The 55,836-nt window shown below is 68.7% G+C and carries 58 protein-coding genes, 1 other RNA gene and 1 pseudogene (2 of these 60 only partly in view); 26 read left to right on the top strand and 34 right to left on the bottom strand.

The window, feature by feature from the left end; translation table 11 throughout:
- Nucleotides 1–262, top strand: partial view of a TetR/AcrR family transcriptional regulator gene (locus ACFYRH_RS32100; protein WP_387783158.1) — the final stretch only. Its footprint begins 383 nt before the window's first position; the window shows 262 of its 645 coding nt (coding positions 384–645); the start codon falls outside the window, past its left edge; the stop codon is at nt 260–262.
- A gap of 9 nt (nt 263–271) precedes the next feature.
- Nucleotides 272–838 carry a GNAT family N-acetyltransferase gene (locus ACFYRH_RS32095; RefSeq protein ID WP_387783156.1) on the top strand — a complete coding sequence of 189 codons (567 nt, stop codon included), beginning with the start codon at nt 272–274 and terminating at the stop codon, nt 836–838.
- Nucleotides 839–843: 5 nt separating this feature from the next.
- On the opposite strand, the gene ACFYRH_RS32090 is transcribed toward ACFYRH_RS32095, so the two are convergent.
- A complete protein-coding gene (locus tag ACFYRH_RS32090; protein ID WP_387783154.1) occupies nt 844–1,743 on the bottom strand; it encodes an aminoglycoside phosphotransferase family protein in 900 nt (299 codons plus the stop codon).
- A gap of 50 nt (nt 1,744–1,793) precedes the next feature.
- Nucleotides 1,794–2,828: a LacI family DNA-binding transcriptional regulator gene (locus tag ACFYRH_RS32085; protein ID WP_387783152.1), complete on the bottom strand. Its 1,035-nt coding sequence runs from the start codon at nt 2,826–2,828 to the stop codon at nt 1,794–1,796.
- Between the two features lie 121 nt (nt 2,829–2,949).
- Here ACFYRH_RS32085 and ACFYRH_RS32080 point away from each other — a divergent pair, with 121 nt between their 5' ends.
- Nucleotides 2,950–3,945, top strand: a complete 996-nt coding sequence (locus tag ACFYRH_RS32080; RefSeq protein WP_387783150.1) for an acetylxylan esterase — start codon at nt 2,950–2,952, stop codon at nt 3,943–3,945.
- A 283-nt stretch (nt 3,946–4,228) separates the two neighbouring features.
- On the opposite strand, the gene ACFYRH_RS32075 is transcribed toward ACFYRH_RS32080, so the two are convergent.
- A complete protein-coding gene (locus ACFYRH_RS32075) occupies nt 4,229–4,720 on the bottom strand; it encodes a DUF1269 domain-containing protein (RefSeq protein WP_387783148.1) in 492 nt (163 codons plus the stop codon).
- 318 nt (nt 4,721–5,038) lie between these two features.
- Between ACFYRH_RS32075 and ACFYRH_RS32070 the strand changes: the two genes are divergently transcribed.
- The 6 genes from ACFYRH_RS32070 to ACFYRH_RS32045 all read left to right on the top strand — a co-directional run bounded on the left by ACFYRH_RS32070 (nt 5,039) and on the right by ACFYRH_RS32045 (nt 9,903).
- Entirely contained in the window at nt 5,039–5,959 is a 921-nt protein-coding gene (locus ACFYRH_RS32070) for an ABC transporter ATP-binding protein (RefSeq protein WP_387783146.1), read from the top strand.
- A complete protein-coding gene (locus ACFYRH_RS32065) occupies nt 5,956–6,690 on the top strand; it encodes an ABC transporter permease (protein ID WP_387783144.1) in 735 nt (244 codons plus the stop codon). Before ACFYRH_RS32070 ends, ACFYRH_RS32065 begins: the two co-directional genes overlap by 4 nt.
- Before the next feature lie 63 nt (nt 6,691–6,753).
- On the top strand, nt 6,754–7,884 hold the full coding sequence (locus ACFYRH_RS32060; RefSeq protein WP_387783142.1) for a sensor histidine kinase: 1,131 nt from the start codon (nt 6,754–6,756) through the stop codon (nt 7,882–7,884).
- 10 nt (nt 7,885–7,894) lie between these two features.
- Nucleotides 7,895–8,503, top strand: a complete 609-nt coding sequence (locus ACFYRH_RS32055; protein WP_387783140.1) for a response regulator transcription factor — start codon at nt 7,895–7,897, stop codon at nt 8,501–8,503.
- A gap of 39 nt (nt 8,504–8,542) precedes the next feature.
- Complete coding sequence (locus ACFYRH_RS32050) at nt 8,543–9,640, top strand: sulfite oxidase (RefSeq protein WP_387783138.1); 1,098 nt, start codon at nt 8,543–8,545, stop codon at nt 9,638–9,640.
- Nucleotides 9,641–9,723: 83 nt separating this feature from the next.
- Nucleotides 9,724–9,903, top strand: coding sequence for a hypothetical protein (locus ACFYRH_RS32045; protein ID WP_387783136.1), 180 nt, complete (start codon nt 9,724–9,726; stop codon nt 9,901–9,903).
- 2 nt (nt 9,904–9,905) lie between these two features.
- Here the strand turns inward: ACFYRH_RS32045 and ACFYRH_RS32040 are convergent, their stop codons facing one another.
- The 9 genes from ACFYRH_RS32040 to ACFYRH_RS32000 all read right to left on the bottom strand — a co-directional run bounded on the left by ACFYRH_RS32040 (nt 9,906) and on the right by ACFYRH_RS32000 (nt 19,512).
- Nucleotides 9,906–11,357 (bottom strand): multicopper oxidase family protein, encoded by a 1,452-nt coding sequence (locus ACFYRH_RS32040; RefSeq protein ID WP_387783134.1) that lies wholly within the window; start codon nt 11,355–11,357, stop codon nt 9,906–9,908.
- Complete coding sequence (locus ACFYRH_RS32035; RefSeq protein WP_387783132.1) at nt 11,350–11,763, bottom strand: hypothetical protein; 414 nt, start codon at nt 11,761–11,763, stop codon at nt 11,350–11,352. The genes ACFYRH_RS32040 and ACFYRH_RS32035 overlap by 8 nt, the downstream gene beginning before the upstream one ends.
- Nucleotides 11,760–12,176, bottom strand: coding sequence for a DUF1707 domain-containing protein (locus tag ACFYRH_RS32030; RefSeq protein WP_387783130.1), 417 nt, complete (start codon nt 12,174–12,176; stop codon nt 11,760–11,762). The genes ACFYRH_RS32035 and ACFYRH_RS32030 overlap by 4 nt, the downstream gene beginning before the upstream one ends.
- Nucleotides 12,177–12,382: 206 nt before the next feature.
- Nucleotides 12,383–13,735 (bottom strand): ABC transporter substrate-binding protein, encoded by a 1,353-nt coding sequence (locus ACFYRH_RS32025; RefSeq protein WP_387783128.1) that lies wholly within the window; start codon nt 13,733–13,735, stop codon nt 12,383–12,385.
- The gene (locus ACFYRH_RS32020) at nt 13,735–14,616 is read right to left on the bottom strand and encodes a carbohydrate ABC transporter permease (protein ID WP_387783127.1); all 882 of its coding nucleotides are present in this window, start codon (nt 14,614–14,616) and stop codon (nt 13,735–13,737) included. Before ACFYRH_RS32020 ends, ACFYRH_RS32025 begins: the two co-directional genes overlap by 1 nt.
- Nucleotides 14,613–15,557: a carbohydrate ABC transporter permease gene (locus ACFYRH_RS32015; protein WP_387783125.1), complete on the bottom strand. Its 945-nt coding sequence runs from the start codon at nt 15,555–15,557 to the stop codon at nt 14,613–14,615. Before ACFYRH_RS32015 ends, ACFYRH_RS32020 begins: the two co-directional genes overlap by 4 nt.
- A 37-nt stretch (nt 15,558–15,594) precedes the next feature.
- Nucleotides 15,595–17,718: an alpha-galactosidase gene (locus tag ACFYRH_RS32010; protein WP_387783123.1), complete on the bottom strand. Its 2,124-nt coding sequence runs from the start codon at nt 17,716–17,718 to the stop codon at nt 15,595–15,597.
- Between the two features lie 134 nt (nt 17,719–17,852).
- Nucleotides 17,853–18,605: a DNA polymerase beta superfamily protein gene (locus ACFYRH_RS32005; protein ID WP_387783121.1), complete on the bottom strand. Its 753-nt coding sequence runs from the start codon at nt 18,603–18,605 to the stop codon at nt 17,853–17,855.
- Complete coding sequence (locus ACFYRH_RS32000) at nt 18,595–19,512, bottom strand: DNA polymerase beta superfamily protein (protein WP_387783119.1); 918 nt, start codon at nt 19,510–19,512, stop codon at nt 18,595–18,597. Before ACFYRH_RS32000 ends, ACFYRH_RS32005 begins: the two co-directional genes overlap by 11 nt.
- A gap of 240 nt (nt 19,513–19,752) precedes the next feature.
- Between ACFYRH_RS32000 and ACFYRH_RS31995 the strand changes: the two genes are divergently transcribed.
- Nucleotides 19,753–20,931, top strand: a complete 1,179-nt coding sequence (locus ACFYRH_RS31995) for a hypothetical protein (RefSeq protein ID WP_387783117.1) — start codon at nt 19,753–19,755, stop codon at nt 20,929–20,931.
- A gap of 74 nt (nt 20,932–21,005) precedes the next feature.
- On the opposite strand, the gene ACFYRH_RS31990 is transcribed toward ACFYRH_RS31995, so the two are convergent.
- A complete protein-coding gene (locus ACFYRH_RS31990; protein ID WP_387783115.1) occupies nt 21,006–23,318 on the bottom strand; it encodes a M4 family metallopeptidase in 2,313 nt (770 codons plus the stop codon).
- Between the two features lie 482 nt (nt 23,319–23,800).
- Here ACFYRH_RS31990 and ACFYRH_RS31985 point away from each other — a divergent pair.
- A pseudogene (locus ACFYRH_RS31985) lies at nt 23,801–24,076 on the top strand (FHA domain-containing protein); the annotation flags it as partial.
- A 470-nt stretch (nt 24,077–24,546) separates the two neighbouring features.
- Here the strand turns inward: ACFYRH_RS31985 and ACFYRH_RS31980 are convergent.
- Entirely contained in the window at nt 24,547–25,041 is a 495-nt protein-coding gene (locus tag ACFYRH_RS31980) for a hypothetical protein (RefSeq protein WP_387783978.1), read from the bottom strand.
- Nucleotides 25,042–25,867: 826 nt separating this feature from the next.
- Between ACFYRH_RS31980 and ACFYRH_RS31975 the strand changes: the two genes are divergently transcribed.
- From ACFYRH_RS31975 to ACFYRH_RS31955, 5 genes are all read left to right on the top strand, one after another.
- Nucleotides 25,868–26,575, top strand: coding sequence for a hypothetical protein (locus ACFYRH_RS31975; protein ID WP_387783977.1), 708 nt, complete (start codon nt 25,868–25,870; stop codon nt 26,573–26,575).
- A gap of 68 nt (nt 26,576–26,643) precedes the next feature.
- A complete protein-coding gene (locus ACFYRH_RS31970) occupies nt 26,644–27,075 on the top strand; it encodes a MarR family winged helix-turn-helix transcriptional regulator (RefSeq protein WP_387783113.1) in 432 nt (143 codons plus the stop codon).
- Nucleotides 27,072–28,268: an epoxide hydrolase family protein gene (locus tag ACFYRH_RS31965; RefSeq protein ID WP_387783111.1), complete on the top strand. Its 1,197-nt coding sequence runs from the start codon at nt 27,072–27,074 to the stop codon at nt 28,266–28,268. The genes ACFYRH_RS31970 and ACFYRH_RS31965 overlap by 4 nt, the downstream gene beginning before the upstream one ends.
- 127 nt (nt 28,269–28,395) lie before the next feature.
- A complete protein-coding gene (locus tag ACFYRH_RS31960; protein ID WP_387783109.1) occupies nt 28,396–29,043 on the top strand; it encodes a GAP family protein in 648 nt (215 codons plus the stop codon).
- Nucleotides 29,044–29,052: 9 nt separating this feature from the next.
- Nucleotides 29,053–29,841 carry an SDR family NAD(P)-dependent oxidoreductase gene (locus ACFYRH_RS31955; RefSeq protein WP_387783107.1) on the top strand — a complete coding sequence of 263 codons (789 nt, stop codon included), beginning with the start codon at nt 29,053–29,055 and terminating at the stop codon, nt 29,839–29,841.
- A gap of 4 nt (nt 29,842–29,845) precedes the next feature.
- Here the strand turns inward: ACFYRH_RS31955 and ACFYRH_RS31950 are convergent, their stop codons facing one another.
- The 10 genes from ACFYRH_RS31950 to ACFYRH_RS31905 form a co-directional block, all read right to left on the bottom strand.
- Nucleotides 29,846–30,748 carry an alpha/beta fold hydrolase gene (locus ACFYRH_RS31950; RefSeq protein WP_387783105.1) on the bottom strand — a complete coding sequence of 301 codons (903 nt, stop codon included), beginning with the start codon at nt 30,746–30,748 and terminating at the stop codon, nt 29,846–29,848.
- A gap of 271 nt (nt 30,749–31,019) precedes the next feature.
- Nucleotides 31,020–31,397: a transfer-messenger RNA gene (ssrA, locus tag ACFYRH_RS31945) on the bottom strand.
- Nucleotides 31,398–31,497: 100 nt separating this feature from the next.
- On the bottom strand, nt 31,498–32,166 hold the full coding sequence (locus ACFYRH_RS31940; RefSeq protein WP_387783103.1) for a YoaK family protein: 669 nt from the start codon (nt 32,164–32,166) through the stop codon (nt 31,498–31,500).
- Between the two features lie 16 nt (nt 32,167–32,182).
- Nucleotides 32,183–32,743, bottom strand: a complete 561-nt coding sequence (locus ACFYRH_RS31935; RefSeq protein ID WP_387783101.1) for a DUF1707 and DUF4870 domain-containing protein — start codon at nt 32,741–32,743, stop codon at nt 32,183–32,185.
- A gap of 98 nt (nt 32,744–32,841) precedes the next feature.
- On the bottom strand, nt 32,842–33,312 hold the full coding sequence (gene smpB, locus ACFYRH_RS31930) for an SsrA-binding protein SmpB (protein ID WP_387783099.1): 471 nt from the start codon (nt 33,310–33,312) through the stop codon (nt 32,842–32,844).
- 21 nt (nt 33,313–33,333) lie between these two features.
- Nucleotides 33,334–34,776, bottom strand: coding sequence for a M23 family metallopeptidase (locus tag ACFYRH_RS31925; protein WP_387783097.1), 1,443 nt, complete (start codon nt 34,774–34,776; stop codon nt 33,334–33,336).
- Nucleotides 34,777–34,860: 84 nt separating this feature from the next.
- Nucleotides 34,861–35,772, bottom strand: a complete 912-nt coding sequence (ftsX, locus tag ACFYRH_RS31920) for a permease-like cell division protein FtsX (RefSeq protein WP_387783096.1) — start codon at nt 35,770–35,772, stop codon at nt 34,861–34,863.
- Nucleotides 35,773–35,799: 27 nt separating this feature from the next.
- Nucleotides 35,800–36,489: a cell division ATP-binding protein FtsE gene (gene ftsE, locus ACFYRH_RS31915; RefSeq protein ID WP_387783094.1), complete on the bottom strand. Its 690-nt coding sequence runs from the start codon at nt 36,487–36,489 to the stop codon at nt 35,800–35,802.
- A gap of 188 nt (nt 36,490–36,677) precedes the next feature.
- Nucleotides 36,678–36,845, bottom strand: coding sequence for a hypothetical protein (locus tag ACFYRH_RS31910; RefSeq protein ID WP_387783092.1), 168 nt, complete (start codon nt 36,843–36,845; stop codon nt 36,678–36,680).
- On the bottom strand, nt 36,838–37,218 hold the full coding sequence (locus ACFYRH_RS31905) for a hypothetical protein (protein WP_387783090.1): 381 nt from the start codon (nt 37,216–37,218) through the stop codon (nt 36,838–36,840). The genes ACFYRH_RS31910 and ACFYRH_RS31905 overlap by 8 nt, the downstream gene beginning before the upstream one ends.
- Nucleotides 37,219–37,362: 144 nt before the next feature.
- On the opposite strand from ACFYRH_RS31905, the gene ACFYRH_RS31900 reads away from it, so the two are divergent.
- Nucleotides 37,363–38,412 carry a carbohydrate kinase family protein gene (locus tag ACFYRH_RS31900; RefSeq protein WP_387783088.1) on the top strand — a complete coding sequence of 350 codons (1,050 nt, stop codon included), beginning with the start codon at nt 37,363–37,365 and terminating at the stop codon, nt 38,410–38,412.
- On the opposite strand, the gene ACFYRH_RS31895 is transcribed toward ACFYRH_RS31900, so the two are convergent.
- On the bottom strand, nt 38,380–39,561 hold the full coding sequence (locus tag ACFYRH_RS31895; RefSeq protein ID WP_387783086.1) for an MFS transporter: 1,182 nt from the start codon (nt 39,559–39,561) through the stop codon (nt 38,380–38,382). The two genes, ACFYRH_RS31900 and ACFYRH_RS31895, sit on opposite strands and share 33 nt — an antisense overlap.
- A gap of 374 nt (nt 39,562–39,935) precedes the next feature.
- Between ACFYRH_RS31895 and ACFYRH_RS31890 the strand changes: the two genes are divergently transcribed.
- Entirely contained in the window at nt 39,936–41,210 is a 1,275-nt protein-coding gene (locus tag ACFYRH_RS31890) for an ABC transporter substrate-binding protein (protein WP_387783084.1), read from the top strand.
- A complete protein-coding gene (locus ACFYRH_RS31885; protein ID WP_387783082.1) occupies nt 41,207–41,617 on the top strand; it encodes a cytidine deaminase family protein in 411 nt (136 codons plus the stop codon). Before ACFYRH_RS31890 ends, ACFYRH_RS31885 begins: the two co-directional genes overlap by 4 nt.
- Here the strand turns inward: ACFYRH_RS31885 and ACFYRH_RS31880 are convergent.
- The 5 genes from ACFYRH_RS31880 to ACFYRH_RS31860 form a co-directional block, all read right to left on the bottom strand.
- Nucleotides 41,599–42,606, bottom strand: coding sequence for a TIGR03842 family LLM class F420-dependent oxidoreductase (locus tag ACFYRH_RS31880; RefSeq protein ID WP_387783080.1), 1,008 nt, complete (start codon nt 42,604–42,606; stop codon nt 41,599–41,601). The genes ACFYRH_RS31885 and ACFYRH_RS31880 overlap by 19 nt on opposite strands.
- A 9-nt stretch (nt 42,607–42,615) precedes the next feature.
- Nucleotides 42,616–44,022: a dihydropyrimidinase gene (gene hydA, locus ACFYRH_RS31875; RefSeq protein WP_387783078.1), complete on the bottom strand. Its 1,407-nt coding sequence runs from the start codon at nt 44,020–44,022 to the stop codon at nt 42,616–42,618.
- Between the two features lie 17 nt (nt 44,023–44,039).
- Complete coding sequence (locus ACFYRH_RS31870; protein ID WP_387783076.1) at nt 44,040–44,882, bottom strand: nitrilase-related carbon-nitrogen hydrolase; 843 nt, start codon at nt 44,880–44,882, stop codon at nt 44,040–44,042.
- A gap of 76 nt (nt 44,883–44,958) precedes the next feature.
- A complete protein-coding gene (locus tag ACFYRH_RS31865; protein ID WP_387783074.1) occupies nt 44,959–45,636 on the bottom strand; it encodes a PhzF family phenazine biosynthesis protein in 678 nt (225 codons plus the stop codon).
- Nucleotide 45,637: 1 nt separating this feature from the next.
- Nucleotides 45,638–45,832, bottom strand: coding sequence for a hypothetical protein (locus tag ACFYRH_RS31860; protein ID WP_387783072.1), 195 nt, complete (start codon nt 45,830–45,832; stop codon nt 45,638–45,640).
- 141 nt (nt 45,833–45,973) lie between these two features.
- On the opposite strand from ACFYRH_RS31860, the gene ACFYRH_RS31855 reads away from it, so the two are divergent.
- Both ACFYRH_RS31855 and ACFYRH_RS31850 read left to right on the top strand, forming a co-directional pair.
- Nucleotides 45,974–46,405, top strand: a complete 432-nt coding sequence (locus tag ACFYRH_RS31855) for an SRPBCC family protein (RefSeq protein ID WP_387783070.1) — start codon at nt 45,974–45,976, stop codon at nt 46,403–46,405.
- Complete coding sequence (locus ACFYRH_RS31850; protein ID WP_387783068.1) at nt 46,380–46,922, top strand: TetR/AcrR family transcriptional regulator; 543 nt, start codon at nt 46,380–46,382, stop codon at nt 46,920–46,922. Before ACFYRH_RS31855 ends, ACFYRH_RS31850 begins: the two co-directional genes overlap by 26 nt.
- Here the strand turns inward: ACFYRH_RS31850 and ACFYRH_RS31845 are convergent.
- Nucleotides 46,903–48,087: a serpin family protein gene (locus tag ACFYRH_RS31845; RefSeq protein ID WP_387783066.1), complete on the bottom strand. Its 1,185-nt coding sequence runs from the start codon at nt 48,085–48,087 to the stop codon at nt 46,903–46,905. The two genes, ACFYRH_RS31850 and ACFYRH_RS31845, sit on opposite strands and share 20 nt — an antisense overlap.
- A 157-nt stretch (nt 48,088–48,244) precedes the next feature.
- Here ACFYRH_RS31845 and ACFYRH_RS31840 point away from each other — a divergent pair, with 157 nt between their 5' ends.
- Together ACFYRH_RS31840 and ACFYRH_RS31835 are read left to right on the top strand one after the other, a co-directional pair.
- The gene (locus ACFYRH_RS31840; RefSeq protein WP_387783064.1) at nt 48,245–49,225 is read left to right on the top strand and encodes a permease; all 981 of its coding nucleotides are present in this window, start codon (nt 48,245–48,247) and stop codon (nt 49,223–49,225) included.
- A complete protein-coding gene (locus tag ACFYRH_RS31835) occupies nt 49,222–49,908 on the top strand; it encodes a TIGR03943 family putative permease subunit (protein ID WP_387783062.1) in 687 nt (228 codons plus the stop codon). The genes ACFYRH_RS31840 and ACFYRH_RS31835 overlap by 4 nt, the downstream gene beginning before the upstream one ends.
- On the opposite strand, the gene ACFYRH_RS31830 is transcribed toward ACFYRH_RS31835, so the two are convergent.
- Entirely contained in the window at nt 49,899–50,954 is a 1,056-nt protein-coding gene (locus ACFYRH_RS31830; protein ID WP_387783060.1) for a serpin family protein, read from the bottom strand. The genes ACFYRH_RS31835 and ACFYRH_RS31830 overlap by 10 nt on opposite strands.
- A 4-nt stretch (nt 50,955–50,958) precedes the next feature.
- Nucleotides 50,959–51,867 carry an EamA family transporter gene (locus ACFYRH_RS31825; RefSeq protein WP_387783058.1) on the bottom strand — a complete coding sequence of 303 codons (909 nt, stop codon included), beginning with the start codon at nt 51,865–51,867 and terminating at the stop codon, nt 50,959–50,961.
- 73 nt (nt 51,868–51,940) lie between these two features.
- Here ACFYRH_RS31825 and ACFYRH_RS31820 point away from each other — a divergent pair, with 73 nt between their 5' ends.
- Both ACFYRH_RS31820 and ACFYRH_RS31815 read left to right on the top strand, forming a co-directional pair.
- Nucleotides 51,941–52,849: a LysR family transcriptional regulator gene (locus ACFYRH_RS31820; RefSeq protein WP_387783056.1), complete on the top strand. Its 909-nt coding sequence runs from the start codon at nt 51,941–51,943 to the stop codon at nt 52,847–52,849.
- Between the two features lie 92 nt (nt 52,850–52,941).
- Complete coding sequence (locus ACFYRH_RS31815) at nt 52,942–53,880, top strand: right-handed parallel beta-helix repeat-containing protein (protein ID WP_387783054.1); 939 nt, start codon at nt 52,942–52,944, stop codon at nt 53,878–53,880.
- A gap of 56 nt (nt 53,881–53,936) precedes the next feature.
- Here the strand turns inward: ACFYRH_RS31815 and ACFYRH_RS31810 are convergent, their stop codons facing one another.
- Nucleotides 53,937–54,857, bottom strand: a complete 921-nt coding sequence (locus ACFYRH_RS31810) for a helix-turn-helix transcriptional regulator (protein WP_387783052.1) — start codon at nt 54,855–54,857, stop codon at nt 53,937–53,939.
- Between the two features lie 101 nt (nt 54,858–54,958).
- Between ACFYRH_RS31810 and ACFYRH_RS31805 the strand changes: the two genes are divergently transcribed.
- Nucleotides 54,959–55,836 carry the 5' portion of an MFS transporter gene (locus ACFYRH_RS31805; RefSeq protein ID WP_387783050.1) on the top strand. Its footprint extends 571 nt past the window's final position, so the window shows 878 of its 1,449 coding nt (coding positions 1–878); it begins with the start codon at nt 54,959–54,961; the stop codon falls past the right edge of the window.

Raw genomic sequence — 55,836 nt, 5'->3', positions numbered from 1 at the left:
CGCCGAGGCGACCGACGAGGTACGGGCGGCCTTCATCGAACTGATCGCGACGATGGTGCGGATGAACCTCCCCGCCGGCCGCCCCACCGACGACGACGAGATCCAGATCATCGCCCAAAGCATCTCCGGCGCCACCGAACGCCTCGCCATTTGGCGCACCCGCACCCCCAACCCCCCAACCCCCGAAAAAGTCGCCCGCACCCTCCAAGACCTCCTCTGGCAAGGCCTCAACACCCTCAAGTCCCATTCCTCGACGAGCTAGGTTCGTGGCGTGCGGATCGAGCGTTATCCCGAGGCCGACGTACCGAGCGACCTCCGGCGGCAGGTACTGCTTCTGCAGGACGACGCCTGGCCGGGGACCTCTACCCCCGTGGATACCTTGGTGCACGACCCGGCCCTGGACCCGCTCTCGGTCCTGCTCACCGATGAGGGCGTCGTGGTTTCGGCGCTGGACGTCCTGCGGAAGCCTCTACAGCACGCCGGCAGCAGCTACCTCGCCGGCGGGTTGAGCACCGTGGTGACGCGGGCGGATCGTCGCGGTGCGGGACACGGGCATCGGCTCGTGACAGCGGCTCGGGCTGTGATGATCGAGCTCGGGCTGGACCTGGCGATCTTCACGTGTGATCGCGGGCTCGGGCCGTTCTACGGTCGCGCCGGCTTCCGGGTCCTCCCAGGCACGGTTCTCGTCGGCGGGACCGAGGACAACCCGTTCCCGAGCGATCAGCCCGGCTTCGACAAAGTCGCGGTCGGCGCCTTCTTCGACCCGGCCGTCGCGGAATCCGACTTTCACCACGCCAGGATCGGTCTCTACCCAGGTGACATCGACAAGCTCTGGTGAGAACCTCAGTCGGCGAGGAGGTCGGCGATGAACTGCTGGCCGCTGGGGATGGCATCGGGGTTGCGGTGGCGGTAGTAGGGGATGGCGATCAGGCAGAGGGAGAGGGCCCAGCCGCGGGCGCGGAGCCAAGTGTGCTCGTCGATGGCGAGGGCTTGTTTGTAGGCGTTTCGGGACTCGCCTTCGAACAGCCACCACGCGGGCATCACGTCACCGGCGGGGTCCGCGGAGCGTGCCGTGCCGAAGTCGATGACCGCCGACAACTTGCCATCGGCAACCAAGAGGTTCCCGGACATCAGGTCGCCGTGGATCCAGCGCGCGGGGCCGCCGAACGGGTCCGCGGCCAGGGACTCGTCCCACGAAGCGAGCACCCGGTCGACGTCGAAGTACTCGCGGAGCTCGTCGAGTGCCTCGCGGAACATCGCGTCCCGCGGCGCCAGCGGCGTACCGCGTTCGAACGGATCGTCGGACGGCACCGGCGCACCCGTCGCGTCGGCCTCCCGCAGACAGCGCACGAACTCCGCGAGCTCCCCCGCGAACCGCACCGGGTCGGCGTTCTCCGGCGCGTACGGCGCCCCCGGCAACCACCGGTACACGCCCCAGGTGAACGGATAGCCGGCGCCGGGCACACCGAGCTCCAACGGCTCCGGGATCGCCACCGGCACGTACGGCGCCAGTCGCGGCATCCACGCGATGTCCTTCTCCACCTGCCCCTGGGTCCGGGCCGTCCGCGGCAACCGGACCGCGAGCTCGTCCCCCACCCGGAACGTCACGTTGTCGGTGCCGGACCGCTCGACCACGCGCACCGGCAGCCCGGCCCAGCGCGGGAACTGCTCGGCCAGCAGTCGCTCCACCAGCGTGGAGTCGATCTCGACCTCGTCGTCATGCAGCTTCGGCACACCGGTCATCGCGCGACTGTCACACCCCGCACACCACGGGTCAACCCATTTCGTACCGGTCAGAGGATGTCGTACGGCTCCAATGTCGGACCGACGGTCGACCGGCCCTCGACGTACCGCGGTCGCACGTAGTCGATGCCCGGCTCGCCGGTGCCGGCGATCACCGACAGCAGACGTTCCGCGGCTCGTGCCCCGACCGACGTCAGCTCCGGGTCGAACGTGCTCAGCGGGTGGTCGGGCCGCATGACGCCGGCCAGGCGGTTGTCGTACCCGACGATCGCGATGTCGTCCGGCACCCGGATCCCGTGCCTGTGGAAGCTGGCGAACAACCCGATCGCGATCTCGTCGTTGGCGGCGAAGATCGCGTCCACCGGCTGACCGCTCGCGATGATCCGCTCCGCCGCGTCGAGGCCCCACCGCTGCCGATAGCTGCCGTACAACGGCACGCCACCCATCGCGATCGGCATCCCGGCCGCCGCCATCGCCCGGCTGAACCCCTCGACGCGCGCATCGACCGCCGGCTCGTGCACAGCGGCCGTGACATGCGCGATGTGCCGCCGCCCGAGACGGATCAGCTGCTCGGCCGCCGCCCGCCCCGCGCCCCGGTTGTCGGGCGCGACGACATAGTCCGTCTCCGGTGTCGCGGACGACGACGCGAAGACGACCGGTACGGCGAAGTCCTCGGAGAGCACGAGACTCGCGCGGTTCGGGTCGTCGCCGACGACGAGGATCCCGTCGATCCGGCGGGACCGCAGTCGCTTCAGGTACTCATGCAGCACCCGCGGCGTACCGTGCGCGTCGAGCGTGACCGCCGCGATGTTCTCCCGGCCGAGGTGGTTGGTGGCGCCGACGATCAGCGGCATGCTGAACCGTCCGCGCGCGTTCTCCGCGAGCACGCCGACGATGAAGCTGCGCCCGGTGACGAACGACCGGGCGATCATGTCCGGCTGGAACTGCAGGCGTTCCGCGGTCTCGATCACCTTCGCCCGCGTCTCGGCGGACACCCGGCCGACACCGTTCAGCGCGCGCGAGGCGGTGGTCAGCGAGACGCCTGCCACCCGGGCGACGTCACTCATGCTGGCCCGTTTCGCCATGGCCCCTCCTCGCGCGATCGGTGAAGACCCGAGTCTAGAGGTGTGAAATCACTTGCGCTTGACGCGCCGCTCACCGGGCAGAATCGGCCGCGGAAATAGTTGCGCTACGACGGGACTCCCCATGACGGAACGACCGCTCCCCGACGCTTGGCAGAACGCCGAACTGCCAGGCGACCTCCCACCCCTCGGCGCCGACGTGATCGGCACCTTCACCGACACGATCTACGGCCACACCCCACCTGGCGGACAGTTGACCGACCTGGTGCTGCAGTCCCGCGAGGACGGTGTACTCGACGGAGCGGCCGACCGTCTCCGGCACCGCGCGGTGATCGCCTGCCCGCTCGGCAACCTCGAACTCGACCTTCTCACGCACCTGCCCACGGGTGGCGCCCCTGCGCCCGTGTTCGTGGTGCTGAGCTTCACCGGCATCGAGGAGACGCTCGAGGGGGAACAGGCCCGTCGCTGGCCGTACGCCGCGATCGCGCGGGCAGGGTACGCCGTACTCACGGTCGACTACCGCCAGATCGAACCCGACGACCCGGCAGCCACGGCGGCCGGCGTACGGGCGCTCTTCCCGACGACGGACGGCGAGCCCTGGGGAGCGGTCGCGGCGTGGGCGTGGGGTCTGTCCCGCTGTCTCGACGCCGCGGGGCACATCGAAGGCATCGATCCGGTCACCGCGATCGCCGTCGGCCACTCGAGGCTGGGCAAGGCGGCGCTCTGGGCCGGCGTCCAGGACGAGCGGTTCGCGGTGACGGTGTCCAACGACTCGGGTTGCTGCGGCGCCTCGCTCTTCCGGCACCCGGGCGGTGAGGACATCGCCGCGATCACGTCGCGGTTCCCGCACTGGTTCGTCCCGTCGTTCACGGCGTACGCCGGTCGCGAGGACAAGCTCGCAGTGGACCAGCACCAGCTTCTGGCGAGCATCGCTCCGCGCCGCGTCTACGTCTGTAGCGCTGAGGACGACGCGTGGGCCGACCCGGTCGGCGAGTACCTGGCCGTGGTCGCGGCCCGTCCCGCGTTCGGCGCGGACGGCATCGGCTACCACGTCCGCCCGGGCGGCCACGACCTGATCGAAGAGGACTGGCTGCAGATCCTCGACTTCGTCCGTCGCTGAACACGCCGCGGCCGCCCTTCGTCGGAAGGGCGGCCGCGGGTTGTCAGTTCTGCTGCAGCGACAGGTAGAACCCGTCCTCGTTCTCGGTCGTCCAAGCCCACCCCGACGCCTAGGCCGTGTCTGGCAATTCCGCGCCGTAGCGAGCAGGTGCTCGGCACGGTGCCTCGGTGCGCGGGAGCGAAGGTCTCGATGCGGAGCATCGTGGCCTTTGCTCACGTGCAGCGAGGTGCCGTGCCGAGTGCCGCGCAGTAGGCGGGGAATTGCCAGACACGGCCTAGGTCGGTCAGTCGGCGAAGAGTTCGTGGATGGCGGCTTCCTGGTCGTCGCTCAGGTTGGTGTGGATGAGCTTTGCGCGCAGCCCCGTCTTCCGGAACGTCTCGCGAACCTCGCCGGTCTCCTCGTCACTCGACAGCAGGAACAGCGCGGACGTCCCCGGCGTCACCTGCGCTCGGACCTCCTTGATGAAGTCGTCGTCGATGCCCACGTCGATCAGCGATCCCGCCACCGCGCCCGCCGCGGCCCCGATCGCCGCACCGGCCCAGGGCATCAGGAAGATCGTCCCGAACAACATCCCCCAGAACATCCCGCCGACGGCTCCGGGGCCGGTCAGGCTCCGCAACTGCCGGGTCCGGGGCCGGCGCTTCTCCGGCTGCCAGGACACCGACGCCGCGTCGTGCATCCGCAGTGACTTCTGCTTGGCCAGGCTCTCGAGCGTCCCGATCGCCTGATTGGCCCCGTCCCAGGTCTCGAACTTCCACACCGTCAAGGTCGCCATCCCACCCGTCCCTTCCGTCCCTCGTACGCCGCCCACGCCCAACATCCGTCGACTGTGTGACGTCCCCGGCCCCGCACCAGTTGCCGCCACCTCGAATCCGCACGCCGAGTCCCGATCCGCCCACCCAGACCTCCCACGCGCGCCCCAGACGGGCTCCTGCTGGGTTACCGAGAGGGTTGGTGAGTGCCAGCGGCGATCATCGGAAGTTTTTGGCCGCTGGACGGCGATTTGTTTCCGCGAAGCGGGCTGACGGATGTCATGGGTGGGTTGTGACGGTCGATCCAGGTGCCCTGCGCCGTTGCTCGGGAAGCTTTCGGTATGACGACAACGACTGCGGTCAGCCTGCGGGGTGTGACCAAGAAATACGCGGACGTGCAGGCCGTCGCCGGGGTGGACCTGACGATCCGGTCCGGTGAGGTGGTGGCGCTGCTGGGCCCGAACGGGGCCGGCAAATCGACCACGATCGAGATGCTGCTCGGTCTGGTCAAGCCGGATCAGGGCACCGTCCAGGTGTACGCCGGGACGCCCACCGACGCGATCGCCCAGGGCCAGGTCGGCGTGATGCTGCAGAGCGGCGGCATCATCGAGGACGCGAAGGTCGGCGAGCTGCTGAACCTGGTCGCGGGCCTGCACAAGGACCCGATGCCGGTCCAGGAAGCGCTCGAGCGGGCCGGGATCGGTGACCTCACTCGCCGGACCATGAAGGGCCTGTCCGGCGGTCAGAAGCAGCGGGTGCGGTTCGCGATGGCGATCATCCCGCAGCCGGACCTGATCGTCCTGGACGAGCCCACGACCGGGATGGACGTCGAGTCCCGTCGCGACTTCTGGGCGTCGATGCACGCCGAGACCGCCCGCGGCCGCACCGTCCTGTTCGCCACCCACTACCTGGAAGAGGCCGACGCGTACGCCGACCGCGTGGTGCTGATGCGGAACGGCAAGATCGTTGCCGACGGCACCGCCGCGCAGATCAAGGCGAGTGTCTCCGGCCGCACCATCCGCGCCACGATCCCCGGCGCCGATCTGGCCGCGCTCGCGTCGCAACCCGGCGTACGGAACGTGGAGACCCGGGGGGACGTCGTGCTGCTGCAGTGCGCGAACTCCGACGACACCCTGCGGTACCTGCTGGACAACACCAAGGCACATGACATCGAGGTGACCTCGGCCGACCTCGAGGACGCCGTCCTCGCGATCAGCGACGAGGCCAAGGACCGCGACGAGGCACAGGAGACCCTGGCATGAACCGCAACTACCTGATCTTCGACATCCGCCGCACCCTGCGGAACCGGCGGGTACTGATCTTCTCGATCCTGATGCCGCTGGTTCTCTTCCTGATCTTCGGGCTGACCATCCCGCAGGACGCCAACGAGGCCGGGATCTCCGCGATCGCCTACGTGATGGTGAGCATGGCGATGTTCGGCTCGATGTCCGCCGCGATGAGCAGCGGCGGCGTGATCGCGGCCGAGCGCGACGGCGGCTGGAACCGGACGCTCCGCCTGACCCCGCTGAAGCCCCAGGCGTACGTCGTGAACAAGGTGATCCTGAGCCTGCTGCTGGCCGTCCCGCCGCTGCTCGTGGTGTTCTTGTGCGGGATGACGTTCGGCCACGTGCACCTGAGTGCCACGCAGTGGATGACGGTCGCGCTGGTGTCCTGGCTCGGCGCCTTGCCGTTCGCCGCGATCGGCCTGGTCATCGGGTACGTCGCCAAGCCGGACAGCGTGCAACCCATCACGGGCTTGAGCACGATGCTGATCGCGGCGTTCGGCGGGCTGTGGTTGCCGGTCGACCAGATGCCCTCGGTGATGAAGCACATCGCGCAGCTCACCCCGGCGTACTGGACCGGTCTGACGTCCCGGAGCGCGTTGACGCAGAGCGGTGTGGACACCCAGGCGCTGCTGGTCGTGCTCGGATGGACGCTCGTCCTGGGGTTCATCGGCCTGCGCCGGTACCAGGCGGACACCGCCCGCGCCTGAAGCAGCTGCATCATCTCGGACCGCCCGCGCGGTTCACCACGAAGAAGGAATACCGTGACCACCGTGAAGACGTCACCAAGCGTGCTGGACGGCTTGGCCGATCGGATGGGCGGCGGCCCCGGCCGCTGGGCCTGGGTCGCCGGCGGGATCTGGCTGTTCTACCTCTCGCAGCCGCTGCAGAGCGTCTCCGAGCGCCAGCACGGCGTCGTCCAGGTGCTCGGGTTCGCCACGGTGATCCTGTTCGGTGCCAGCTACCTCGGGTTCTTCGGTCTGCTGCGCCGGAACGCCAGAGCCGGGACGCTGCCGCACTGGCAGCGGATCGGTTACCTCGGCATCATGCTGGCGCTGTGTCTGCTGATGATCCCGACCGCCGGCCAGACAGCGCTCACCGGGCTCGTCTACATCTCCGCGGTCGCGATGATGCTGCTGGAGGTCCGTACGGCGGTCGCGTTCGTCCTCCTGCTGCTCGTCGGCGCCGAGGTGTCGATGCGGCTGGTGCCGGACTGGACCGCCGACAACAGCTACGGGTTCGCGATCTTCCTCGGCGCGCTCGCGACGTTCGGGATGCGGCGAGCGCTCCAGCGCAGCATCGAGCTGAACGCGGCTCGCAAGGACATGGCCGAGCTGGCGGTCCAGGAGGAACGCAACCGGTTCGCCCGGGACCTGCACGACATCCTCGGCCACTCGCTGACCGTCATCACGGTCAAGGCGGAGCTGGCCGGCAAGCTGATCGCGGCGAATCCCGAGCGGGCGGCCGTCGAGGTCGCGGACGTCGAGAGCCTGGCGCGGGCCGCGCTCGCGGACGTCCGGGCCGCGGTCGCCGGGTACCGCGAGCTGAGTCTGGCCGGCGAGCTGGTCGCGGCCCGGGCCGCGCTGCAGGCCGCCGAGATCAAGCCGGACCTGCCGACCACGGTCGACGAAGTACCGGAGCAGACCCGGGAGCTGTTCGCCTGGGTGGTGCGGGAGGGCGTGACGAACGTCGTCCGGCACTCCGGTGCGAAGCGCTGCACGATCCGGCTGTCGGCCACGCAGATCGAAGTCCTCGACGACGGGAAGGGCCCGACGCCCGGGGGCGGCGCATCGGGGCACGGACTGGTCGGGTTGCGCGAGCGGTCGACCGCGGCCGGTGCGAGCGTGCAGGTCGGGCAGGCGCCCGGCGGCGGGTTCCGGCTGGCCGTGAAGGTCGACCTGTGAGGATGGTGCCGTGAGCATCCGACTGCTGATCGCCGACGACCAGGCGCTCGTCCGTGGCGCCCTCGCCGCCCTGCTGGACCTCGAGCCCGACCTGGACGTGGTGGCCGAGGTCGGTCGCGGTGACGAGGTCATCGACGCCGCGAAGAACTCCCGGCCCGATGTCGCGTTGCTGGACGTGGAGATGCCCGGGCTCGACGGGATCGAGGCGGCAGCCGCGTTGCGTACCGCCGTACCCGGGGTCAGGGTGCTGATGGTGACCACGTTCGGCCGGCCGGGGTACCTGCGGCGCGCGATGGAGGCCGGTGCCGCGGGGTTCGTCGTCAAGGACACGCCCGCGACGCAGCTCGCGGACGCGGTCCGCCGCGTGCACCAGGGTCTCCGTGTGGTCGATCCGTCACTCGCCGCCGAGACGTTGGTGGCCGGGACCAGTCCGCTCACCGGCCGGGAGTCCGACGTGCTCCGGGCCGCGCGTGAAGGCGGCACCGTCGCGGACATCGCCAAGGAGCTGCACCTGTCCGAAGGCACCGTCCGGAACCACCTCTCCGCCGCGATCGGCAAGACCGGCGCCCGGACCCGCGCCGAAGCCGCCCGGATCGCCCTCGACAACGGGTGGTTGTAGCCGGTCCCTACCTCTAGGGTTGGCCTAGGGGAGGGATCTATGTCGATTGAGCAGTTCAGTGTCCGGGGGCGGTTGGCGGACACGGGTGAGGGGATCACGCCGGACGAGTTGCAACTCGCGGCGCGCAACCACGGCATGCCGCTCGAGGGGATGCGGTACGACGTGACGCCGCCGGGACTGCACTACGTCCTGGTGCACTACGACATCCCGGCGACCAACGCGGGCGACTGGTACCTCGAACTCGGTGGGTGCGTCGAGGAACCGCTGTCGATCGGGCTGACCGAGTTGCGGGCGATGGGGCGGCGGACGATCCGGGTCACGTTGGAGTGCGCCGGCAACGGCCGCGCCACCTTGCAGCCGCGCCCGATCAGCCAACCCTGGTTGTCGGAAGCAGTCGGTACGGCGGAGTGGACCGGAGTGCTGCTGGCGGATCTGCTCCGGCTGGCCGGAATCCGCGAAGACGCCGTGGATGTGGTGTTCACCGGTGCGGACCACGGCGTGGAGCGCGGGGTCGAGCAGGACTACCAACGTGGGTTGTCGCTGGCCGAGGCGATCGACTCCGGCGCGATCGTCGCGTGGGAGATGAACGGTGATCCGTTGCCACCGCAGCACGGGTACCCGCTGCGGCTCGTCGTGCCCGGGTGGTACGGGATGGCGAGTGTGAAGTGGCTGCGGTCGATCGAGCTGATCGACCACGAGTTCCAGGGTTTCCAGAACACGGTCGCGTACCGGATCAAGCACGCGCCGGACGATCCGGGGAAGGCGATCACCCGGATCGCACCGCGGGCGCTGCTGGTCCCGCCCGGGTTCCCGGACTTCATGAGCCGCAACCGGTTCGTTGCCGCTGGCACCGTTGCGTTGTTCGGCCGGGCGTGGTCCGGGTGGGCGCCGATCGAACGGGTCGAGGTCAGCACCGACGCCGGCGTGAACTGGCATCCGGCGACGTTGGATGCCCCCGGCAACGACGATTTCGCCTGGCGGGCGTTCGCGTACGACTGGGAGGCGACTCCCGGCGAGCACGTGCTCACGGTCCGCGCGTACGACGCGGCCGGAAACGAGCAGCCGATCGAGGCCGACTGGAACCGCGGCGGCTTCGCGAACAACTCCGCGCAGCGGATCACGGTCGTCGTCACCTGATCCGCCGCGTGTCGCTGGCGCGTTCCGCCGTACCCGCGTCACATCCTGGAGTGGTACACGGTTCTCACTCCAGGAGTGATGCGGTGAACGACAACCATCTGCACGCGCGGGTCTTCCGGACGACGCACGAGTGGTACGCCGACGTCGACGACGAACTCGACCCGCAGCCGGACAACCCCCTCTGGCACGGCTCGTACGCAACCCAGCCCGCCGCCCTGGAAGCCGCCTGCACCCACCTGGCCGCCCTCCAGGAAGCTTCCTGACCTCACTCCGGTGTGTTGTGGGAGGGGCCGCCTACTCGGTAGGGGGTGGTGATGCCTTCGTACATGAGGTGGGTCATCAGTCCTTGCGAGGCGTGGGGGAGGTTGTGGCAGTGGTCCATCCAGAGGCCGGGGTTGTCGGCGACGAAGGCGATCTCGTAGGTCTCCTTGTTGCCTACCTCCAACGTGTCGACCCACCAGGGTGAACCGGTCGCGGCGACGCCGTTGCGGGAGAGGACGACCGCGTGATGGCCGTGCAGGTGCATGGGATGCGCCTGACCGCTGGTGTTGGAGATCGTCATGCGCACCACGTCCCCCTCCGCCACCATGAACATCGGTACGTCGGGGAACTTGTGCCCGTTGATCGTCCACCACAACCCCGGCACCCCGTCCAGGAACCCAGGCCGCCGCCCGATCCGGTACTCGAACTTCCGGTTCGCCTTCGCCGGATCGAACCCGAGCGGCGCGGGCGTGCCGTAGCTGAGCAGATCGACGGTGTCCTTCGGCAACTCGGTCTTGGCGGGGTCCGCCGGACCGATCGCGAGTGAAACGGCTGTCGTACCAGCGACCAACCGCATCCCGTCCGCCGGCACCACAGCCTCGAGATCCACGCGACCCCCGGCAGCCAACGGATAGGCAGCCGTCACCGCGGACGGGCCGTGGACGTCACGCCCGTCCACCGCGACCACCTTGTACGGCGTACCGACGAGACCGACCCGCAAGATCGCGTTGTCCGTGTTGATCACCCGCACGCGCGCCGTCGTACCCGCCGGCAGGTCCACCTTCCCGGTCCCGGTGCGCCCGTTGATCGTGCGCTTGCCGTCGTACGTGTGGATCACCGCGACCACCTCACCAGGAGACGCCGGCGCGATCACGATCGACCCGAACAGGCCGCCCTTCACCTCGTCGCTCGACACCTGGTGCGAGTGGTACCAGTACGTCCCCGCCTGCTCCGCCTCGAACCGGTACACGTGCTTCCCACCCACCGGTACGGCGTCCTGCGTCACGCCGGCCACCCCGTCCTCGGCATTCGGTACGTCGATCCCGTGCCAGTGCAACGTCGCGCCGTCCGGCACGGACTCGTTCACGAACGTCACCTGCACCAGGTCACCGACACGCGCCCGGATCAGCGGACCCGGGGACGTCCCGTTCACGGTGTACCCGTCGACGCTCTCCCCCGACTTCAGTTGGTACTTCTGCTTCCGCGCCACCAACGTCACCGCGACGTCCGGCGTACCGGATCGCGGCCCGGTCAGGTCCGCGACGCTCATCCCGCCGTGGTGCATGTGCTCCATGGAGGCCGGTCCGCCGCCGTAGTCGGCGTACCCCATCTCGGCCGGGTCGTAGGTGCCCGGGACCAGGCTGGTCGCCCAGAGATAGCCCAGCGGCGCGAGCACCGCCAACGTGATCCCCAGCGCGACCAACCGGCCCCAGCGGCGTTTCTTGACCTCAGCCACTGGTCACGGTCTGGTTGGGTACGGCGGCCCGCCGCGCCCCCATACTCGCCACAGCAGCGATCGCGAGCCCGTTGATCCCGTGCAGGATGCCCAGCGCCGGCACCCCGAAGGACACCACCGCGAGCAGGAACTGCAGGACCACCAGACCGGCCACGATCCCGGCGAGCACCCGGCCGCGCGGGACGTCGGTCAGGAACGACACGATCAGGAACACCAGCGCGAGCAGCCCGATCGCCGTACCGGCGATGCTGTGGTAGCTCTGACCGAAGTTGCTGTAGTCGGCCCCGATCGAGGTGCCGTCGTCGGCGTCCTTCGCGATCGTGAACCCGGCGAGCGCGATGGAGGCGATCTGCAGGACGACCGCGATCGCGATCAGCAGGCCGACCACGCGGTACACGCTTCTCATGCGCGCCGCTCCATCCGCCGCTTCCGGACGACGAACACGGCCGCCACGATCAATGCCAGCGGCAGGATCGGCGGATGCCCACCACCCACCACACACCCGATCGACGCCAGTACGCCGATGGCGCCCAGCGCGACGAGCAACGGCAGCGGGACCTTACTGAGTGGCCCACGTCCGGCGAAGGGCGGCTTCCAGGGTCCCGAGGCTCCCGCGGCGGCCGGTTGCTCTCGCGGCAGGTCCGCGAACAGGCCGTTCAGGTCGGCGGCGGTCTTCGCCTTCAATGCCTGCTCGACACGCTCGGAGTGCTCGTCCGCGCTCAGCCGGCCGGCTTCGTAGTGCTCGCCCAGACGCCTGACCGCGTCCTCACGCTCGCTGTCGCCGATACGGATCGATCCGCCCGGCCTCTCCTCGCTCATGACTCTCCTCGGTGCTCGAAGGTTCTCCGATGGCACCAAGGTTGTCGTCCGGCACCCCTGTCCCGCGTCGCCTCAGCGGCGACACCTGCGCTACCCCCGGAGGAGCACGCTGCACCGCTGGACGCAGTACGGCGTACTCCCCCGGGCGTAGTCGGGCCCAGGGTTTACCCTCAGCTGTTGCCTCAGCTGTTGCCTCAGCTGTTGCCTCAGCTGTTTACCGACAAGATCTGGTTCACGTCGTCGTTCGCCTTGGCCAGTGAAGCCGGCTCGGCCTCGAACGACATCACCGCGTCCATCGCCGGCGTCATCACCGCGGTCACGTCCGCGGCGTTCGGGTTCGCCGGGTACGGGAACACGTCGCCCGCCTCGACCGGTTCGAGGAACGGCGTGACGTCCCACCCGCTCTTCGCGAACGCCGCCTTCGCGGCCGGCAGGCTCGCCGCGACCGCCGGGAACACCACGCCGGCCTTGGCGACGATGTCCTGCGCGGCCTGTGAACCGAGGAACTTCACCCAGGCCCACGACGCGTCCCGGCGCTTGGTCCCGGCCCAGATGGTGTCCGCGAGTCCGTTCATCATCGACAGCCGCTTCCCGACCGGCCCGATCGGCAGCCGCGCGAGCTTCGTCTTCACCTGCTTCAGCTCGCCGTACGTGCCGAGCATCCAGGAACCGTTCGGCGTGATCGCGTACTTCCCGGCGCCGAACGAGGTGGTCACGTCCACGCCGGACTTCGCCTGCGCGTACGTCGGCATGTACCCCTTCGTGATCAGGCCCCGCCACCACCCGATGGTGTCGGTGAACTTCGGGTCGTCGTAGAAGAACTTGGTCCCCCACGGCTCACCCTCGGAGTACTTCCACCCGTTGCTCGCGGCGTACCAGCTCCAGCTGGTCTGCCCGTCGCCACCACCGGCGTCGGCGTACCCGAGCCCGTAGACCTTGACGTTGCCCTTGTCGAACCCGGGCTGATCGCCGCGACGGCCCTTCGAGTCGACCGTCAGCCGCTGGACGATCTGCTCGAACGTGCCACCGTCCTTGGGGTTCCAGGTCATCGAGTTCAGCTGCTCGGCGCTGATCCCGGCCGCCTCGGTGAGTGCGCTGTTGTAGAAGTAGACCTCGGTGTCGAAGTCCTTCGGCAGACCGTACCGCTTGCCGTCGGCACCGATCCAGCGATCGGCCAGGCCCTTCTGGTAGATGCCCAGATCGACGTTGTCCCGGGAGACGAAGTCGTCGATCGGCAGCACCTGCCCCTTGGCGGCGAACAGCGGGTACTTCGACGAGTGCCCGGTGAACACGTCCGGCGCGGTGTCGGAGATGAACCCGGTCACCAGCTTCGACCAGTAGTCGTTCCATCCGTACTGCTCGATCTTCACCTTGTACTGCGGGTTCTGCTGCTCGAACAGCTTCGCGCACTCGGTGTACATCGGCAGCTGCGCCGAGTCCCACAGCCAGTAGATGATCTCGCCGTCGCCCCGGGCCGTGGCACCGTTGTTGCAGGCGGCAACGGCCGGTACGGCGAGACTCGCCAAGCCTGCCTTCAGCAGGGTCCTTCGTGAGAGCATCATTTGATCCCCGAGAAGCCGATGGAGTTGGTGATCCGCTTGGCGAAGGCCAGGAACAGGATGATCATCGGCAGCGCCGCGATCAGCGTGGCCGCCATCAGGCCGGCCCAGTCCGGTCCGCCCTGCGGTGTCTGCGACCGGAACACACCCAGCGCGACCGTCAGCACCCGGACGTTGTCCTGCTGGCCGACCAGCAACGGCCAGAAGTAGTCGTTCCAGGAGTTGATGTAGGTCAGGATCGCCAGTGTCGCGATCGGCGCCGCGCTCATCGGGATGATCAGCCCGAAGAAGATCCGCCGGTGCCCGGCCCCGTCGATCATCGCCGCCTCCTCCAGCTCCCGGTTGATGCCGAGGAAGAACTGCCGGAGGAAGAAGATCGCGAACGGCGTCATGAACGCGCCCGGCAGGATGATGCCGGCGAAGCTGTTCAGCAGTCCGAGGTTCTTGATCAGCACGAAGTTCGGCAGCGTGGTGAAGATCGGCGGCACCATCAGCGCGGCCAGGAACAGCGCGAACACCTTGTCCCGTCCGGGCCAGCGCAACCGCGCGAACGCATACGCCGCCATCGCGCTGAAGAACACCTGGCACCCGGTCGTGACCGTTGCCACCACCAACGAGTTCCGCAGGTACAGCCAGAAGTTGACCGCCGCGCCGGAGCCGCCCTGAGCTTGCGCCTCCTCGATCGACGCCAACCCGAGGACCCGCTTGAACGCGCCGAGCGTGGTCTCCACCGGGAGCAACGAGTTCGGGTGGCCGGGGAGTTGCGTGTTGTCGGAGAACGCCGTACGCAGCATCCAGTAGAAGGGGAACAGCGTGACGATCAGCAGGACGAACAACAGGATCCACGCGACCGTACGCCCAACACTCACCTGCCGCCTCATGCGAGATCACTCTCCTTCGCCCGCAGCAGGCGCAACTGGAGCAGTGACACGACCGCGAGGATCGCGAACAGCACCAGCGCCATCGCCGACGCGTACCCGAAGTCGAACCGGGTGAACGCGCGCTCGTAGATGTAGTAGTAGATGACCCGGGTCGCGTTGATCGGACCGCCCTGTGTGGTCACCGCGACCGTGTCGAAGATCTGGAACGACCCGATCATGGTGACCACCAGGACCATCACCAGAACGGGCCGCAGCAGCGGCAGCGTGATCCGCCAGAACGTCTTCCACTCGGTCGATCCGTCCACCTCGGCGGCCTCGTAGACGTACGACGGGATTGTCTGCAGTCCCGCGAAGACCAGCAGCGCGGTGTAGCCCATGTGCCGCCAGACGTTGATCCCCGCGACCGTCGGGATCGCCCAGTGCGAGTCCCCGAAGAACGCGATCGGATCGATCCCGACCCAGCCGAGGAACGTGTTCACGACGCCGACCTGCACGTCCAGCATCCAGTACCAGACCAGCGCGACGACCACGTTCGCGACCAGGTACGGCGCGAGGATGACGGCGCGGACCGTGATCGACTTGGTCAGCCGGTACATCAGCATCGCGATCCCGACCGCCAGCACGGTCTGCAGGCCGATGTTGATCACCACGTACTCGACCGTCACGCCGAGCGCGTTCCAGAAGAAGCTGTCGTGCACCATCCGCTCGTAGTTGGCCAGCCCGTTGAACTTGGGCGCCGAGAGCAGGCTGTACTCGGTGAAGCTCAGGTAGGCCCCACGCAGCGTCGGCCAGATGTAGAACACGACGAACCCGAGCGTGGCCGGGGCGAGGAAGATCAGCGCGACCTTGAGGTCTCCCAGGCTGCGCCGCCGCCCCGGCGGCGCGGCCTGTCCCCCGTGACTTCGGTCGGTGTCGGGTGGTGCGTTGGTGATGGCGGTCACGGGGGATCTCCTTCTGTTGTCGCGCGGCCGGGCGGGCTTACCCGGCCGCTGTCACGTCCAGCAAGATCGCGCTCTCGGGCCACTGCGCGGGCATCAGCACACCGACGGAGGCGAGGGCGGCGCCGTTCAGTTCCACGCTTCCACCGTCCGCCGACCAGGCCGCGGACCGCGACTCGGCGCCGGGTGTCGTGACCTTGCTGATGCGATACGTCCGCTGCGGGTCGAGTCCGGGCAGACGCACCCGGCCCACTGCCGACGTCACCGACTGCTTGACCTGTACGACGCCGAACACGCCACGGGCACCGTCCTGGGACACGACACCGTGGACGAGCACGTCCTCGGGACCGCGATCCGCACGGACGACCTGACCGGTGTGCAGCAGCGGCCGCAGCTCCTTGTGCAGCGCGACCCAGCCCTTGAGCTCCTCGCGCTCCTCCGGGCTCGCGGACGCGATGTCCCACTCGATTCCGAAGTGACCGAACAGCGCGGTGATCGCACGGAACGACAGGGTCTGCGTGCGGCCGGTGGTGTGCGCACGCGGCGGGCCGACGTGGCAGCCGATCAGCTCCGGCGGGAGCAGCAGCTGGGTGTAGCGCTGGATGGTCTGCCGCTCGAGCGCGTCGTTGCTGTCACTGCCCCAGATCCGGTCGGTGCGTTCCAGGATCCCGAGGTCGACGCGGGCGCCGCCGGACGAGCAGGACTCGATCTCCAGGCCCGGGTGCCGGCGCTTCAGCTCGTCGATCAGCCGGTACACCGCCACGGTCTGCTCGTGAATTCCCGCCGTACCCGTCAGTTGGTTGCCGCCATCAACGAAGTCGCGGTTGTGGTCCCACTTCAGGTAGGCGATGTCGTACTCGCCGAGGATGCTGTCCAGCCGCTCGAGGATGTAGTCGTAGGCGGCCGGGATCCCCAGGTTCAGGCCCTGCTGGTGCCGCGCCGTCGGCGGCAGCCGGTCGCCGGCGGCGAGGATCCAGTCCGGGTGCTCGCGGGCGAGGTCGGAGTCCGGGTTCACCATCTCCGGCTCGACCCAGAGGCCGAACTGCAGGCCGAGGCTCTTCACGTGGTCGACGAGCGGATGCAGACCCTTCGGCCAGATCTCCTCGTCGACGTACCAGTCGCCGAGCCCGGCGTGGTCGTCGCGCCGGCCGCGGAACCAGCCGTCGTCCAGCACGAACCGCTCGGCCCCGACCTCGGCGGCCGCGTCGGCGAGCGCCTTCAGCTTCTCCAGGTCGAGGTTGAAGTACACGGCCTCCCAGGTGTTCAGTACGACGGGCCGCGCGGTCTTCGGGTGGTTCGGACGGGCCCGCAGATAGTCGTGGAACCGGTGCGAGACCTGATCCAGCCCGACGCCGTACGAGCCGTAGATCCATGGCGTGCTGTAGGTACCGGCCGGCTCGAGGCGCCCTTCACCCGGGAGCAACAGCTCGCCGCCGCCGATCACGGCGTACCCGCTCATGCCGCGCTCGGCGTACGAGCGGTGGTTGCCGCTCCAGGCGGTGTGCACGCCCCAGACCTCGCCGGTGCGGAAGCCGAAGCCCGGCGTACCGGCGAGCAGCAGCAGGGTCGCGTCGGCGCCGGTGCGGCCGCGGCGGTTGTCGCGGATGTGCGCGCCCTGGGTGAACGCGTGCCGCTGCGGGTGCCGCTCGCCGATGTGGCGGCCGGTCATGTCGAGCAGCTCGGTCGCCTCGGTCGGCACCGGCAGCGCCAGCAGCAGCCCGTCGACGGTGTACGCCGTCGCACCCGTGTTCGTCAGGTCGGCCCGCGCGCGGACCAGACCGGAGTCGGTCAGCTCGATGGTGAGCCGGATCGCGAGACCCGCGTCGGCATCCTCGGCGTCGACCCGCACGGTGTTACCGGTCTGCACGACGCTGGTGAGCCGGAAACTCGCGGAGAAGTCCTGCCCGTCGCGGTGACCGCTCAGACCGGGAAGACCGAACCAGCCGGCCGAGTACTCCGGCACGATCGCGATCGCCCGGTTGTCGTCGAGGCCGTTGCCGTCCTGCACCGCGCCGGCGCCGCGCCGCAGTTCGAGCAGAGCGTTCGCGGTCAACTCGCCCAGGTCCGCACCCCAGTGCAGGACGGAAGGAAGGGCCGGACCGGAACAGTCCAGCACCAGGCTGACCCCACCGGCCCGGAGCTGCAGAATCTCGATGTTCGACACTGTTGATTCACTCTGCTTTCTGATTGATTTCAGGACGGAACTATTTACCGCGACAGCCGCAATGTCAATGCTTCACGAAGTTAAGTAAATAGCCTACGACTGTCCGCCGTTGTCAGCACAGCGGAAGGTAACCGCTATCCGAGGCGGGCGTGGACGAGCAGGTCGTGCAGGCCGGGCTCAGCCGTCGGCCGGTCGGGCAGGACGCTGGTCGCCTCCGCCTCGTCGAGGGCGGCCTGCAGGCGACTGACATCCTCGGACAGCTGCTCCCCCGACGGGCCTTCCAACGGGGCGTGTTCGGCTTCGGCTTTCGCGGCCATCAGGTCGGGGAGATACGCCGGCGCCCCGTCGAGCAGCTCACGCAGATCGGCCTGCACAACTCCGGTTCGCATCAGGTTGATCCCGGTCAGCAGCACCCGGAAGGTGTAGAGCAGCGGCTTCAGCTCGTGCTTCTTGCCGAACAGTTCCCATTGGGTCTTCGCGAAACCGCGGTAGTGATGCGCGTGCCACTTGGTGATGCAGCCCTTCGCGAGCTCGACGAGCTCCGCGTGTTCCGGCGTACTGACGACGAGTGGTGAGAGCACCTGTTCGAGCACGTAGCCGTTGCGGCGGAGCATCAGCCGCATGAACTTGGCCAGGTCGTGGGTCACCAGGTCGACCTCGGCCTCGTTCTCGAACCAGGTGTGGTCGAGGGTCTCCGGGCCGTGCCGCAGGCCGACGACCTCGGCGGCCGGCAGCACGTGGACACCGCGCAGGTCGACATCGGAGTCGCGGGACGGGAAACCGTACAGGTGCGCGCCGGAAACCGTTGCGAAGAGCAACGGGTAGGGCTGCTCCCCCATGATGGTCCGCAGCTCGGCGTAGTCGAGCTCCCGCATGTCACGCGTCACCGAGACTCCGCTTCCGCACCGATCGCAGCCAGGCGTCGACGCTGGCGACATCCGGGGTCGCCGGGAGGACCGTACGGCGCAACGCGTCGTCGAGCTCCTCGTGCAGCTTCAGTCGCCAGCGCTCCACGTCGTCCCACGGCAGCTCGCCGCGCTTCACCGCGAGCAGCCGTTCCCGATACAGGCCGACGTCCACGACGAGGGTTGCTTCGAGCAACAGTTCGCGGGCCGAGAGCAGCAGCCGGATCAGGTGCATCACATGCTTCCACTTCGGCGACCCGTCACGGCGGAAGTCGGTCTCGAGCTTCTTGAACTGGCTGAGCACGTAGCCGGAGTAGGTCTGGTACGCGAGTTGCGACAGGAAGGATCGGCGCAGACCGATCAATTCCTCACCGAGCGCGGTCTGCCGGACGACGAGCGGCGAGTGCAGAACCTCGAGCAGGTTCGGGTTCGACTTCAGCGCGAGCTCGCAGAACCGCTCGACCTCCCACGAGAACCATTCGGGCTCCGGTCCGTCCACGTGGGCCGGCGGCTTCGCGAGCGACCAGAACGCCTCGGTCGGGGCGACGTACACCCCGCGTGTGTCGGTGTCGGACTGATCGGTGTCGAGCCCGAACGCGCGCGAGCCGACCACCGCGGCGTAGATCGTGTGCTCGCGCACCAGGCGATCGCCATCGGGCTGATCCAACTCGATCGCTTCGTCCTGGTACGCCGTCCGCAGGCTCAACTGATCGCGCTGGGCGACCGTCTCCCGCCCGTCGACGAGCCGGACCGCGTAGCGCCCGTCAGCGGTGATGCCGGCCACCCGGCCGGTCGCCCCGCGCTGCGCCGTACCGCCTTGGTCGTCCGGCGCCGCGACCCGGATCACCACCTGAGTACCCACCGGCAACTGCGGACCCTGGACTGCCACGCGGCCATGCTGCCCGACCCCGGACGCCCACGCCATCACATTCGGAGCACCGGGAGCTCAACCTTCCCGGGAGCTGACACGGCGGTGACAGGGCGCAAACGTGTCAGCACGCTGGGTCTATCTGAGAGTGGTTACCCGGAAGTACATTGCTCGCGACGGTGATCGGGTGGGGGTCCTGACGGTCACCGAACTCCGGCGAGAGAGGCCTTCCGGGTGATGAAAACTCCGAGAAGTCGTCGAGTGTCCGCAGCAATCCTCCTACTCTCCCTGACCGGGCTCGGCCTGGTCGCTCCCCCGGCCCAGGCCGACGGTCCCGGCTCGGGAACGCCGTACGTCGTCACGGTCGGGGACTCCTACATCTCGGGCGAGGCCGGTCGGTGGGCCGGGAGCTCGAACGACTCCGAGGCGCCGGCCGACGCACTCGGTGCGCACGCGTATCACGACAACGCGAGCCATACCGCCGAGCAGATCCCGCGCTGCCACCGCAGCCAGTCCGCCGAGGCGTACATCGGCGGTGGGGTCGGCGGGCTGAACCTCGCCTGCTCCGGCGCGCGCACCACGACCAGCACCGGCGACTACTTCAAGCCCGGCATCGACTTCTACGACGACGGCGCCGGCAACCTCGGCCAGGCGAAGCTGCTGCAGCAGTTCGCGGCGAGCCACAACGTGAAGCAGGTCATGGTCTCGATCGGCGGCAACGACTTCAACTTCGCGTCGATCGTCACCCAGTGCGTGCAGGACTTCCTGCTGTCGCCGTCCTGGAACCCCGACTACTGCCGCGACGACTCGTCGGTCGTCGCCAACTTCACCGCGGCGAACATCAGCACGGTCCGCGGCAGGATCGCGACCGCGTTCCAGAACGTCCGCACCGCGATGCGCAACGCCGGGTACGGCGACACGTCCTGGAACCTCGTCGTCCAGACCTATCCGTCGCCGATCCCGTCCGCCAGCGGGTTCCGGTACTCACAGAGCGGTTACACCCGGCAGAGCACCGGCGGCTGCGGGTTCTGGAACGCCGACGCGGACTGGGCGAACGCGACCGCGCTCGTCACCATCAACAACACCGTCCGGGACGCGATCGGTCAGTCGGGTCTGGCCAACGCCCGTCTTCTGGAACTTCAGTCCGCTTTCAACGGCCGTCGGCTCTGCGAGAAGACCGTCGGTCTGTACGAGGAGGTCGGCCTCAGTTCGTGGACGCAACAGACCGCCGTGGACAAGACCGAGTGGATCAACCAGATTCGCACTGTGACTACGGCCGGCTCCGACTACTTCATCCAGGAGTCGCTGCACCCCAACTACTGGGCCCAGCTGGCGCTGCGCTCCTGCGTCCGCCAGACCTACACCCAGAACCGCGGCGGCACCTGCACGATCGCGGGCACCGGTCTGGTGAACGGCGAGCCCCGAATGACGCTCGGCTGACCTTTGGCTCATCACGCGAGCCGGCCGCCGTACCCCTGGATGGGGTACGGCGGCCGGTTCGTTTCAGCAGCTGGTCAGCTCAGGTTGAGACCCGTGTCGTCGATGACGAACGAGGTCTGCAGGGAACTGTCCTCGGTGCCGGTGAAGCTGATCGACACCGTCTGGCCGGCGAACGACGAGACGTTGAACGACTTGAGCGAGTAACCGCTCGCCTTGTTCAGGTTCGAGTACGTCGCCAGCGTGGTCGAGCCGGCCTTCACCGTGAGCTTGTCGTACTGCGTCGACGTGGTGGTCTCCGCGGAATCGATGTGCAGGTAGAAGGACAGCGTCGCCGAGCATCCGGCCGGGATCGTGACCGACTGGCTCAGCGTGTCGGTGTGGGTCTGGCCGTAGCCGTCGAGCCACGCCTTCCAGGTCCCACCGTGGGCGGGCTGGGAAGCGGTGTTGTCGATCACCCCGGTCGACGCCGACCACGGCGCCGCCGTACCGGTCTCGAAGCCCGGGTTGCCGAGCTTCTGGCCGGAGCAGCTGCCGGTGCCGCCGCTGATCGTGAAGGTGAACGACGTGCTGCCCGAGCCGCCGGCACTCGCGGTCGCCGTCGCGGTGACGTTGAAGGTGCCGCTCGCGGTCGGGGTACCGGACACGGTGCCGGTGGACGAGCCGATGGTGACGCCGGCCGGCAGACCGGTCGCGGACCAGGTGTACGGCGCGGTTCCACCGGTGGCGGTCAGCGTGAACGAGCCGATCGCCGTACCGACGGTGCCGGTCTTGTTGCCGGGGTTGCTGACCGTGACGCCACCGCTGGTGCTGCACGTCGGGTCACCCGACTGGGCCGGAACGCTGACCGCGTCCCACGCAGCCTTGACCGTGTTGAACTCGGTGCAGCTGCCCGGGTACAGGTTCTTCGCCGCGGTCAGGGTCCAGGTCCGGTACTTCAGGTACGAGCTGCTGCTGGTCTTCATCAGCATCGCGTTGTACATGATCCGGATCGCCTTCTGAATGCCCAGACCGGTTACCGACGAGCTGTTGCAGGTCGGCACGTTCGGGTTGCCGCCGCTGCCCTGCGAGAGCAGTACGAACCAGTGGTCGCCCGGACCGGCCGCGGCGTGCACCTCGGAGCCGGGGATCGAGCTCGAGTAGCAGTTCGGGTCGCCGACCGCCGACGGGTTGTACATGTTGCGGATCGGGCCGCTGCCGACCAGGTTGACCTCTTCACCGACGTAGAAGTCCGGCGGGTCGTAGGCCGAGCCCTGGTTGCTGTAGAACTCGGTGGCCGCGCCGAACGTGTCGGCGACGAACTCCTGGGTGCCGCTGCCGGAGATGCCGCCCGGGGTGTGGTCGTCGATACCGTGGCCGAGCTCGTGGCCCACCACGTCCATCGAGCCGATCCAGCCACCGGCCGTGTTGTGACCGACCTGCACCTGGGTGCCGTCGTAGTACGCGTTCTCGTCGTCCAGGCCGACACGGATCGGCCAGCCGCCGCCGTTGCCGTCGAAGCCGTTCCGGCCGAGCCAGTCGGTCAGCATGTGCCGCTCGGTCTGCGCCGTGAAGAGCGCATCGACGCAGCCGGTCTCCTTGTTGCTGGCGGTGCCGTTGCCCCAGTTGTCGTCCGGGCCGGAGAACGTGGTGTTGTTGGCCGCGTCCTGGCAGGACTGATTGGTGGTGTTCGGGTCCTTCATCGAGTACGTGCTGCCGGACAGCGTGGTGTCCAGGTGTACCGGGTTCGGGCCGCTGTACGCCGCCGTACCGTTGCCGGCCATCACGTGTTCCTTGGTACCGAGCACCTTGCCGGACTGCGCGTCGACGTACACCGACAGGCTCGACGGGTCATGTCCGTTGCTGCCACTCACCCGCGACTGCCAGGCGAGCTTCGGCGTACCGTCCAGGGCGTAGACCGACAGGGTCGGCGTGGTCGAGGAGTCGACCCGCTTCAGCTGCTTGTCGGCGGTCTTCTGCGCGGCACCGGCGGTCACCTTGGCGGCCGTCGACAACTCGGGTACGGCGGTGCTCTGGGCAACCGACGTGTACTTCACAGCCCCCTTGGAGTCGGTGACGACGACGAAGTCACCGCCGACGACCGGGAGGCCCTTGTACGAGCGCTCGTACGGGACGTACTGCAGCCCGGACTGCTCCGAGATCACCGGCTTCGCGGTGAACTTGTCGTCCTTCGAGGCGTGCAGGGCGCTCGGCCGGCCGGCGACCAGCGAGGACGCGGAGTCGGCGGCGAACGTCTTCGACTGCGCCTGCGAGGGCCGGGGCGGCGGGGCAGCCTGCGCGGCGGTGGTCGCGCCGGCCGCCGACGTACCGAGTCCGGCGAGTGCTGCCGCCGCGAGGCTGGTCACCCCGAGGACGACGGCAGGCTTTCGGGAACGCTGAAACAAGACCATTGGTATTGGTCCCTTCGCGAGGTACTGAATGATGAACTCGCTTCGCTCGTTCATCGGGTGCTGGGCGGGTTGCGCCTTGGCCGGGCTGCAGACGGTGCACCACTCCGCCTGGGACCTCCGGCCTGTCCATCGGTTCTGCTGCGGAAAGCCCCCCTTTCATCCGTCCCCGATGAATCGCGCGGGCTGGACACTATGCCCGGCGTCACACCCGAACAAGGCGCTGTCGTGCCGTTGGCACCCCCATGACAACTGACCGCGTTGTCATCGCTACCAAGAGCTGACAAACCCTTCCGGATCCTGAGATTCATCACGATCCGAGGGGGGTGGGTGCCGAAATGAAGTTGCGGAGTCAGCGACCCGCTGGTGGTCTGGGGCGGGTGTGGATGGCAGAATCGCGCAGACGAGTTGGCTGCCGCGGGGGCGACGACGCCCCTGGTACGGCGCGACGGATCGCGATCAGGATGACGCCGGCTGGGGTGTGAGTGGAAACCGAATTCGTGCTGTCACTCGGTGAGCAGCAGTGGACGCTCCCGCCCGGAACCGACACGTTCACCATCGGCCGAGCCTCGAACGCCGACATCCGGCTACAGGCCGACGACCAGATCTCCCGCATCCACGCGCGCCTCACCCGCGACGACCCCAGCACCTGGACCCTCCACGACGAGTCCCGCAACGGCACCGGCCTCAACGGCCGCCGCCTCACGGCCCCCACTCCCCTGAACACCGGCGACCGAATCCACATCGGCCGCTCAGTCCTGACCTTCTACAAATCCATCACCCCCGACGCCCACCACTCCTCCACCCCACCGCCGGAGTCCACCCCACCTGCCGCATCCCCGGCATCCCCACCTCCCGCAGGCTCGGCACACGCCGCATCAGCCGCAGGCACAGCAGCCGCACCCTCCGGTCCCGCCGCAGGCGACCCCGGTGAAGCCAGATCCTTCGCAGACAGTGCATTCGCCGGCGGCTCGGCGTCAGCCGGCCCGTTCACCGACAATGGGCCGGCGGGCAGCGCGTCCGCACCGTCCGGTCCCGGCGCGGGCGACCCCGCTGTGCCCAGCCCGTTCGCCAATTTCAGCATCGACCCTCCCGCCAACCGCGTCGCGCCCAACCCGGCGGCAAGTGGACCAACTGGGTACGACGCACCTGGCGCCGACCAATACCCGCCCGCCGGCGGCCGGTGGGCCGACCCACAAGCACTCGAAGACCCCTGGCCAAACGCCGGCGATCACCCCGGAAGCGCCGCCCAAGGCGCAGGCGAGCCATACGCCGGCGACCCGAGAACCTCAGCGCAGCCCGCGAACAACACGTACGCCGACAACTCGCCGCAGGCGGCCGACGCACACAGCGAAAACGCGGAGTACCCGGCAAACGCACCGCACCCCGCCCGCGACGCGGCCCCCACAAACACACCGTTCCCAGGATCCGACGCGGCCCCCGCCAACTCGCCGTTCGCGCCGCGCGACGAGAACGCCGCGAACACGCCGTACCCCGGAGCCGACGCCAACCCCGCGAACTCACCCTTCCCTGGCGCCGACGCAGCCCCCGCCAACTCGCCGTTCGCGCCGCGCGACGAGAACGCCGCGAACACGCCGTACCCCGGAGCCGACGCCAACCCCGCGAACTCGCAGTTCCCTGGCGCCGACGCGGGGCCCGCGAACTCGCCGTTCGCGCCGCGCGACGAGAACGCCGCGAACACGCCGTACCCCGGAACCGACGCCAACCCCGCGAACTCACCCCTCCCTGGCGCCGACGCAGCCCCCACCAACTCGCCGTTCGCAACGCACGACGAGAACGCCGCGAACACGCCGTACCCCGGAGCCGACGCCAACCCCGCGAACTCGCAGTTCTCTGGCGCCGGCGCGGGGCCCGCGAACTCGTCGTTTGCGACGCGTGGTGGGGACGGTGGGGAGCCGGCGTACGGCGGGCGTGGTGGGGATGGGGCGGAGGATGGGTACGACGGGGATGGGGTGTTTCCGGGGGACGATGCGTCTGTCGGGGACGACGGGTACCTCGGGGGTGTTGGGGAGTCTGGGCCTGGGCGGGGCGACTCGGGTGAGCGGGGGTACGGGGCGGCTGGGATTGTGCCGGGGTTCGAGGATGTGCGGGACGGGGAGACGTGGGCGGCTTATCCGTCGGCGGATCATCCGGAGCCGGCGCGGTCGCCTTGGGAGGTTTCGGGGCGGATCGATCAGTCGGAGCCGAACTGGAACGAGTCGGACAGCTGGCCCGACTCGAGCGGAATGGATCGCCGGGGCGCGGATCGGCGCGCTGGAAAGGATCGACGCTCACCTGGTGGAGATCGGCGGTCAGCGGATCGGCGTACCCGCGGAGACCAGCGCGCCGACGAAGACCAGTACGGGTACGCCGCGGGACAGCTCTCGCACGGCGTAGACCCAGGCCAAACCATCGGCCCCGGCCCGCACCAAGGCCCCAACCAACGCGGAACGGGCTGGAGCCAGCGCGACACCGGCGCAGATCAACCTGAAAACGGCGCGGACCAACGTGGACCCGGCGGCGACCAGCGGCGGGCCGGCGCGGATCGGCGGGTGGCTGAGTTTGGTGGGGATGACGAGGCCGTTGGGACGGTGCGGTTGCCTCGGGTGCTGATTGCGGCCGGTGGTGTGATCGTGCTCGGGCTGATCGTGAATCTGATCGTCACCTTCTTCTCCGACGGACCGAGTGGCGCGCTGCGGTGGCTCGTGCCGCCGGGGATCGCGCTCGTGGTGGGGATGGTGCTCGCACTGCTCGACGCGGCCGCGCCCAAGGACGAGCGGCCCGGCCGGTTCGACGTGTCGATCCTGATCGCGATCGCGGTGGTACTCGTCGGGGTCGGCGTCGGCGGGTTCGCGGTGACCGCGGGAACGAAGTACGTCGCCGGCTACCTGACCGGCAACGAGTCCGGCGCGGACCGGCTGATCAAACCCGTGGCGAAGACCGGCTCCGGCATCACGATCACCGTCGAGAACGTCACGTACACCAGCCATTTCACCCGCGTCGAGGTCGCGATCCGGAACGCCGGCAAGGAGCCGTTCACGATCCCGATCGACGGTGCGACGTTCACGGCGGCCGACGGTACGGCGTTGCGCGCGGACAGCGGCCGGAGCGCCTGGCCGGGAAAGATCGCCGCCGGCGGTACTGAGCACGGCTCGATCACGTTCAAGGGCCATCTGCCGGACAGTGCGACCGCGGCGGCGCTGACGTTCAAGTCCGGAAACACCACGTTCGCGGTTTCCGGCGTCACCCTGAGCAGCTGACCTGCCGCAGCAACCGGGCCGGACAACTCACGCAAAGATATACATCGAAAATTGATATAGTCGCCCGCATGACCGACCTGGACGTCGATCGGCTGACCACCGTCATCGAGGACTTCAACACGATCTTCATCCGGCTCCCCTCGGTGCGGAAGTTCAACTTCTCCACGCTGTCCGTGCTGCACACGCTCGATCGCCGCGGCCCACTGCGGCTCACCGACCTGCTGCCGACCGAGCAGCTCAAACAGCCCGCGCTGACCAGCCTGGTCGCGAAACTCGAGCAAGACGGTCTGCTGCAACGCCGCCCCGACCCGGCCGACGGCCGCGCCAGCCTGATCTCGCTGACGCGGTCCGGCCGTCAGATCGTCCGGTCCCGGCACGCGAATCGCGTCGCCAAGCTGACTCACCTCGTCGACCAACTGACCCCCGAGGAACGAGCCGTCCTCGCGGGCTCCGTCGACGTACTCCATCGCCTCACCGAGCTCGCCGAGGAGACGCCATGACCCCGACGCCCACACCTGTCCACGTACCCGACGACGTCCTTGACGACCTCCGTCGGCGCCTGCGCGCGACCAAGTGGCCGCGCGACGCGGGCAACGAGGACGGCTTCTACGGGGTACGCCGGTCCCAGCTGCAACCGCTCGTCGAATACTGGGCCGACGGCTTCGACTGGCGCGCCGCCGAACGCGCGATCAACGCGTACGAGCACTACCGCGTCGACGTCGACGGCGTACCCGTGCACTTCCTGCGCAAGCCCGGCGTCGGCCCGCGCCCGATCCCGTTGATCCTGAGTCACGGCTGGCCGTGGACGTTCTGGCACTGGTCGAAGGTGATCGACCGGCTCGCCGACCCCGCGGCGTACGGCGGGGATCCGGCCGACGCGTTCGACGTCATCGTGCCGTCGCTGCCCGGCTTCGGGTTCTCGACGCCGACGCGGCCGGACATGAACTTCTGGAAGATCGCCGACATCTGGCACGAACTCATGACGGGCATCCTCGGATTTCCGCGGTACGCCGCCGCGGGGTGTGACGTCGGCGCGCTGGTGACCGGGCAACTCGGCCACAAGTACGCCGATGAGCTCTACGGGATCCACATCGGTTCGGCGCTGAAGCTCTCGTTCTTCAACGGCGATCGCGGGTGGGACTTCAGCGGCGGGCACCCAATTCCGGACGGGTTGCCGCCGGAGATCCACGCCCGGATCCTCGAGATGGACCGCCGGTTCGCGTCGCATCTCGCCACCCATGTCCTGGACCCGAGCACGCTCGGCTTCGGTCTCGCCGACTCGCCCGCCGGGATGCTCGCGTGGATTCTCGAGCGGTGGCAGAAATGGTCGGAGGGTGACAAGGCGTTCTCCGACGACGACCTGCTCACCCACGCGACGATCTACTGGGCCGGCGATGCGATCGACACCTCGATCCGCACGTACGCGAACAACAACCGCTACCCGTGGACGCCGTCGCACGACCGGATGCCCGCGATCGAGGCGCCGACCGGCATCACCTTCGTCGGGTACGAGAACCCGCCGGGCGTCAGCACACCGCAGGACCGCGTGCAGAACTTTCTCGCGAGCGACCGGGCCGCCTGGTACAACCACGTCAACATCACAGCGCACCCGAACGGCGGTCACTTCATCCCCTGGGAGCTCCCGGCCGAGTGGACCGACGACCTGCAACGAACGTTCCGCGACCTGCGCTGACCGAGATCGCTGATCATTCCCTCAGGGTGATGCCGCCGCCTGGCGAATGACGGACCGTAGGCGCCAGGCGGTCCCCGCCGTGGGTGCACCTGGGCGGCCCGGCGTGGCGTCGCGGGATGGCGAAGTCATGACGTTCGACCTGATTCTCATCGGGCTCGCGATCACGCTCGAACCCCTGCCCATGAGCGGGTACATTCTCTTGTTGCTCAGCCCGCAGCAGGGCACCCGGAAAGGGCTCGGGTTCCTCCTGGGCTGGCTGCTCACCCTGGTCGGTCTGGTGGTCCTGACGCTCGTCTTCACCAGTGGCAAGCCGCCCGCGACAGGCTCGACACCGTCCACGGCGGTGTTGATCATCAAGATCCTGCTCGGCATTGCGCTGCTGGCGGTCGCGTGGCGAACGCGGAAGCATCGCGGCCGGCCGACGCAGCCACCTCGCTGGATGGCGAAGGTCGACGATCTCGGCTTCTTCGCGGCGATGGGAATCGGCTTCCTGCTCCAGCCGTGGCCGCTGGTCGCGGCCGGCGTCACAACGGTTGCCTCGGCGGACCTGTCGAACACGTCGACCATCGTCACGCTGACCCTGTTCTGCCTGCTCGCCTCGGCGAGCTACCTCAGCATGCAGACCTATGTGACCCTGAGGCGGGAACCCGCAAGGGCGCGGCTCGACGCCCTGAACCGCTGGTTGGGCGGGCACCGGGACCAGGTGGTGATCGCGGTGGCGGTCACCGTCGGGCTGTGGCTGATCGGAAAGAGCGTGTTTCTCCTCGCGACCTAGGCTGACAACATGCAGACGATTCTGATCACCGGTGCGACGGACGGTCTGGGACGCGAACTGGCCCTCCGATTGGGTACGGCGGGAGTTCGCGTCCTCATCCACGGGCGCGATGCGCGCCGCGCGGACACCGTACGCGCGGACATCGTCGCCGCGGGCGGTCCTCCGCCTGAGGTCCTGCTCGCCGACCTGGCGAGCCTGCGTGCGGTCGACAAACTTGCCGAGGGCATCACGGGCGAGCTCGACGTGATCGTCAACAATGCCGGCATCGGCGGCGGCCGGCCCGGTACGACGCGGGAGGTCAGCGCCGACGGCGTCGAGTTGCGATTCGCGGTCAACTACCTCGCCGGATACCGCTTGACCCGGCTCCTGCTCCCGCAGCTCGCGCCCAGCGGCCGGGTCGTCAACGTCGCGTCGGCAGGCCAGCAGGCGATCGACTTCGACGATCCGATGATGGAGCGGGGCTGGGACGCGTTCTCGGCGTACCAGCAGAGCAAGCTGGCGCAGATCATGTTCACCATCGATCTCGCCGCCGAACTCGACGGCGTCACCGTCAATTCGTTGCACCCAGCAACGTTCATGGACACCACGATGGTGAACCAGAGCGGCGTCAGCCCGATCAGCACGGTTGCCGAGGGCGCCGACGCGACGATGCGGCTGATCACCGCGCCGAACCTGCCGACCGGCCGCTACTTCAACGGTCTCCGCGAGGCGCGCGCGAATGCGCAGGCGTACGACGCCGACGCGCGCGAACGTTTGCGCATCCTCTCCGACGAGCTGATCGCCGGCGCACTGAACTGATCGGTTAGGTCGGCAACGGATTGGCAGTCGAGCGCGCGACACCGACGTCGTGCGCGACGCCGTACCCGTGCCGTTCACCACGCACCAGGTACTGCCGGATCTGCTGCGCAATCGTATCCGCGGCGTTCTCGTCCGGCGCGTTGTGATCGAGCCCGGGCAGGATCGCGTACTCCGCGTTCGGCATGATCCCGGCCAGTCGCGGCAGCACACCGGTCAGGTACGCCGGAGACCGCTCGCCCCCGAGCATCAGCGTGCGCGACGCGATCCCGGCGTACCGGCTGCCGTCGGAGTCGAGACGGACGATCTCGCCGATCTCGGCCGGCGTCAGCGGCATCAGGTCCCGCGTCTCACGTCCGCCCGGTCCGCGCAGCATCAGCAAGGAAATCGCCCAGAGCAACGGGGCCGCGTGGAACGGCAGCAGATCCGTGCCTTTGAGGAACGTCGTCATCGCCGCGACCTGCTTGCCGTCGCCGACCAGCCGCGTGAAGGTGTCCAGCCAACTGGCGTCGAACGAGCCGTCGAGACTGACGCCCGGCTCGTAGGCGATCAACGCGTCCAGCGGCCGCCGCAACCCCACGTGCAACGCGATCAACCCGCCGTAGCTGTGCCCGAACACCACCTGCGAACCGGTGTGCTCCATCACCGCCACGACATCGTCGACCTCGGTCCCCACGCCGTACGACGATCCTTGCGCCGTGCTCGCCCCTCGGCCGCGACGCTCGATCACGTGCACGGTCTGCGCCCCCGCCAACCCACGCGCCAGCGCCTCGTAGTGATGGGCCCGCCGGTTGTTCCCCGGGATCACCACCACCCCGGGGCCTGCCCCCATACTCAAAACTTCAACCGCGGCGTCGTCCCCCGCCACGACCAGGTCCCGTCGCCATGCACCCGACCGCACCCCACTCATCCCCAACCTCCCTGCTTCACGGCCCCACCATCCCCCGATCCGCTGGCACCCGGCTGACACCCCACTGACATAACCCGCCAGCACCCCGGTATCTGCCCAGAACGGCAAGATTCACGTTCCGGAACGCCTTTGCTCACGCCGAGTGACGGCCGCCGGTGGGCGCGGACCTGGGGACGTGTAGCACGAGCAGGAGTTGCGGGATCCGACACACCCGTGGTCGTACAACGAAGAAGTGCCTGGTCGATGTTGCTCTGACCAGGCACTTCTCGAGGGGTGGAGGTGGCGGGAATCGAACCCGCGTCCTTCGGCGTTGCTTCAAGGCTTCTCCGGGCGCAGTCTGGTTGGCGCTTTTCTCAGCCCCAGCGTTTTCACAGACATAGCGCTGACAGGCTCAGTCACTGTAAATGTCCCGTGCTAACCCCGTGACCGGGCTAGCAAAGCAAGCTCTCTAGCTGAGGCCAGGAACTGGGGCGAGAGCATCCCCAGGCTGACCGCTTCTTTAAGTGCTCAGGCCGTCAGGCGGCGAGAGCGAAGCTACTGCGGTTTGAATTGGCAGTTATTGGTTTCCAGAGATCGTTAACGAGATAACCCTGGATCCTCGGCCCGCTTCCCTTGGAACATACGTCCAAAGTCGAAACCGTTCACCCCCTGTTGAGTTGTCAAACTCCCACCGGCCCCGGGGGGCGGTGGAAGATCCACACTATCAAGTCCAACAGAGCACCCGCACCTCACATTCCCGGAGCCGGCCGTCAGCCGGCCGGGGCGAGGCGGAAGATCGCTGCGGCCAGCGCCACGAGGGTGCCGGCGAGGACGATGACCCAGGCGGTCGTGGCCTGGAGCAGGAGTGCGCCGACGGCGGCGCCGGCGAGCATCGCGGCGATCGAGCCGAGCCGACGGTACGGCTTGGCGGGGCGGCCGTTACCGAGCGTGTTGTCGGCGGCCAGCCCGGTCAGGGTCAGCGTGAGCACAGTGGTCGTCATGTCACGAGGCGCCGCGTGCCGGACGGTCGCGTTCTGCAGGCCGAAGCAGGCCGCGAGCGCGACGATCAGCAGGTACGACGTACCGCCGGTGGTCTCGAGGACGCCGAGGCCGACGAGCAGCCCGCAGATCAGCAGGACCCCCGCCTGCACCCCGAAGGCCGTCCCGAGCCAGCGTCGCGGCCGGCGCTCCATCGCGCGGGCCGTCCGCCCCCCGGCCAGCGACCCGAGCACGAAGCCGACGACGGCCACCACCGGCGGCCCGAGCCTGAACCCCGACTCGGGCGCCACCGCGAACCCCAGGAACACCACGTTCCCGGTCATGTTCGCGACGAAGGTATGTCCGAGCTTCAGATAACTCACCGCGTCGATCAACCCGGTCGCCGCGGTCAACCCGAGGAACGCCGCGACTTCCCACCGTGCGCCGACCGGTTCACTCATCCCAGCAGCGTAGGGCCTACTTGATCAGGCGCAGCGTGAACGGGTAGCGGAACTTCGCGCCGGCCGCGGTCGCGAGGCCGCCGATGCCGGTGAGCAGGAACCACAGGATGCCGAGGATCGGGAACAGGAAGCCGAGGAAGCCGTGCGTGAACCCGGTCATGATCCCGAGCAGCGCGAACGCCCCGAAGGCGGTCAGCTGGAAGTTCAGCGCCTCGACAGCGTGCCGGCGTACGGCGGGATTCTTCTGGCCGGTCGTGGCGACGACGAGCGCGGGGCCGACGAAGAAGGTCGGGTACCCGAGCCAGTGCGCGATCGTCCCCATCCCCCGGCCGTCACCGCGATAGGTCTGCACCGGGGCCGGCCGGGTGAACGCGGCCGGCGCGTACGTCGGGACCGGGCGCGACACCAGCCCGTTGAACGTACCGTTCAGCTCGGCCCTGGTCCGCGCCTTCAGCGCCAGCTCGAGCCGGGCGTCGAAGTCGGCGTGGTCCAGCCGACCGTCGGCGTACATTTCTTTCAGGATCTCGACGGCGCGGTCGCGTTGGGCCGGCGTCACCAGCAGCTCTGAAGTGGACATGCTTCCACTCTGCGTGTCACCGGCCGTGTGCCCCATCGGGTTCGCCCCGGACGCACCCCTGACCGGACCCGGAACGGCCGGTCGGCCTCCGGCCCGACCTAGCGCCGGCGCTCGGAGAGGGCCCGCTGGGCCTCGCGGTTCGCTTGGCGTTCGGCGAGGGCGTGGCGTTTGTCGTAGTCCTTCTTGCCGCGGCCGGTGGCGAGCTCGACCTTCGCGTAGCCGTCCTTGAAGTACAGCGACAGCGGGATCAGCGACACGCCCTGGGTCTCGACGGCGCGGATCAGCTTCTGCACCTCGTCCTTGTGCAGCAGCAGCTTCCGGGTCCGGCGGGGCTCGTGGTTGGTCCAGGTGCCGTGCTTGTACTCCGGGATGTGCATGCCCTGCAGCCAGAGCTCGTTGCCCCGGACCGCGGCGAACGCGTCGACCAGGGAGGCCCGGCCCTGCCGCAGGGACTTGACCTCGGTCCCGGTCAGCACCAGCCCGGCCTCCACCACGTCGTCGATGTGGTAGTCGTGTCGCGCCTTACGGTTCTGCGCGATCGGCTTCTCCCGGCCGGACTGTTTCACCATCCGGCCAGTATCCCAGATCGCCTACAACCACCCCATGGGATTAACCACGTTGCCGTCCTTGTAGACCATGAAGTGCAGGTGACAGCCGGTCGAGTACCCGGTCGTCCCGGACCAGGCGATGATCTCGCCGCGCCGCACCCGTTCACCGACATGAGCCTTGTACTTCGACAGGTGGTTGTAGACCGTGGTGATCGAGTGACCGCCCATCACTCCGTGTGAGATGAACAACCGGTTCCCGTAACCACCGTTGTAGTACTTGTCCGTCACCACACCGTCGGCGGCGGCGCGGACCGGCGTACCGCAGGGGGCGCGGAAGTCGGTGCCGTCGTGCAGCTTCCAGATGTGCAGGACCGGGTGGAACCGCATCCCGTACGGCGACGTGATGTAGCTGCTGACCGGGTATCCGAGCCGCCCGTCGCCGCTCGGCACCGGGTCCGGTACGTCGCGTGGCTTGCGGTGCTCCTTGCGCGCCTTCGCCCGCTCCGCCGCCTCGGCCTTCGCCTTCCGGGCCGCGGCCGCGGCCTTCTCGGCCTTCGCCTGCGCGATCAGCATCTGCTGGACGCGGTTCCGCTCCCGGAGCAGCGAGTTGTACTGCGCCAGCTCGGAGTTCTTCTCCTTCTCGGCGGCCTTGAACGCGGTCAGCTTGACCTTCGCGATCGCGGCAGCCGCCGCCCGGTCGGCCGCCACCTGCTTGGTCAGCTCGGTGACCTGCTTCACGGTCGCGGCGGCCTCGGCGCGGGCCGTCTCGGCGGCCTTCTCCGCGGCGGCGACCTGGACCCGCTTGCTGGCCAGCTGCGCCTGCGCGTTGTTCAGGTTGGTGATCGCGTTGCCCTGGATACCGAAGACGTTCCGCTGTACCTGCATCCCGGTGGCGATGTCGGCCGGCGCGGCACCGCGCAGCGCGATCGACAACCCGACCAGGCTGTTCTGCTGCTGGTACGCCGACCGTACGGCGCGACCCGCCACGGCGCGCTTCTCGCCGATCAGCTTCTCACCGGCGGCGACGTCCGCGACCGCCGTACCGAGGGCTGCCTCGGCGGCGGCGAGCTTGCCGGCGGCAACCGCATCGGCGGCCTTCGCGGCGGCGAGCTGCCCCTGCGCGGCGGCGTACCGGACCTGGACGGCCTGGTACTTCGTCACGGCCTGGTTGTACGCGGCAACGGACTTGCCGAGCTGGTCGGACGCGTCGTCGAGATCAGCCTTGGACTGGTTGATCCTCGAGTCGAGTTGTTTCTTCTTGGCGGCTGGATCCGGCGGTTTCGCCTCCGCGTTCGGAGCGGACGGAACCGCCGCCAGGACACCGGCGGACAGGGACAGGACAAGGCAGCAAGCGGCAACCACCGTCTGCCGGCCCGGCGGTCGCGTGCGTGATCGCGGGTACGGCGTGGCGGGGGTACCGGTGCTGTCGTCTCGCTTGATGCTCCCCCGCTCAGGCGGGTTCGCACCGGGGAAGTGCGGGACCACAGGTCGACCCCTTGCTCTGGATGAAGTTGTGCGGTACAGGAGTTACTGCTGTGACTCCTGATACTGCACGATAAGTCACCCGGGTCAGACTTTGAGGTATTTCCGCGTTGTGAGGAATGTCGGGATCACCGCGAGGATCAGGCCGACGACGACCATGATCAGGGTCGCGCGGAAGGTTTCGGTGGCGCCGACCCACTGCCAGACGCGGAACGTCTCCTGGGCCCGCTGCATCACCACGAAGTACACCCCGACCCACAAGGTGCCGCAGGCAAAGACCGCGCCCACCAAGGCGGCCAGCACCGCCTCCAGGAGGAACGGTAGCTGGATATAGAAGTTCGACGCGCCCACCAGGCGCATGATGCCGATCTCCCGTCTCCGGGCGTACGCAGCCAAGCGGATCGTGTTCGAGATCTGCATCAGGGCGGCGACCAGCAGCAACGCGGCCGCGATCAGCGCCCCGACTTGCAACCCGTTGAGGGCCTTGAACAACGGATCGAGGTACTGCCTGAGGTCCTGCACCGTGTCGACACCGGGGAGGCCGGCGACCGCGCTGACCAGGTTCTGATAACGCTGTGGATCCTTCAGTTTGACCCGGAAGGACTCCTGCATCTGGTCCTCGGTGACCGTGCTGACGATCGGCGAGTCCTTGTACAGCTTCTTGAACGAGTCGAACGCTTCCTTCTTCGACTCCGAGAACACGCCGTCCGGCGCGGTGTCCGGGTTGGTCGTGATGACCTGCTGGATCCGGTTCTTCTGCTCCTGGGTCACCTCGGCGCCGGAACAGCCGCGGCCGCCGGAGTCCTTGGTGCACAGGAACACCGAGATCTGGATCTTGTCGTACCAGTTCCCCTTCATCAGGTCGACCTGCTCGCGGGCGAGCAGCGCGCTGCCGAACAGCGACAGCGAGACCCAGATGGTGACGACGACCGCGATCGTCATCGAGAGGTTCCGCTTCAGGCCGATCCCGAGGTCGGAGAGGATGTAGTTCAGGCGCATTCTTCAGTCAGTCCCTGGGGTCGGCGGTCAGTGCTGGTAGCCGTAGACGCCGCGCGACTCGTCGCGGACGACATGACCGTTCTCCAGCTCGATGACGCGCTTACGCATCTGGTCGACGATCGACACGTCGTGGGTGGCCATCACGACCGTGGTGCCGGTCCGGTTGATCCGGTCCAGCAGCTTCATGATGCCGACCGACGTCCCCGGGTCGAGGTTTCCGGTCGGCTCGTCGGCGATCAGGATCATCGGCCGGTTCACGAACGCGCGGGCGATCGCCACCCGCTGCTGCTCACCACCGGACAGCTCGTCGGGGAGCCGGTCTTCCTTACCGTCCAGACCGACCAGCTCGAGCACCTCGGGGACCGTCTTGCGGATGTGCGAGCGCGGCTTGCCGATCACCTGCAGCGCGAACGCGACATTCTCGGCGACGGTCTTGTTCGGCAGCAGCCGGAAGTCCTGGAACACGGTGCCGATCTGGCGGCGCATCTGCGGGATCCGCCAGCTCGCCAGCCGGTTCAGGTCCTTACCGGCGACCATGATGTGGCCTCTGGTGGTCCGGTGCTCACGCAGGACCAGGCGAAGGAACGTCGACTTGCCGGACCCGGAGGTACCGACGAGGAAGACGAACTCGCCTTTCTCGATCTCGACGTTGACGTTCAGCAGAGCGGCCCTGGTCTGGCCCTCGTACGTCTTGGACACATTCTCGAAGCGGATCACGGGTTCATCCGGCCGTGGTCGGGAACAGGGAGCGACGCGACGGTAACCACGAAGTGCACCGTACGCCACCGGAGCGGCCGGCGATCAGTCTAGGCGCTCCCCGGCGTGCCGCCGACCAGACGTGCCGGACCGTACGGGCACGTCCGATACCCGGAACGTTTGAAACAGCTGTTCGGCCAGGGTGCGGTTCAGGCCGGGGCCGGGGCGGCCGTCGCGGGGCCGTTGTCGGGGCGGGCGCCGGCGATCCGGGCGACGCCGGCGTCAGGCTTGCGGCCCGCCTTGCGGGCGGCCTCGACGTGTAACCGGGCCAGCTCGACCGCCTGGCGGGAGACCTTCACGGTCTTCTTCTCAGCCATGGTCACTGTCTCCCTCGACGACCTCGATATCCGCGTCCGCGATATCAGCGTACGCGGTCGCACCGACCCGGTCGATCGCTACCGCGGCAGTCAGCGCGGCGACCAGATCGTAGTCCTCCGGCTGTAACAGTTCCGACCGCATCAATGAACGCAGCGTCACCACGCCGGCGTCGGTCCCGGCGTCCTCGCCCTCGAGGATCTGCTCCACCGCCCAGCGCACCATCCGCATCGTCTCCTCGCGGTGCCGCCAGGTGTCGAGCTCCCGGTCGGACTTGCGCACCAGGTACGACCCGAGAACGACGCCACCGAGAGCGAGCAGTGGACTCAGCACCGTCACCACGACGCCGACGATCGAGATCCAGGTCGGAATCACGGACACACCCCGGGGCTCATACGCGTTCTCCCAATTCCGTGGTCTTGACCGGCCGATGATGTTACGAAGAAGCATTCCACCCGGCACCGACAGCCCAGGCTGACGCCCAGGCTGACGCCCAGGATGACAAGGAGCAGTGTCACCGTGACGGACCAAGCGGACCGGTACGACGTGTTCGTACAGGGGACTGTGTTCCTCGACATCGTGATGACCGGCTTGGAGACCGCCCCGACCACCGGGACCGAGATCTTCGCCGAAGGCATGGGGTCGTGCCCGGGCGGCGTCGCGAACTTCGCGATCGCGGCCGCGCGGCTCGGTCTGAACACCGGGCTCGCCGCGGTCTTCGGCGACGACGCGTACGCCGATTTCTGCTGGCGCACCCTCGCCGACCAGGAGGGCGTGGACCTGTCGCACTCGCGGCGGATCGGGCACTGGCACTCGCCGGTCACGATCTCGATGTCGATCGACCGGGACCGCGCGATGGTCACCCACGCGCACGAGGCACCGGGCGATCCGAGCAAGCTGGTCGGTCCCGGTCTGAAGACCCGCTCGGCGATCGTGCCGGTCGCCGAGGAGCTGCCCGGGTGGACGGTCGAGGCCCGCGAGTCCGGCGCGCTGCTGTTCGGTGACGTCGGCTGGGACCCGACGGACGAGTGGTCGCCCGCGGTGCTCGACGTCCTCGAGGGTTTCCACGCGTTCACCCCGAACGCGTCCGAGGCGATGGCCTACACCCGGACCGACACTCCGAAGGCCGCGCTGCACAAGCTGGCCGACCGGGTTCCGCTCGCGGTGGTGACGAACGGCGCCGACGGCGTACTCGCGATCGACTCGACGACCGGTGAGGAGGAGCAGGTGCCGGCGCTGCCGGTGCGGTCGTACGACCCGACCGGGGCCGGGGACGTCTTCCTGGCGTCGCTGGTGCTCGGGACGCTGCGCGGGTGGCCGCTGGCGCACCGGCTGGCGTTCAGCAACCTGTGCGCCGGGCTCTCGGTCCAGCACTTCGGCGGCTCGCTCGCCGCGCCGGGGTGGGGCGACATCATCGACTGGGTGCGTGACCACAGCCGCCACCGCCCCGGCGACGTCGACCCCGGCGTCCTGGAGCACTACGCCTTCGTCGGCGACGTTCTCCCCGCCGGCCCGGTGCCGATCGTCCGGCGGGCGTCAGCGACGATCGCGCGCCTGTCGGACGCCTGACGCACCAACAGCCGCTGCGACCAGGACGAGCAGGACACCGCCGCCGAGGAATCCCCGCGACGGCGTGGTCCGCTCGATCGCCAGCCCCGCGAGCGCGGCCCCGGCCGCGGAGCCGAGGTTGTTGGCCGTGTTGATCCACGTGCTGGCCTCGGTGCGCTGGTACGCCGGTGTGACCTCGTCGGCCGCGAGATACGACACCACGAACAGCGGCGCCACGGCAGCACCCGCGGCTCCCATGACGACCCCGAGTGCCACCAGGTCCGTCACGAGCGAGGCCACGAGCAGACCGGTCGCGAGTACGGCGATCAACCCGCCAAGATGCACCGCCCAGGAGCGGGTGTGGCTCCGACGGGCCCAGAGCAGCCCGCCCGTCACGCTGCCCAGTCCGATCGCGGCCTCGACGTACCCGGCCGCGCCCGGATGACCCGCGCGCTGCGCGACGCCGGCCACGCAGAGGTAGGCGATGCTGATACCTGACGCGGTCACCATGACGACGAGCAGGATCCGTCGCAGTCCGGGGATCACGAGCGGACCGAGCGGGTGCCGGGACGGTGATGCCGCCGCGGTGTGCGTGGCGACCGGACTCGTCACCATCGCCAGCGTCCCGAGGAACAGCAAGACCGCCGAGCAGCCGAGGGCAGCGGGCGCTGAAACGAGACTGATCAACAGGCCGGCGATCAACGGCCCGCCGAGGAACAGGCACTCCTCGGCGACCGCGTCGAGGGCGTACGCACGTTCCTTGAGTGCCGACCCGTCGGTCAGCAACCGCCAGTTCGACCGCATCGACGGCCCGAGGGGCGGTGCGAGCAGACCGGTCACCCCGACGAGTGGCAGTACGGCGGAACTCGCCGTACCGATGAGCAGCAAACCGGCTGCGGCGCCGGCCGCGAGGACTGGCAGCACCCGACGCTGGCTGAATCGGTCGACGAGTCGCGCCTTGTAAGGCATCGACAGGGACAAGAGGCCGAAAACGGCGACCGCGGCGCCCGCGGTCGCGAACGAATCGGTGGACCGCTGGACGGAGAGGAGCAGAGACAACGGGAGCAGACCGTACGCGAGCCGGCCGAACAGCGCGGGCACGAAAGTGCGCAACGCCGACGGCAGCAGCAGGACGTCACGGTAGCTCCCGGCACGAGTGGTGCCGGACACGGGAACACTCCCAGGGACTAGGTCGTGTCTGGCAATTCCGCGCCGTAGCGAGCAGGTGCTCGGTGCGGTGGCTCGGTGCGCGGGAGCGAAGGTCTCGATGCGGAGCATCGTGGCCTTTGCTCACGTGCAGCGAGGTGCCGTGCCGAGTGCCGCGCAGTAGGCGGGGAATTGCCAGACACGACCTAGAGATCCAGGACGGATGGGCTCGACCGCGCGGGGCGCGGGAGCCGTCTCTAGTCACGAGGGGAGAACATGCGCGTCAGCATACGCCAAGACGTTCTCGACGGCTGGAAATGCCGGGCTGCTGGGCCTCCGCGGTCGTAGGGTCTGCAGGGTGCGCGGGCTGTGGGACCGCGCGGAACGGAGACGGCGTGATGGGTGCGGGAGTCAGCAGGCGGCAGGTTCTGGGGATCGGCGCGGGACTCGCGGCGATGGCTGTGGCCGGGTGCGGCTCGAACACCGGGCGAGCTGGCGGTGGCGGTGGCGGTGGCGACAAGCCGGCGCTGCAGCAGTGGTACCACCAGTACGGCGAGGCCGGTACGCAGCAGGCGGTGGAGAAGTACGCGAAGGCGTATCCGGACGCGACCGTGACGATTCAATGGTCGCCCGGTGACTACGAGAAGAAGGCCTCGACGGCACTGCTCACCGATCAGGGCCCGGACGTGTTCGAGTACCCGAACGGCCCGACGATCGACATGATCAAGGCCAAGCAGGTCGTCGAGGTCACCGACCTGCTCGGCGACGCCAAGGACGACTTCAACCCGGCGCTGCTCGAGCGGATGTCCTACCAGGGCAAGCTTTACGGCATCCCGCAGGTCATCGACATGCAGCTGCTCGTGTACCGCAAGAGCCTGCTCAGCGCAGTCGGCGTACAGCCGCCGCAGACCGTCGACGAACTGCTGGCCGCGGCGAAGAAGCTCACCACCGACAAGGTCAAGGGCCTGTTCGTCGGCAACGACGGCGGGGTCGGTGTGCTCGGTGGACCGGCGCTCTGGTCGGCCGGTCTCGACTACCTGACCAAGGACAACCAGTTCGGCTTCGACGACCCGAAGGCGTTCGAGTCGCTGGCCAAGCTGCGCGAGTTCTGGACCGCGAAGGTGCTGTTGCTCGGGGCACCGACCGACTGGTCGGACCCGTCCGCGTTCACGCAGGGCCTGACCGCGATGCAGTTCACCGGCCTGTGGACGCTGCCGGTGATCGAGAAGGCGCTGCCCGGCGACTACGGCGTACTCCCGTGGCCGAAGCTGAACGCGACCACCGGTGCGCCGAGTGTCCCGGTCGGCGCGTACGGCGCCTGCGTCAACGCGAAGTCGAAGAACATCGACGCCGCGAAGAAGTACGCCCAGTGGCTGTGGGTCGGCCAGACCGACGACCAGCTCGACTTCGCGCAGTCGTACGGCTTCCACGTCCCGGCCCGGAAGAGTCTCGCGGCGAAGGCGGAGAAGCTGAAGTCCGGCCCGGGCGCCGACGCGGTCAAGCTGCTGAACGAGAACGGCCGGCCGCAGAACCCGATGCTCTGGTCCCCCAAGGCGAGTACGGCGTACTCCGACGCGCTGAGCAAGATCATTCGCAGCGGCGCCGACCCGGCCACGGAGATCAAGACCGTCAAGTCCGTCACCGAGGCCGAACTGCAGCGGATCACCGGATGACACTCGACCTGCGCCCACTGACCGACGACGACCACGAGCTGATCGAGCTGGCCCGCCGGACGGTCGACGCGAACACCGACGGGCCTGACGGCGTGTACACGATGGGCGCCGCGGTCCGCGGCGCCGACGGCCGGATGTACGCCGGGATCAACCTGTACCACTTCACCGGCGGCCCGTGCGCGGAACTCGTCGCGCTCGGCCGCGCCCGTGCCGAAGGCGCCCGCGAACTCACCACGATCGTGGCCGTCGGCAACGAAGGGCGAGGCATCTTCGGCCCGTGCGGCCGCGACCGCCAGATCCTGATCGACTACCACCCCGGGATCCGGGTGATCCTGCCCGCAGCGGAAGGCCCCGGCTCGGTCCTCGCCACGGACCTGCTCCCCGGCGCCTACCGCTGGACTCCCTGAACGACAGGGATGACGTCCTTCCCGTACGCCGCCAGCGTCTCCTCCTTGGCATCGTGCTGGAGGTACAGCGCGAACTGATCGACCCCGAGCTCCTTCAGCTCGGCCAGCCGGGCGAGGTGGTTCTCCACCGGCCCGAGGATGCAGAACCGGTCCACGACCTCGTCGGGCACGAAGTCGGTGTGGGTGTTCCCGGCCCGCCCGTGCTCGGCGTAGTCGTACCCCTTACGCCCCTCGATGTAGTCGGTCAACGCCCGCGGCACGGCGCCATTCGTCCCGTACCGCGCCACGATGTCCGCCACGTGGTTCCCGACCATGCCGCCGAACCAGCGGGTCTGCTCGCGTTGGTGCGCCAGGTCGTCCCCGACGTACGCCGGTGCCGCGACACAGAACTTGATCGCCATCGGATCGCGGCCGGCCTGCTCCGCGGAACGACGTACCGCGGTGATCATCCACTCCGCGATGTCAGGGTCGGCGAGCTGCAGGATGTACCCGTCGCCGACCTCGCCGGTCGCCGCGAGCGCCTTCGGTCCGTACGCCGCCACCCACACCTCGAGCGCGCCGTCGTCGACCCAGGCGAACTTCAGCTGCTGACCGCGGTACTCGACGGTCTCGCCGCGGGCCAGCGAGCGCACCACTTCGACGCACTGCTTCATCTCCCCGATCGTGCCCGGCTTCGCGCCGAGCGTGCGCAGCGCCGAGTCACCCCGGCCGATCCCGCAGATCGTCCGGTTGCCGAACATCTCGTTCAGCGTCGCGAACTGGGACGCGATCACCGTCCAGTCCCTCGTCCCCGGATTCGTCACCATCGGGCCGACGATCACCCGGTGCGTGTTCGCGAGAATCTGGCTGTAGATGACGAACGGCTCCTGCCAGAGCAGGTGCGAGTCGAAGGTCCACACGTAGCCGAACCCGGCGTCCTCCGCCTTCCGGGCCAGCTCCACCACCGTGGACGCGGGCGGATCACACTGGAACACCACACCGAAGTCCACACCATCCCCCTACATCAGATAAGACGACAGACCGCGCTTCAGGAACTTCCCGCGGCCCTTCCGGCCGTGGTAGTTGCCGTCCGTCACGATCACCTCGCCACGCGAGATCACGGTGCCCACGCGGCCGGCGATCTCCACCCCTTCGTACGCCGAGTAGTCCATGTTCATGTGGTGCGTCGCGACCCCGATCCGCGTCGTACCGTCGGGGTCGTAGATCACCAGGTCGGCGTCGGACCCGGGCTGCACGATGCCCTTGCGCGGGTAGAGCCCGAACATCCGGGCCGGCGTGGTCGCGATCGTCTCCACCCAGCGCTCCAGCGACAGCTTCCCGTCCACCACGCCCTGGTAGACCAGGTCGACGCGGTGCTCGACGCCGCCGATCCCGTTCGGGATCTTCGAGAAGTCGCCGAGGCCGAGTTCCTTCTGGTCCTTCATGCAGAACGGGCAGTGGTCGGTCGACACGATCGCCAGATCGTTGTTCCGCAGGCCCTTCCACAGGTCCCGCTGGTGCGACTCGTGCTTGCTGCGCAGCGGCGTCGAGCAGACCCACTTCGCCCCCTCGAACCCGGGCGCTCCGAGCTGGTCTTCCAACGTCAAGTAGAGGTACTGCGGACACGTCTCCGCGAACACGTTGCGCCCCAGGTCGCGCGCCTCCGCGACCTTCGCGAGGGCCTCGCTGGCGGACAGGTGGACGATGTACAGCGGGCAGTCCTGGGCGACCTCGGCGAGCGCGATCGCGCGGTTCGTCGCTTCCGCCTCGAGCGCGGCCGGGCGGGTGATGCCGTGGTAGATCGGGTCGGTCTCGCCGCGGGCGATCGCCTGCTGGACCAGCACGTCGATCGCGATCCCGTTCTCGGCGTGCATCATGATCAGCGCGCCGTTCTCCCGCGCGGTCTGCATCGCCCGCAGGATCTGGCCGTCGTCGGAGTAGAAGACCCCGGGGTAGGCCATGAAGAGCTTGAAGCTCGTGATGCCCTCGTCCGCGACCAACTGGTCCATCGCCTTCAGAGCGTCGGTGTCGACACCCCCGAGGATCATGTGGAACGCGTAGTCGATGTGACACTCGCCCGCGGTCTTCGCGTGCCAGGCCGCCAGCCCGTCCTGCACCACCTCACCGGTCCGCTGGATCGCGAAGTCGATGATCGTCGTGGTCCCGCCGTACGCCGCGGCGCGGGTGCCGGTGTCGAACGTGTCGCTCGCCGACGTCCCGCCGAACGGCATCTCCATGTGCGTGTGCCCGTCGATCCCGCCCGGGATCACGTACTTGCCGGTGGCATCGATCACCTCGTTCGCGGTGATCGCCGGGGTGAACGACGGATCGAGGACGGCGACGATCTTCTCGCCCTCGACCAGCACGTCCGCGACCCGCGTCCCGGTCGGTCCGACGACGGTTCCACCCTTGACGAGCAAAGACATGCGGTCCCCTTGTGTGTCTACGGTTTCGTCAGGTCTCCGTACGCGTCGGGCCGGCGGTCGCGGTAGAACTGCCAGCGGTCGCGGACGGTGTCCAGCAGGCCGAGGTCCAGGTCCCGGACGATCAGTTCCGGATCGTGGTCGTGCCCGACGTCGCCGACGAACTTGCCCTCCGGGTCGACGAAGTACGACGTACCGTAGAAGTCGTTGTCGCCGAACTCGGACTCGATGCCGACCCGGTTGATCGCGCCGATGTAGTACTCGTTCGCGACCGCGGACGCGGGCTGCTCGAGCTTCCACAGGTACGCCGACAGTCCGCGGCTGGTCGCCGACGGGTTGAAGACGATCTTCGCGCCGGCCAGACCGAGCGCCCGCCAGCCCTCCGGGAAGTGCCGGTCATAGCAGATGTAGACGCCGATCCGGCCGACCGCGGTGTCGAAGATCGGGTAGCCGAGGTTGCCGGGGCGGAAGTAGAACTTCTCCCAGAAGCCCTTCACCTGTGGGATGTGGTTCTTCCGGTACTTGCCCAGGTAGGTGCCGTCGGCATCGATGACGGCGGCGGTGTTGTAGAGCACGCCGGGCTGCTCCTGCTCGTACACCGGCAGCACCATCACCATCCCGAGCTCTTGCGCGAGCGCGGCGAACCGCTCGGTCGTCGGGCCCGGGACGGACTCGGCGTACTCGTAGTACTCGGCGTCCTGCTTCTGGCAGAAGTAGGGCCCGTAGAACAGCTCCTGGAAACAGATCACCCGAGCGCCCGCGGCGGCCGCCTGCCGCGCGTAGTCCTCGTGCGCCTTGATCATGGACTCCTTGTCACCGGTCCACGACGTCTGAACGAGTGCAGCCCTGACAACGTCCGCCACCAGACCTCCCCGAGTAGCCAAGTCCCCATGCTCCATCCGCCGCCTATCACGCGTCAACGGATGCCGCGAACCGCGATCAGATCCTGATGGTGCGTGACTCGGCGGCCAGCACGCGGCCGCCGACGGTGGCGTGGGCCGGCGGTTCGTGGGTGGTGTGGAGATGTGAACCCGCGCCTTGGACCACCAGGAGGTCGCGGCCGAGGTGCGCGGTGAGCTGGGTGACGGCGGAGCCGGTGGCCTCGTCTTCCACGACATTCATGGCCGGAGCGAAGGCGCGCGCCCGGATGACGCCTGCGGATTCGTCCTGCCAGGCCCAGAGGAACGTGTGGCCGGCGTCGTACGACGTGGGGTCGGCGGCCAGGACCTCCTCGGGAGAAGAGAGGCGGTGCCAGTCCCAGGCACTGCCCCAGCTGGTGTCGGCTCGAACGGCGTAGAGATCACCGGAGCGGGTGACACGGATGGACCCAGCCGGGACGTTCAGGGTGTCGACGGGGTGACCTTGGCTGTGGAGCCAGGCAGCGGCGCCGACGGTCGGGTGACCGGCGAACGACATCTCGCCGGTGGCGGAGTAGATACGGAGCGTGCCGGTGGCGGCGTCGTCGACGTACACCGTCTCGCTGTAGCCGAGCTCGGCGGCCACGCGCTGCCGGTCCGCGTCCGGGACGAGACGGCCGTCGACGATGCCCAGCGGGTTGCCGAAGCGGCCGTCCGGGTCGGTGAAGACCCTGACGACCTCGACCGGGAGGTCGGTCAACTCAGAGAACGGCGATGGCAGCGACGACGGCGATCAGGATGACCGCGGCGCCGACGATCGCGAGCATGCGACCGTTCAGCTTGGGTTCGGTCTTCGGCTCGGTCGCACCCTCGTTGACGAAGGCACGGAACATCTGCGTGCTCGCGCCCGGGTCCTGCTCGTTCTCCACGTTCTGCGGGACGTTCTGGTCAGCCATGGCCTCAGACCCTACCGGCACCCCGGACCCCCAGCACTCACCAAGGGTCCGGTTTTACCCAGTGCTCACGCTCAGCAGCGGTCGGGTGACCGGCGGAAAAGCACGTTGGTGAGTGGTGGAGGTCCATGTACCATTTGGTACATGCGCTTCGATCACTCGACCACGATCCAGGCTCCGCCCGAGCGGGTCTGGGAGGTCTTCAGCAACGTCGAGCGGTGGCCCGACTGGACCCCGACCGTCGACTCCGTCGAGCGGCTGGACGCCGGCCGCCTGCACCTCGGTGCCCGCACCCGGCTCCGCCAGCCCAAGCTCCCGGTCGCCGTCTGGGAGGTCACCAAGTTCGAGGACGGCGAGTACTTCGAGTGGGTCTCCAAGGCCCCCGGTGTGAAGACCACCGGCGGCCACCGCGTGATCAGTACGCCGGAGGGCACGGTCGCGACCGCGACGATCATCCAGGAAGGCCCGCTCGGCTGGTTGTTCGGCAGGCTGTACGCGGGTCTCACCAAGCGCTACATCGCCACCGAGACCGAGAAGCTGAAGGAGGCCAGTGAGCAGAGCGAGTCTGCTGGCTGACGCCGTCGAGCACTTCGCCAAGCATGGGATCGGCGACGCGAGTCTGCGGACCATCGCGTCGTCGATCGGCACGAGTCACCGGATGCTGATCTACCACTTCGGCTCCCGCGAGGGTCTGCTCGCCGAAGTGGTGCGCACGGTCGAGCAGCAGCAACGTGACCTGCTCGCCGCGCTGTCGGATCTTCCGGTCGAGGAGCAGGCGGAGCAGTTCTGGCGTCGCGTCACCGAGGCCGCGCTGGTCTACGGTCCGCTGTTCTTCGAACTCAGCGCCCACGCGATGCAGGACCTGCCGCACACCGAGTCGCTGAAGGCAGACCTGATCAACGTCTGGCTGCCGCCGCTGACCGACCTGTGCATCCGGGCAGGCATCCCGCCCGCCGAGGCACCGGCGTACGCGCGGCTCGGTCTGGCCGCCTCACGTGGACTGCTCTTCGACCTGCTGCTGACCGGTGATCGCGCGGGCGTCGACGAGGCGTCCGCGCTGCTCAACCGGCTGTTCACGCTCCCGATTCAGTAGGCGTCTCCACCCAGCCCGTCACGATCGGCAGCCGCGAATCCCGCAGTACGGCGGTGAACGCGAACGGCCGGTCCAGCGACATCTCGAGCCGCGGATGCCGGCGCGTGACCATCGCGGCCCGGGTCATCGCCATCGCGGTCACCGCCGCCGCCTCGAATCCCGTCGCGAAGAACCGCGCGAGCACCTTCTGCTTCGCCTGACCGACCCGCAGCGGCGTGGGACTGAGCGCACTGAAGTGCCCTTGCTCGCCAGGATCCGACATCACCGCGCTCAACCCGAACAGCTCCCGCGACTCGAGCAGATCGTGCTCGACCTCGATGCCGAACGATGGCACCGACAGCGTCACATCCGGCTTCGGCGCCGTCGTCCGGCCGATCCGCACGCCCGGCGCGACCTCCGCGCCGGCCTCACCCTGCTCGATCAGCGCACTCCCGGGCACGCCGTCACCGGGCCGCGCCGCAGCGTCCAGCAGCCCCGCCAGTACGTCGGCCCGCGGGGTCTGCGGTTGCGCGATCCCGAGCAGTACGTCGACGTCGGCATCGCCCGCGACCGTGGCGACGGTGAGCCATGCGGCCGACGGATGTTCGTAGCGCCGGACCGTGTCGAGGTCGGTGTCCGTGCGCTCGAGCCAGTGCCACGAGCCGGCCCAGGCACCGTCGTGGACCCGGCGGATCTGCTCGGTGAACGGGCGGACCCAGGTCGTGCGCAGCAGCAACGCCGAGGCCAGCACGAGCCGCACGTCGTTGTCGATCTCGAGCGGCATCTCGGGAATCAGGCCGTCGGTGTGGTCGGCGGCCCAGGCATCGAGTTTCGCCTTGTCGACGCTCGCGTTGCCGGTCAGCAGGCCGACCAGCGGCGCGGGCATCACGCTGTCGAAGGACTCGGCCAGCTTGAGGTTCTCACTGACCCACACACCCAGCGCGGCCTGCAGGTCGGCGGAGTTCTCGATCGCCTCGATCAGCCGGATCGCATCGGTCGCGGCGGTGTCGGCGCTCATGCCGGTGGCAGCCGCCAGCTCCGTGCGACCGGGCTCGTCGGCGGCGGTGGCCAGCAGGGCGAGCAGCGGCCAGAGCCCGAGTCCGGAAACGACAGAGTTCCCCGCCGGCAGCGAGCTCGCCCAGCGAGTGGTGAGGTCGTTGACTGCGCGCACCACGTTGGCGTCCATGTCCCCACAGTGCCACGCCCGGACGCCCAGGCCATCACAATCGCCACTCGACGTGCCCGCCGGCAGGGCGATCGCGCCGTCCACGGGGTCGTGATGGGCTGGAGACTCGATCCGACGGTGATTTTCATTTCCAGTGTGTTTCTGCCAGCATTCCGGCATGACGACGGCCAAGGAGGAGACCTCGGGGTCCTCCATCGCGTTCACCGCGACCCTGGTCCTGCTGGTCGGTACGGCGTTGTTCGGGCGGCGGCTGTTCGCCGGGTGGTTCACCGACGACGGGATCCGCACCTGGGCGACGATGTTCGTCGGCGTGACAATCCAGGCGTTGCCGTTCCTCGTCCTCGGCGTCCTGCTGTCGGCCGCGCTGACCGCGTTCGTCCCGGCATCGTTCTTCGCCAAGGCGCTCCCCCGGCACCCGGCCCTCGCCGTACCGGTTGCCAGTGCGTCCGGCGTCGTACTGCCCGGCTGTGAGTGCGCCTCGGTCCCCGTGTCGGCCGCCTTGATGAGCCGCGGGGTCACGCCGGCCGCCGCGATCGCGTTCCTGTTGTCCGCGCCGGCGATCAATCCGGTCGTGCTGGCGTCGACGGCGGTCGCGTTCCCCGGGCAGCCGAAGGTCGTGGTCGCGCGGGCCGTCGCCTCGCTCGCGGTGTCGATGGCACTCGGGTGGCTGTGGTTGCTCACCGGCAAGGGCGGGTCGTGGCTCAAGATGCCGAAGAACCGGCATGCGCACGACGCCGGCAGGTTCGACGTGTTCCGGTCCGCGATGCTGCACGACTTCCTGCACGCCGGTGGGTTCCTGGTGATCGGAGCGGCCGCCGCGGCCACGCTGAATGTGGTGGTGCCGCGGGCGTGGCTCGATCACGTGGCGGGGAATCTCCTGCTGTCGGTGCTGATCCTCGGGCTGCTCGCCGTACTGCTGGCGATCTGTTCGGAGGCGGATGCGTTCGTGGCGGCGAGCCTGACGCAGTTCTCGCTGACCGCGCGGCTCGCGTTCATGGTGGTCGGGCCGATCGTGGACGTGAAGCTGATCGCCTTGCAGGCCGGGACGTTCGGGCCGAGGTTCGCTGTCCGATTCGCGCCGGCGACGTTCGTCGTGGCGGTGCTGGCCAGTCTGCTCGTCGGGTGGTGGTTGTTGTGAAGCGCAACCTGGCCGGACTCGTGATGGTGTTCGTCGGGGCCGCCGTGGTGCAGCTCGCGACCTCGGGGACGTACCTGCGGTACGTGAAGCCCGGGATGCGGTGGATGCTGCTCGCGGCCGGCGTGATCCTGATCGTGCTCGCGGTCGTCGACGTCCTCGTCGGCACCCGCACGAAGGATCATCACGAGCACGGTCTGCCGAGGGCCGCGTGGTTGCTGCTGATCCCGGTCTTCGCGCTACTCGTCGTCGACCCGCCGGCGCTCGGCGCGGACGCGGCCCAACGCCAGTCCCCGGTCGCCGCGAAACCGGTCAAGCCGCAGGGGAACGCGTTCTGGCAGACCGAGCACGGGTACGGCCCGCAGACACTGGCGGTCCGCGACTACGCCGTCTGGGCGGTGTGGGAGAAGGAGACGATGAAGGGCCACTCCTTCCGGCTCACCGGCTTCGTCACCCCGGCGAAGAACGGCGTCTGGTACGTGACCCGCATCGGCCTGACCTGCTGCGTCGCCGACGGTACGGCGTTCATGGTCGAAGCCCGTGGCCGAACGGCACCACCGAAGAACCAGTGGGTCACCGTGACGGGCAAGTGGGCCGAGCCGACCAGACGGGTCGACGGCGATGTCGCCGCCCTCACCGTCGAGTCGGTCGAACCGGTCAGCGCGCCGGTCAATCCCTACGAGTAGTTCACCCAGCCGGCGACCACCGGCACACCTGTCGGCCGGTGAACGGCGACGAAGCCGAAGGGCCGCTCGAGTGACACGTAGAGCGCCTTGCCGTTGGGCATCAGCGCGGACCCGGCCGCCATCGCCATCGCGGTCACCGTGGCGGCCTCGAACCCAGTGGCGGAGAAGCGCGCCATCACGGCCTGCCGGGCCTGGTCGATCGCGAGCGGCTGCGGGCTCAGCCCGGGAAAATGCCCTGCGTTCTGGTCAGCGGCAGCAGTCAGACCGAAAACGTCCGGATGCTCGAGCAGGTCGTGCTCCGCGTCAATCTCGAAGTACGGCAGGGACAGGATGACGGTCGGTGTCGGCGACATCGACTCGATCACCTCGACGCCGGGCGCCGACCGTTCGGCGGCCAGTACGTCGGTCCCGCTCGCCGCACCCCCGTCGAGCTCCAGCGCAGCCGTCAGCACGGACGCCCGCCCACCGTCACCGACGACCAGCCGGACGTCGAATTCGCCGACTCCACGCACAGTCACAACGGTCAGTGGACCTGTGCCGGTCTCGTACACCTGCAGAGTGTCGAGGTCGACATCCACACGGCTCAGCCACCGCTGGTCGCCCCGCGGGTACTCATTGAACGGCAGCTCCCACTCGGTCTTCAACGCCAGCGCCGACGCCAGCACGAGCAACACCTCCGGCGTCAGCTCGACCGGCAAGTGCTTGAGCAGCCCTCCGGTCTGCTCGGCCACCCACGCGTCGAGTGCCGCCGCATCGGTCAACGTCCCGCGCACTTCGGGTGGAAGGAAGCGATCCACTCCCGCCTGCAGTTCGATCTCCGGTCGCGTCCACAAGCCCAGCGCCATCCGGAGTTCGGGGGCTTGCAGCAGACCGGCGTACCGCCCGCCGGCCGCCTCGGCGAGCTCGGTGTGGACGGGCTCGTCCGCGACCTCGGCCAGCATCGCGAGCAACGGCTGGACGCCGAGGCCGGAGATCACCGTGCTGTCCTCACCGGGCAGCGCGGCGATCCATCGAGCGGTCAGGCGGCTGACTTGTTGTGCATCCACTCACTCATCCTTGCGCATCGACCTTCACACGGCCGACTGCCGACGCTGCCGCGACTGGGGTACGGCGGCGGAGGATCGTGCACGCCATGCCCCCGATCACGAGCACCGCGGCGATCCCCTGCTGCAGTCCGACGGCCTCGCCCCGCAGTACCCAGGCCGCGGACATTCCGACGATCGGAACCAGCAGCGAGAACGGTGCGACGGTGCTGGCGTCGTACTGCCGGAGCAGATAGCCCCAGACGCCGAAGCCGAACAGGGTCGCCGCGAAAGCGAGGTACGCGATCGAGCCGACGCCGCTCAGCGTGATCCCCCGGAGCGCGTCGAGATCGGCACGCGGACCTTCGGTGAGCAGCGAGAGCACCAGCAGCGGTACGACGGCGACGGCGCTGACCCAGATCATGAAGCGCAACGTGTCCGCCGGCTTGGCGTACCGGGTGATCGTGTTCGACACGCCCCAGAAACCGCCCGCGACGATCACCAGCGCCAGCGCACCGACCGGCGCCGACAGCTTCTTGTCGAGGACGATCAGCACGATGCCGGCGCAGGCGATCAGGATCCCGATCAGCTGCGCCGGTCGCGGGCGCTCCCGCAGTACGGCGATCGCGAACAGGACCGTGAAGATGACCTGGCACTGCAGCACCAGCGAGGACAGCCCGGCCGGGACTCCGTGATCCATCGCGATGAACAGCAGGCCGAACTTCGCCACCCCGAGCGCGAGGCCGACGCCGACGACGTACCGCCAGGGCACCCGCGGTTTGCCGAGCAGGAAGATCGCGGGTACGGCGGCGAAGAAGAACCGCAGCGCGGACAGCAGGAGCGGTGGGACGCCTTCCAGACCGACCTCGATGACGACGAAGTTGATGCCCCAGACGACAACGACGGCGAGTGCGAGGAGCAGGTCACGAGGCTTCATGTGAGCCAGTGTCGGCGGCGGTACACTTAAGGACCAGCACCGATTACTACCGCTTTCGATGTAGGAGTGCTAAATGATCGACCTCGGTCGGCTCCGGGCGTTGCACGCGGTCGCGCAGCACGGTTCGGTGAACCGCGCGGCTGAGGTGCTCGGATACACGCCGTCCGCGGTGTCGCAGCAGCTGGCGAAACTGGAGCGCGAGACGCGGACGACGCTGGTCGAGCGGCAAGGACGCGGGATCGTGCTGACCGACGCGGCACAACAGCTCGCGGCCAGCGCTGCGCGGATCCTCGAGCTGGTCGAGGACGCCGAACTGACGCTCGAGGAGCAGCGCGGCCAGGCGATCGGGACGCTCAGCATCGCCGCGTTCCCGACGGCCGCCCGTGGATTGCTGCCGCCCGTGATCGCGCGGCTGATCGACGAGCAGGAGCGGCTCGACGTCCGGGTGACCGAGACCGACCCGTTCGAGGCCGTTGCCGCGGTCAACCGTGGCGAGATCGACATCGCGATCGTGCACGACTGGCACAACACCCCACTCAGCCTGCCGGAGGGCCTGTCACGGGTGAAGCTCGGGGTGGACCCGGCCGACGTCCTGGTACCGGCCACACACCGCCTGGCCGGCAAGGAGTTCGTCCGCGCGGAGGATCTCGTCGGCGAACGCTGGATCTGCCAGCCGGCCGGCTCGATCTGTCACGAGTGGCTGATCCGCACGATGCGCCGCGCGGGCGTCGAGCCCGAGGTCGCGTACTCGATCGCGGAGTACCAGACCCAGCTCGCGATGCTGGCCCGCGGGATCGGGGTCGGCCTGCTCCCCCGCCTCGGCCGCGGACCGGTCCCCGACGGCGTGGCCGTCGTACCGCTGGAGCCCGCGCCGAGCCGTCGCCTGTACGCCGTCTGGCGGACGACCACGTCCCGCCGCCCGGCGATCACCGTCACACTCGCCACCCTCAAGTCCGCCTGGCCGGACCGCCACACCGCGTGAGCCGTTGACAACACTCTGCGATCTCCTCTAGGTTTCCGTGAACTATTAGGAAACCTTCCTAATGATTCCCCGACGCCCCTCGGAGGAAGTCCATGATCCACTCGCTCCTGGCCGGCGCACTACTGGCCGTCTCCGCGCTGTCACCGGCCCCGTTGGCTGTCACCGAGGTCAGTACCTCCGCCGAACTGAAGGCAGCACTCACCGGCGCGAAGGCCGGTGACACGATCAAGCTTGCCGATGGCACCTATACCGGAAACTTCAAGACAACGGTTTCCGGCAGCTCCTCGCAGCCGATCACGCTGACCGGCTCCGCGAAGGCGATCCTCACCGCCGGTGGCGGCTACGGCCTGCACCTGAACGGGGCGTCGTACTGGACCGTCCGCGGGATCACCGTCACCGGCGGCCAGAAGGGCATCATGATCGACAGCGCCACCCACGTCACGATCGACGGCGTGACCGTGCACGGGCTGGACATGGAAGGCGTGCACTTCCGGAACAGCAGCACGTACGGCGTGATCAAGAACTCGCGCATCTACGACACCGGCAACGACGGTCGCGGAATGGGCGAGGGCGTGTACGTCGGCAGCGCGGGCGGCACCTCGGACAAGTCCGACCACGTGCAGATCATCGGCAACACGATCGGCCCGGACGTCGGCGGCGAGGCGGTCGACCTCAAGGAGGGCACCACCGGCGGCCTGGTCTCCGGCAACAGCTTCGACGGCCGCGGCCTGACCGGCGCGAACTTCGACGACAGCTGGGTCGATGTCAAGGGCAACGACTACGTGCTCGAGAACAACATCGGCAAGAACACCACGAACAACGGCTATGAGACGCACACCCAGCAGTCCGGCTGGGGCTGCGGGACGGTGTTCCGCGGCAACAAGTCCGACCTGACCGGTGCCACCGGGAGCGGCCGGTACGCGTTCAACATCACCAACTACAACGCGTCCAGCTGCCAGGTCACGATCGACAGCAGCAACACGATGACCGGCGGCAAAGCGCTCACCAATCCGGGCATCCCGGTCACCTGAGACTCCCCGGCCGCCCTGCCCGGCGGCCGGGGCCCCGGCCCGGCTGGACCGCCCCGTCAGCCGGGCCGCACGGCTGCCGCCACCCCGGAGGTTCCGGTCAGCTGCCGGAGCTTTGCTTCGGTCTCCTCGTCGGCGGCCGTATAGACGGTCGCCCGGAGCTGGCCGAGCTGCGACAGCCACAGGTTGACGGGCTCGATCCGCAGGACGCCGGCGGTCGCGTTCTCCAGGAGCTTGATCCGGGTGCTCGGCGCGGCCACCTCATACCGTTCCCAGAGCTCCGCGAACAGCTCGGAGCCGGCCAGCAGCCGCGCGACGAGATCCTGCCAGGCGGGTTCGCCGACATGATCGGCCATCGCGGCGCGGAAGCCGGCGACCATGTGCAGCTTCATCGACTCCGACTCGACGAAGCTGCACCGCCACTCCCGCGACACGAACGTCGCCCAGAGCATGTTGCGCTCCTCCAGCGGGATCTCGCGCAGGTCGAGCACCACCCGGCAGTACGCCTCGTTGAACGCGAGGATGTCGTACCGCGCGTTCAGCACCAGCGCCGGGTACGGCGTCACCGCGTCGAGCGTCCTCTGCACCGACGCCGGAAGCACCGTGCACTCGGCGCGCGTCGGACCGAGTTGCAGCCCGGCCAGCGTGAAGAGGTGGTTGCGCTCCTGGCGATCGAGCCGCAACGTGTCGGCGACCGCGTCGAGCACCTGCGCGGACACGTTGATGTCGCGGCCCTGCTCGAGCCACGTGTACCAGGTGACGCCGACTCCCGCGAGCAGCGCGACCTCCTCACGGCGCAGTCCCGGCGTACGCCGGCGGCCGCCCGGCGCGAAGCCGGCTTCTTCCGGCCGGATTCGTTCTCGCCGGCTGCGCAGGAACATGCCCAGCTCGTGCTGCCGTTGTCCCTTGTCGCCGACGCTCCGGCGGGCAGGGCTCGCGGGCCGTGGCGAAGTGTCGGTGGCGGCTGGGACAGTGGTCATGGTTCCATCATGGGCACGGATCGATCCTGGTGCCAGGTGCTGCGAGTAATAGGATAACCAGGCTCTCACCACCAGGCTCGAAGTGCGCACAGGCTGGTCGCATGACAGACCAGCTCCAAGCCGCCACCACTCCGGTCGCCGCCCGGCCGCAGGCCGCCGCGCCGCTGCTGGGGCCGGTGGCCTTGACCACCTTGCTCTTCGGCGCCTTCCTGCCGATGCTCTCGTTCTTCATCATCAACGTCGCCCTGCCCGCGATCGGGTCCGACCTGCACGCCAGTTCCGGTGAGCTCCAGCTCGTCGTCGGCAGCTACGGCATCGCGAACGCCACCCTCCTGGTGGTCGGCGGGCGTCTCGGTGACGGTTTCGGCCGCAAACGCCTGTTCCTGATCGGTCTGACCGGCTTCACCGTGATGTCCCTGATCTGCGCGATCGCCCCGACGATCGGCGTACTGCTGGCCGCGCGGGTCGTCCAGGGCGCGGCTGCCGCGGCGATGACCCCGCAGGTCCTGGCGTCGATCTCCGCGCTGCTCACCGGCGAGCACCGCGCCCGCGCGATGGCCATGTTCGGTGTCGCGGGCGGCGCCGCCGCGGCGCTCGGTCAGATCCTGGGCGGGATCCTGGTCGAGGCCGACGTCTTCGGCCTCGGCTGGCGGTCCGTGTTCCTGGTCAACGTCCCGGTCGGCCTGCTGGCCCTCGCGGCCGCCCTTCGGTTGCTGCCGGAAACCCGCGCCGACCGGGCGCAGCGGGTCGACCTGATCGGCGCCGCACTGCTCGCGCTGACGCTCGTTCTGCTGCTCCTGCCGCTCACCGAGGGCCGTCCGCTGGGCTGGCCGCTGTGGACCTGGCTCTGCCTCGCGGCGACCGTGCCGGCCGTCGCCGTCCTCGGCGTGCACCAGCACCGGTCCGAGCGTTCCGGCCGGCATCCGCTGATCCCGCCGACCGTACTGCGCCTGCGCGCGATGCGGATCGGCCTCCTGCT

This window comes from Kribbella sp. NPDC004875 (assembly GCF_042873375.1).
GTDB lineage: Bacteria > Actinomycetota > Actinomycetes > Propionibacteriales > Kribbellaceae > Kribbella.
The sequence above is the reverse complement of the archived record's forward strand: the minus strand, read 5'-3'. Positions and strand labels throughout refer to the sequence as shown.

What these genes read in the sequence shown, in the direction of transcription:
- ACFYRH_RS32090 (WP_387783154.1), bottom strand. Translation starts at nt 1,743, where the DNA reads ATGACCGGTGTGCCGAAGCTGCATGACGACGAGGTCGAGATCGACTCC.
- ACFYRH_RS32085 (WP_387783152.1), bottom strand. Translation starts at nt 2,828, where the DNA reads ATGGCGAAACGGGCCAGCATGAGTGACGTCGCCCGGGTGGCAGGCGTC.
- ACFYRH_RS32080 (WP_387783150.1), top strand. Translation starts at nt 2,950, where the DNA reads ATGACGGAACGACCGCTCCCCGACGCTTGGCAGAACGCCGAACTGCCA.
- ACFYRH_RS32075 (WP_387783148.1), bottom strand. Translation starts at nt 4,720, where the DNA reads ATGGCGACCTTGACGGTGTGGAAGTTCGAGACCTGGGACGGGGCCAAT.
- ACFYRH_RS32070 (WP_387783146.1), top strand. Translation starts at nt 5,039, where the DNA reads ATGACGACAACGACTGCGGTCAGCCTGCGGGGTGTGACCAAGAAATAC.
- ACFYRH_RS32065 (WP_387783144.1), top strand. Translation starts at nt 5,956, where the DNA reads ATGAACCGCAACTACCTGATCTTCGACATCCGCCGCACCCTGCGGAAC.
- ACFYRH_RS32050 (WP_387783138.1), top strand. Translation starts at nt 8,543, where the DNA reads ATGTCGATTGAGCAGTTCAGTGTCCGGGGGCGGTTGGCGGACACGGGT.
- ACFYRH_RS32035 (WP_387783132.1), bottom strand. Translation starts at nt 11,763, where the DNA reads ATGAGAAGCGTGTACCGCGTGGTCGGCCTGCTGATCGCGATCGCGGTC.
- ACFYRH_RS32030 (WP_387783130.1), bottom strand. Translation starts at nt 12,176, where the DNA reads ATGAGCGAGGAGAGGCCGGGCGGATCGATCCGTATCGGCGACAGCGAG.
- ACFYRH_RS32025 (WP_387783128.1), bottom strand. Translation starts at nt 13,735, where the DNA reads ATGCTCTCACGAAGGACCCTGCTGAAGGCAGGCTTGGCGAGTCTCGCC.
- ACFYRH_RS32020 (WP_387783127.1), bottom strand. Translation starts at nt 14,616, where the DNA reads ATGAGGCGGCAGGTGAGTGTTGGGCGTACGGTCGCGTGGATCCTGTTG.
- ACFYRH_RS31990 (WP_387783115.1), bottom strand. Translation starts at nt 23,318, where the DNA reads ATGGTCTTGTTTCAGCGTTCCCGAAAGCCTGCCGTCGTCCTCGGGGTG.
- ACFYRH_RS31970 (WP_387783113.1), top strand. Translation starts at nt 26,644, where the DNA reads ATGACCGACCTGGACGTCGATCGGCTGACCACCGTCATCGAGGACTTC.
- ACFYRH_RS31965 (WP_387783111.1), top strand. Translation starts at nt 27,072, where the DNA reads ATGACCCCGACGCCCACACCTGTCCACGTACCCGACGACGTCCTTGAC.
- ACFYRH_RS31960 (WP_387783109.1), top strand. Translation starts at nt 28,396, where the DNA reads ATGACGTTCGACCTGATTCTCATCGGGCTCGCGATCACGCTCGAACCC.
- ACFYRH_RS31955 (WP_387783107.1), top strand. Translation starts at nt 29,053, where the DNA reads ATGCAGACGATTCTGATCACCGGTGCGACGGACGGTCTGGGACGCGAA.
- ACFYRH_RS31950 (WP_387783105.1), bottom strand. Translation starts at nt 30,748, where the DNA reads ATGAGTGGGGTGCGGTCGGGTGCATGGCGACGGGACCTGGTCGTGGCG.
- ACFYRH_RS31940 (WP_387783103.1), bottom strand. Translation starts at nt 32,166, where the DNA reads ATGAGTGAACCGGTCGGCGCACGGTGGGAAGTCGCGGCGTTCCTCGGG.
- ACFYRH_RS31935 (WP_387783101.1), bottom strand. Translation starts at nt 32,743, where the DNA reads ATGTCCACTTCAGAGCTGCTGGTGACGCCGGCCCAACGCGACCGCGCC.
- smpB (WP_387783099.1), bottom strand. Translation starts at nt 33,312, where the DNA reads ATGGTGAAACAGTCCGGCCGGGAGAAGCCGATCGCGCAGAACCGTAAG.
- ftsX (WP_387783096.1), bottom strand. Translation starts at nt 35,772, where the DNA reads ATGCGCCTGAACTACATCCTCTCCGACCTCGGGATCGGCCTGAAGCGG.
- ACFYRH_RS31910 (WP_387783092.1), bottom strand. Translation starts at nt 36,845, where the DNA reads ATGGCTGAGAAGAAGACCGTGAAGGTCTCCCGCCAGGCGGTCGAGCTG.
- ACFYRH_RS31890 (WP_387783084.1), top strand. Translation starts at nt 39,936, where the DNA reads ATGGGTGCGGGAGTCAGCAGGCGGCAGGTTCTGGGGATCGGCGCGGGA.
- ACFYRH_RS31885 (WP_387783082.1), top strand. Translation starts at nt 41,207, where the DNA reads ATGACACTCGACCTGCGCCCACTGACCGACGACGACCACGAGCTGATC.
- hydA (WP_387783078.1), bottom strand. Translation starts at nt 44,022, where the DNA reads ATGTCTTTGCTCGTCAAGGGTGGAACCGTCGTCGGACCGACCGGGACG.
- ACFYRH_RS31860 (WP_387783072.1), bottom strand. Translation starts at nt 45,832, where the DNA reads ATGGCTGACCAGAACGTCCCGCAGAACGTGGAGAACGAGCAGGACCCG.
- ACFYRH_RS31855 (WP_387783070.1), top strand. Translation starts at nt 45,974, where the DNA reads ATGCGCTTCGATCACTCGACCACGATCCAGGCTCCGCCCGAGCGGGTC.
- ACFYRH_RS31845 (WP_387783066.1), bottom strand. Translation starts at nt 48,087, where the DNA reads ATGGACGCCAACGTGGTGCGCGCAGTCAACGACCTCACCACTCGCTGG.
- ACFYRH_RS31840 (WP_387783064.1), top strand. Translation starts at nt 48,245, where the DNA reads ATGACGACGGCCAAGGAGGAGACCTCGGGGTCCTCCATCGCGTTCACC.
- ACFYRH_RS31825 (WP_387783058.1), bottom strand. Translation starts at nt 51,867, where the DNA reads ATGAAGCCTCGTGACCTGCTCCTCGCACTCGCCGTCGTTGTCGTCTGG.
- ACFYRH_RS31820 (WP_387783056.1), top strand. Translation starts at nt 51,941, where the DNA reads ATGATCGACCTCGGTCGGCTCCGGGCGTTGCACGCGGTCGCGCAGCAC.
- ACFYRH_RS31815 (WP_387783054.1), top strand. Translation starts at nt 52,942, where the DNA reads ATGATCCACTCGCTCCTGGCCGGCGCACTACTGGCCGTCTCCGCGCTG.
- ACFYRH_RS31810 (WP_387783052.1), bottom strand. Translation starts at nt 54,857, where the DNA reads ATGACCACTGTCCCAGCCGCCACCGACACTTCGCCACGGCCCGCGAGC.